The organism is Microbulbifer sp. ABF4_148 (assembly GCF_056158985.1).
This window is the reverse complement of sequence record NZ_JBSWUI010000001.1, coordinates 2,371,307-2,428,977: the sequence shown is the minus strand read 5'-3', so window position 1 is coordinate 2,428,977 and position 57,671 is coordinate 2,371,307. Positions and strand designations below refer to the sequence as shown.

52 protein-coding genes, 5 tRNA genes and 1 pseudogene (2 of these 58 running past the window's edge) are annotated in these 57,671 nt (G+C 57.6%); 12 read left to right on the top strand and 46 right to left on the bottom strand.

All coding sequences use genetic code 11. The features are described 5' to 3' along the window. Nucleotides 1–330, bottom strand: the beginning of a protein-coding gene (locus tag ACXAD0_RS10620) for a TatD family hydrolase (RefSeq protein ID WP_475088376.1). The gene continues 453 nt to the left of window position 1, outside the view; only the first 330 of its 783 coding nucleotides appear in the window; the start codon lies at nucleotides 328–330; the stop codon falls past the left edge of the window. A gap of 123 nt (nucleotides 331–453) precedes the next feature. On the opposite strand from ACXAD0_RS10620, the gene ACXAD0_RS10615 reads away from it, so the two are divergent. Further along, nucleotides 454–1,041, top strand: coding sequence for a LysE family translocator (locus tag ACXAD0_RS10615; RefSeq protein ID WP_475088375.1), 588 nt, complete (start codon nucleotides 454–456; stop codon nucleotides 1,039–1,041). Nucleotides 1,042–1,047: 6 nt separating this feature from the next. On the opposite strand, the gene ACXAD0_RS10610 is transcribed toward ACXAD0_RS10615, so the two are convergent. The 4 genes from ACXAD0_RS10610 to ACXAD0_RS10595 are packed head-to-tail and all read right to left on the bottom strand — an operon-like array spanning nucleotide 1,048 to nucleotide 5,124. Continuing rightward, complete coding sequence (locus tag ACXAD0_RS10610) at nucleotides 1,048–1,878, bottom strand: SDR family NAD(P)-dependent oxidoreductase (RefSeq protein ID WP_475088374.1); 831 nt, start codon at nucleotides 1,876–1,878, stop codon at nucleotides 1,048–1,050. Beyond that, on the bottom strand, nucleotides 1,875–2,828 hold the full coding sequence (locus ACXAD0_RS10605; protein WP_475088373.1) for an SDR family oxidoreductase: 954 nt from the start codon (nucleotides 2,826–2,828) through the stop codon (nucleotides 1,875–1,877). Before ACXAD0_RS10605 ends, ACXAD0_RS10610 begins: the two co-directional genes overlap by 4 nt. Nucleotides 2,829–2,836: 8 nt before the next feature. After that, nucleotides 2,837–3,766 carry a bile acid:sodium symporter family protein gene (locus ACXAD0_RS10600; protein WP_475088372.1) on the bottom strand — a complete coding sequence of 310 codons (930 nt, stop codon included), beginning with the start codon at nucleotides 3,764–3,766 and terminating at the stop codon, nucleotides 2,837–2,839. A 17-nt stretch (nucleotides 3,767–3,783) separates the two neighbouring features. Next, nucleotides 3,784–5,124 (bottom strand): flavin-containing monooxygenase, encoded by a 1,341-nt coding sequence (locus ACXAD0_RS10595; protein ID WP_475088371.1) that lies wholly within the window; start codon nucleotides 5,122–5,124, stop codon nucleotides 3,784–3,786. 106 nt (nucleotides 5,125–5,230) lie between these two features. On the opposite strand from ACXAD0_RS10595, the gene ACXAD0_RS10590 reads away from it, so the two are divergent. Beyond that, nucleotides 5,231–6,259 carry an AraC family transcriptional regulator gene (locus tag ACXAD0_RS10590; RefSeq protein ID WP_475088370.1) on the top strand — a complete coding sequence of 343 codons (1,029 nt, stop codon included), beginning with the start codon at nucleotides 5,231–5,233 and terminating at the stop codon, nucleotides 6,257–6,259. Here the strand turns inward: ACXAD0_RS10590 and ACXAD0_RS10585 are convergent. Both ACXAD0_RS10585 and ACXAD0_RS10580 read right to left on the bottom strand, forming a co-directional pair. Further along, the gene (locus ACXAD0_RS10585; protein WP_475088369.1) at nucleotides 6,244–7,089 is read right to left on the bottom strand and encodes a heme-dependent oxidative N-demethylase family protein; all 846 of its coding nucleotides are present in this window, start codon (nucleotides 7,087–7,089) and stop codon (nucleotides 6,244–6,246) included. The genes ACXAD0_RS10590 and ACXAD0_RS10585 overlap by 16 nt on opposite strands. A gap of 159 nt (nucleotides 7,090–7,248) precedes the next feature. Continuing rightward, nucleotides 7,249–7,746 carry a hypothetical protein gene (locus tag ACXAD0_RS10580; RefSeq protein ID WP_475088368.1) on the bottom strand — a complete coding sequence of 166 codons (498 nt, stop codon included), beginning with the start codon at nucleotides 7,744–7,746 and terminating at the stop codon, nucleotides 7,249–7,251. Nucleotides 7,747–7,938: 192 nt separating this feature from the next. Between ACXAD0_RS10580 and ACXAD0_RS10575 the strand changes: the two genes are divergently transcribed. The 3 genes from ACXAD0_RS10575 to ACXAD0_RS10565 all read left to right on the top strand — a co-directional run bounded on the left by ACXAD0_RS10575 (nucleotide 7,939) and on the right by ACXAD0_RS10565 (nucleotide 12,022). After that, nucleotides 7,939–8,499: a lipid-binding SYLF domain-containing protein gene (locus ACXAD0_RS10575; protein ID WP_475088367.1), complete on the top strand. Its 561-nt coding sequence runs from the start codon at nucleotides 7,939–7,941 to the stop codon at nucleotides 8,497–8,499. Nucleotides 8,500–9,002: 503 nt separating this feature from the next. Further along, on the top strand, nucleotides 9,003–10,124 hold the full coding sequence (locus ACXAD0_RS10570) for a M14 family metallopeptidase (RefSeq protein WP_475088366.1): 1,122 nt from the start codon (nucleotides 9,003–9,005) through the stop codon (nucleotides 10,122–10,124). 152 nt (nucleotides 10,125–10,276) lie between these two features. After that, nucleotides 10,277–12,022 (top strand): M28 family metallopeptidase, encoded by a 1,746-nt coding sequence (locus ACXAD0_RS10565; RefSeq protein ID WP_475088365.1) that lies wholly within the window; start codon nucleotides 10,277–10,279, stop codon nucleotides 12,020–12,022. 78 nt (nucleotides 12,023–12,100) lie between these two features. Here ACXAD0_RS10565 and ACXAD0_RS10560 read toward each other — a convergent pair whose 3' ends face one another. From ACXAD0_RS10560 to ACXAD0_RS10485, 16 genes and pseudogenes are all read right to left on the bottom strand, one after another. Beyond that, complete coding sequence (locus ACXAD0_RS10560) at nucleotides 12,101–12,598, bottom strand: phosphate-starvation-inducible PsiE family protein (protein WP_475088364.1); 498 nt, start codon at nucleotides 12,596–12,598, stop codon at nucleotides 12,101–12,103. Nucleotides 12,599–12,798: 200 nt separating this feature from the next. Next, the gene (locus ACXAD0_RS10555; protein WP_475088363.1) at nucleotides 12,799–14,436 is read right to left on the bottom strand and encodes an AMP-binding protein; all 1,638 of its coding nucleotides are present in this window, start codon (nucleotides 14,434–14,436) and stop codon (nucleotides 12,799–12,801) included. Nucleotides 14,437–14,548: 112 nt separating this feature from the next. Continuing rightward, nucleotides 14,549–14,998 (bottom strand): SCP2 sterol-binding domain-containing protein, encoded by a 450-nt coding sequence (locus ACXAD0_RS10550; protein WP_475088362.1) that lies wholly within the window; start codon nucleotides 14,996–14,998, stop codon nucleotides 14,549–14,551. Continuing rightward, nucleotides 14,976–16,769 carry an acyl-CoA dehydrogenase C-terminal domain-containing protein gene (locus ACXAD0_RS10545; protein WP_475088361.1) on the bottom strand — a complete coding sequence of 598 codons (1,794 nt, stop codon included), beginning with the start codon at nucleotides 16,767–16,769 and terminating at the stop codon, nucleotides 14,976–14,978. The genes ACXAD0_RS10550 and ACXAD0_RS10545 overlap by 23 nt, the downstream gene beginning before the upstream one ends. Nucleotides 16,770–16,965: 196 nt before the next feature. Continuing rightward, nucleotides 16,966–18,036 carry an AraC family transcriptional regulator gene (locus tag ACXAD0_RS10540; RefSeq protein ID WP_475088360.1) on the bottom strand — a complete coding sequence of 357 codons (1,071 nt, stop codon included), beginning with the start codon at nucleotides 18,034–18,036 and terminating at the stop codon, nucleotides 16,966–16,968. After that, nucleotides 18,037–18,240 carry a hypothetical protein gene (locus ACXAD0_RS10535; RefSeq protein WP_475088359.1) on the bottom strand — a complete coding sequence of 68 codons (204 nt, stop codon included), beginning with the start codon at nucleotides 18,238–18,240 and terminating at the stop codon, nucleotides 18,037–18,039. Nucleotides 18,241–18,270: 30 nt separating this feature from the next. Beyond that, complete coding sequence (locus ACXAD0_RS10530) at nucleotides 18,271–18,606, bottom strand: hypothetical protein (RefSeq protein ID WP_475088358.1); 336 nt, start codon at nucleotides 18,604–18,606, stop codon at nucleotides 18,271–18,273. Continuing rightward, nucleotides 18,593–18,793, bottom strand: a complete 201-nt coding sequence (locus ACXAD0_RS10525; protein ID WP_475090365.1) for a hypothetical protein — start codon at nucleotides 18,791–18,793, stop codon at nucleotides 18,593–18,595. The genes ACXAD0_RS10530 and ACXAD0_RS10525 overlap by 14 nt, the downstream gene beginning before the upstream one ends. 243 nt (nucleotides 18,794–19,036) lie before the next feature. After that, nucleotides 19,037–19,737: pseudogene (locus tag ACXAD0_RS10520) on the bottom strand (lyase family protein); the annotation flags it as partial. Nucleotides 19,738–20,178: 441 nt separating this feature from the next. After that, the gene (locus ACXAD0_RS10515; RefSeq protein WP_475088357.1) at nucleotides 20,179–20,733 is read right to left on the bottom strand and encodes a DUF4399 domain-containing protein; all 555 of its coding nucleotides are present in this window, start codon (nucleotides 20,731–20,733) and stop codon (nucleotides 20,179–20,181) included. 271 nt (nucleotides 20,734–21,004) lie between these two features. Continuing rightward, nucleotides 21,005–21,436, bottom strand: coding sequence for a hypothetical protein (locus ACXAD0_RS10510; RefSeq protein WP_475088356.1), 432 nt, complete (start codon nucleotides 21,434–21,436; stop codon nucleotides 21,005–21,007). A 218-nt stretch (nucleotides 21,437–21,654) separates the two neighbouring features. Then, a complete protein-coding gene (gene ligA, locus ACXAD0_RS10505; protein WP_475088355.1) occupies nucleotides 21,655–23,694 on the bottom strand; it encodes an NAD-dependent DNA ligase LigA in 2,040 nt (679 codons plus the stop codon). Between the two features lie 83 nt (nucleotides 23,695–23,777). After that, nucleotides 23,778–25,025 carry a cell division protein ZipA gene (gene zipA / locus ACXAD0_RS10500; RefSeq protein ID WP_475088354.1) on the bottom strand — a complete coding sequence of 416 codons (1,248 nt, stop codon included), beginning with the start codon at nucleotides 25,023–25,025 and terminating at the stop codon, nucleotides 23,778–23,780. Between the two features lie 21 nt (nucleotides 25,026–25,046). Further along, nucleotides 25,047–28,550 carry a chromosome segregation protein SMC gene (smc, locus tag ACXAD0_RS10495; RefSeq protein WP_475088353.1) on the bottom strand — a complete coding sequence of 1,168 codons (3,504 nt, stop codon included), beginning with the start codon at nucleotides 28,548–28,550 and terminating at the stop codon, nucleotides 25,047–25,049. 200 nt (nucleotides 28,551–28,750) lie between these two features. Next, on the bottom strand, nucleotides 28,751–29,992 hold the full coding sequence (gene ccmI / locus ACXAD0_RS10490) for a c-type cytochrome biogenesis protein CcmI (protein ID WP_475088352.1): 1,242 nt from the start codon (nucleotides 29,990–29,992) through the stop codon (nucleotides 28,751–28,753). Further along, complete coding sequence (locus ACXAD0_RS10485; RefSeq protein WP_475088351.1) at nucleotides 29,985–30,545, bottom strand: cytochrome c-type biogenesis protein; 561 nt, start codon at nucleotides 30,543–30,545, stop codon at nucleotides 29,985–29,987. Before ACXAD0_RS10485 ends, ccmI begins: the two co-directional genes overlap by 8 nt. 174 nt (nucleotides 30,546–30,719) lie before the next feature. Between ACXAD0_RS10485 and ACXAD0_RS10480 the strand changes: the two genes are divergently transcribed. Further along, nucleotides 30,720–30,795, top strand: a tRNA-Val gene (locus ACXAD0_RS10480). Nucleotides 30,796–30,842: 47 nt separating this feature from the next. Next, a tRNA-Asp gene (locus tag ACXAD0_RS10475) sits at nucleotides 30,843–30,919 on the top strand. A 450-nt stretch (nucleotides 30,920–31,369) separates the two neighbouring features. On the opposite strand, the gene ACXAD0_RS10470 is transcribed toward ACXAD0_RS10475, so the two are convergent. Continuing rightward, the gene (locus ACXAD0_RS10470; RefSeq protein ID WP_475088350.1) at nucleotides 31,370–31,900 is read right to left on the bottom strand and encodes an acyl-CoA thioesterase; all 531 of its coding nucleotides are present in this window, start codon (nucleotides 31,898–31,900) and stop codon (nucleotides 31,370–31,372) included. Nucleotides 31,901–32,208: 308 nt separating this feature from the next. Here ACXAD0_RS10470 and ACXAD0_RS10465 point away from each other — a divergent pair. Both ACXAD0_RS10465 and ACXAD0_RS10460 read left to right on the top strand, forming a co-directional pair. Continuing rightward, nucleotides 32,209–32,284 (top strand) — tRNA-Val (locus tag ACXAD0_RS10465). A gap of 47 nt (nucleotides 32,285–32,331) precedes the next feature. Next, a tRNA-Asp gene (locus ACXAD0_RS10460) sits at nucleotides 32,332–32,408 on the top strand. 596 nt (nucleotides 32,409–33,004) lie between these two features. Here ACXAD0_RS10460 and ACXAD0_RS10455 read toward each other — a convergent pair. The 15 genes from ACXAD0_RS10455 to ACXAD0_RS10385 form a co-directional block, all read right to left on the bottom strand. After that, on the bottom strand, nucleotides 33,005–33,460 hold the full coding sequence (locus tag ACXAD0_RS10455) for a superoxide dismutase, Ni (protein WP_475088349.1): 456 nt from the start codon (nucleotides 33,458–33,460) through the stop codon (nucleotides 33,005–33,007). Nucleotides 33,461–33,722: 262 nt separating this feature from the next. Beyond that, nucleotides 33,723–34,301 (bottom strand): class I SAM-dependent DNA methyltransferase, encoded by a 579-nt coding sequence (locus ACXAD0_RS10450; protein ID WP_475088348.1) that lies wholly within the window; start codon nucleotides 34,299–34,301, stop codon nucleotides 33,723–33,725. A gap of 225 nt (nucleotides 34,302–34,526) precedes the next feature. Next, nucleotides 34,527–35,177, bottom strand: a complete 651-nt coding sequence (locus ACXAD0_RS10445) for a glutathione S-transferase family protein (RefSeq protein ID WP_475088347.1) — start codon at nucleotides 35,175–35,177, stop codon at nucleotides 34,527–34,529. A 268-nt stretch (nucleotides 35,178–35,445) separates the two neighbouring features. Next, the gene (locus ACXAD0_RS10440) at nucleotides 35,446–35,745 is read right to left on the bottom strand and encodes a hypothetical protein (RefSeq protein WP_475088346.1); all 300 of its coding nucleotides are present in this window, start codon (nucleotides 35,743–35,745) and stop codon (nucleotides 35,446–35,448) included. A gap of 301 nt (nucleotides 35,746–36,046) precedes the next feature. Further along, nucleotides 36,047–36,640 (bottom strand): IMPACT family protein, encoded by a 594-nt coding sequence (locus tag ACXAD0_RS10435; RefSeq protein WP_475088345.1) that lies wholly within the window; start codon nucleotides 36,638–36,640, stop codon nucleotides 36,047–36,049. Further along, on the bottom strand, nucleotides 36,603–37,187 hold the full coding sequence (locus tag ACXAD0_RS10430) for a DsbE family thiol:disulfide interchange protein (protein ID WP_475088344.1): 585 nt from the start codon (nucleotides 37,185–37,187) through the stop codon (nucleotides 36,603–36,605). Before ACXAD0_RS10430 ends, ACXAD0_RS10435 begins: the two co-directional genes overlap by 38 nt. A 38-nt stretch (nucleotides 37,188–37,225) precedes the next feature. Continuing rightward, a complete protein-coding gene (locus ACXAD0_RS10425; RefSeq protein ID WP_475088343.1) occupies nucleotides 37,226–39,232 on the bottom strand; it encodes a heme lyase CcmF/NrfE family subunit in 2,007 nt (668 codons plus the stop codon). Next, nucleotides 39,229–39,678: a cytochrome c maturation protein CcmE gene (locus ACXAD0_RS10420; protein ID WP_475090363.1), complete on the bottom strand. Its 450-nt coding sequence runs from the start codon at nucleotides 39,676–39,678 to the stop codon at nucleotides 39,229–39,231. Before ACXAD0_RS10420 ends, ACXAD0_RS10425 begins: the two co-directional genes overlap by 4 nt. Nucleotides 39,679–39,732: 54 nt before the next feature. After that, nucleotides 39,733–39,978: a heme exporter protein CcmD gene (gene ccmD / locus ACXAD0_RS10415; protein ID WP_475088342.1), complete on the bottom strand. Its 246-nt coding sequence runs from the start codon at nucleotides 39,976–39,978 to the stop codon at nucleotides 39,733–39,735. Between the two features lies 1 nt (nucleotide 39,979). Next, complete coding sequence (gene ccmC, locus ACXAD0_RS10410; protein ID WP_475088341.1) at nucleotides 39,980–40,726, bottom strand: heme ABC transporter permease CcmC; 747 nt, start codon at nucleotides 40,724–40,726, stop codon at nucleotides 39,980–39,982. Between the two features lie 12 nt (nucleotides 40,727–40,738). Continuing rightward, the gene (gene ccmB / locus ACXAD0_RS10405) at nucleotides 40,739–41,386 is read right to left on the bottom strand and encodes a heme exporter protein CcmB (RefSeq protein ID WP_475090362.1); all 648 of its coding nucleotides are present in this window, start codon (nucleotides 41,384–41,386) and stop codon (nucleotides 40,739–40,741) included. A 67-nt stretch (nucleotides 41,387–41,453) separates the two neighbouring features. Beyond that, the gene (gene ccmA, locus ACXAD0_RS10400; RefSeq protein WP_475088340.1) at nucleotides 41,454–42,122 is read right to left on the bottom strand and encodes a cytochrome c biogenesis heme-transporting ATPase CcmA; all 669 of its coding nucleotides are present in this window, start codon (nucleotides 42,120–42,122) and stop codon (nucleotides 41,454–41,456) included. Between the two features lie 134 nt (nucleotides 42,123–42,256). Next, nucleotides 42,257–44,050 (bottom strand): ATP-binding SpoIIE family protein phosphatase, encoded by a 1,794-nt coding sequence (locus ACXAD0_RS10395; RefSeq protein ID WP_475088339.1) that lies wholly within the window; start codon nucleotides 44,048–44,050, stop codon nucleotides 42,257–42,259. A gap of 2 nt (nucleotides 44,051–44,052) precedes the next feature. Continuing rightward, nucleotides 44,053–44,499 (bottom strand): STAS domain-containing protein, encoded by a 447-nt coding sequence (locus tag ACXAD0_RS10390; RefSeq protein ID WP_475088338.1) that lies wholly within the window; start codon nucleotides 44,497–44,499, stop codon nucleotides 44,053–44,055. Between the two features lie 86 nt (nucleotides 44,500–44,585). Beyond that, entirely contained in the window at nucleotides 44,586–44,765 is a 180-nt protein-coding gene (locus ACXAD0_RS10385; protein WP_475088337.1) for a PA3496 family putative envelope integrity protein, read from the bottom strand. A gap of 373 nt (nucleotides 44,766–45,138) precedes the next feature. On the opposite strand from ACXAD0_RS10385, the gene ACXAD0_RS10380 reads away from it, so the two are divergent. Together ACXAD0_RS10380 and murQ are read left to right on the top strand one after the other, a co-directional pair. Next, a tRNA-Arg gene (locus ACXAD0_RS10380) sits at nucleotides 45,139–45,215 on the top strand. 232 nt (nucleotides 45,216–45,447) lie between these two features. Then, complete coding sequence (gene murQ / locus ACXAD0_RS10375; RefSeq protein WP_475088336.1) at nucleotides 45,448–46,404, top strand: N-acetylmuramic acid 6-phosphate etherase; 957 nt, start codon at nucleotides 45,448–45,450, stop codon at nucleotides 46,402–46,404. Between the two features lie 24 nt (nucleotides 46,405–46,428). On the opposite strand, the gene glcF is transcribed toward murQ, so the two are convergent. The 7 genes from glcF to ACXAD0_RS10340 all read right to left on the bottom strand — a co-directional run bounded on the left by glcF (nucleotide 46,429) and on the right by ACXAD0_RS10340 (nucleotide 56,669). Then, on the bottom strand, nucleotides 46,429–47,715 hold the full coding sequence (glcF, locus tag ACXAD0_RS10370; protein ID WP_475088335.1) for a glycolate oxidase subunit GlcF: 1,287 nt from the start codon (nucleotides 47,713–47,715) through the stop codon (nucleotides 46,429–46,431). Next, complete coding sequence (locus tag ACXAD0_RS10365) at nucleotides 47,706–48,812, bottom strand: FAD-binding protein (RefSeq protein WP_475088334.1); 1,107 nt, start codon at nucleotides 48,810–48,812, stop codon at nucleotides 47,706–47,708. The genes glcF and ACXAD0_RS10365 overlap by 10 nt, the downstream gene beginning before the upstream one ends. 37 nt (nucleotides 48,813–48,849) lie before the next feature. Beyond that, a complete protein-coding gene (locus ACXAD0_RS10360; RefSeq protein WP_475088333.1) occupies nucleotides 48,850–50,280 on the bottom strand; it encodes an FAD-linked oxidase C-terminal domain-containing protein in 1,431 nt (476 codons plus the stop codon). Between the two features lie 234 nt (nucleotides 50,281–50,514). Further along, nucleotides 50,515–52,440: an aminotransferase class I/II-fold pyridoxal phosphate-dependent enzyme gene (locus ACXAD0_RS10355; RefSeq protein ID WP_475088332.1), complete on the bottom strand. Its 1,926-nt coding sequence runs from the start codon at nucleotides 52,438–52,440 to the stop codon at nucleotides 50,515–50,517. A 17-nt stretch (nucleotides 52,441–52,457) separates the two neighbouring features. Next, nucleotides 52,458–53,867: a Na+/H+ antiporter NhaC family protein gene (locus tag ACXAD0_RS10350; RefSeq protein ID WP_475088331.1), complete on the bottom strand. Its 1,410-nt coding sequence runs from the start codon at nucleotides 53,865–53,867 to the stop codon at nucleotides 52,458–52,460. Nucleotides 53,868–53,963: 96 nt separating this feature from the next. Further along, nucleotides 53,964–55,037 carry a S66 peptidase family protein gene (locus ACXAD0_RS10345; RefSeq protein WP_475088330.1) on the bottom strand — a complete coding sequence of 358 codons (1,074 nt, stop codon included), beginning with the start codon at nucleotides 55,035–55,037 and terminating at the stop codon, nucleotides 53,964–53,966. After that, a complete protein-coding gene (locus ACXAD0_RS10340; RefSeq protein WP_475088329.1) occupies nucleotides 55,038–56,669 on the bottom strand; it encodes a serine hydrolase in 1,632 nt (543 codons plus the stop codon). A gap of 290 nt (nucleotides 56,670–56,959) precedes the next feature. Between ACXAD0_RS10340 and ACXAD0_RS10335 the strand changes: the two genes are divergently transcribed. Next, nucleotides 56,960–57,671, top strand: partial view of a transglutaminase-like domain-containing protein gene (locus ACXAD0_RS10335; protein ID WP_475088328.1) — the beginning only. It continues 752 nt past the right edge of the window; only the first 712 of its 1,464 coding nucleotides appear in the window; it begins with the start codon at nucleotides 56,960–56,962; its stop codon lies beyond the right edge, outside the window.

The following is a 57,671-nucleotide window of genomic DNA, read 5'->3' as shown; positions in this document are numbered from 1 at the left end:
GATATCGATCATCTTATCGAGGCCGCACTCCCCGACGGCAACGCAGCGCTCGGAGCGCAAATGCTCAGCGAGGGATCGTTTCAGCAGCGCGGCGCTCTCCGAACCCTCTTCACCTAACATCCCTTCCAGCCACCACGGGTGTACCCCAACGGCATACCACCAACCGGCAGTTTCCTCGGCCAGTGTTCGAAGGTTCGCCCATTGCGCCGGACTCACACCGGGAATCACAAGCCCATCAATTCCCTGCGCGCGACATCGCTGCCAGACAGCGGCGCGATCCTCATCAAAGGCTGCAAAATCGAAATGGCAATGACTGTCAATCAGGGGCACGATAAGAGGCACAGAGTGGCAATTTGGGGTATTTTAACACGCCTGCAGCCCACCCAAGGGAGACGCTCGTGATAACCACCGTTCTCCCCAACCAGTAACACCTGCGTACTCAGAGAGATTTTTGTGCTCGAGGTTTTGATACCCATTATCCTGTTCGTGTTCTCGACCAGCATTACACCAGGCCCCAATAACATCATGATCATGTCTTCCGGGCTGAATTATGGTGTCTCCCGCTCGTTACCACACTTTTTAGGCATCTGTATCGGGTTTCCCGCGATGATTGTGGCCATTGGACTGGGGTTGGGCTCCGCCTTCATCCAATGGCCGTGGCTACATGAGATGATTCGCTGGGCCGGGATTGCATACCTGCTTTATCTGGCCTGGATAATCGGTAATACCCGCTCCATTGACGCTGCGGAAGATGGCAAGCCGCTGTCATTCCTGCAGGCGGCGGCTTTCCAGTGGGTTAATCCGAAAGGCTGGATCATGGCGGTGGGTGCGCTGGCCGCATTTACCAGCCCTGGCGGACAGGTGTGGGTTGAGACCGCGCGGATCGCATTCGCGTTCATAGCGATCGGCGGCCCCTGTGTTGCGGCATGGCTGTTGTTTGGCGCTGGGCTCAAGCAGTTCCTGCAGAACCCCCAGCACCTGCGCCGCTTTAATATCGCGATGGGCGTATTGCTGGCCGCCAGTGTCGTAACGATGATCTGATCTGCACTAGCTCGCGGTCCGGCCGGCTTCCAGCTCCACCCGAAACCGGTTCACCATCAGCCGCAAAAACAGCCTGGGGAACAACCGATACAGGTAAGCCGAAAAGTGGGTCAAATCCCGCGGGAAGAGTCGTTCGCGACCGCGCTCGTAACCATCGACAATCCAGGCCGCCGCCTGCTGGGCACTGCGAACTGCACCGATCGTACTCTGCGGATGACTGGCTCGACCGCCATCACCGGAGAGCGCGTTGCGCTCGATATTAGTGGCAACAAAACTCGGATAGACCATCTGCACCCGGATGCCGTAATCGCGCACCTCCTCGCGAAATGTCTCGAAGTACTGATGTAGCGCACTCTTGGAGGCACAGTATCCCGCACGCCCCAGGACCGGCATCCAGCCAGCCATCGAACTGATATTTAACACACATCCGCGCGCCGCGCGCAGCGGCTCCAGCAGCCCCTGCGCCAACTCCACCGGCGCATGGTAGTTGACTGCCATCACCCGCCGGATCACCGCATTGTGCGTTTTCTCTGCCAGACTGCGATGCGTAATGCCGGCATTGTTGATCAACAAATCCACTTGCGAGTAACGAGAACGCAGTGTCTTGGCGAGCTCGGCGACGCTCTCTTCACATGACAGGTCCGCAACGAAGACCTGCACCGACGCGCCGGCCTGCTCGAGCAGCGCCGCACTTTCCGCCAACGCACCCTGATCGATGTCGATCAGCGCCAATTCTGCTGGGGATCGCCTGGCCAGCTCCAGCGCGATCTCCCGACCCAAACCACCGCCCGCGCCCGTGATGACACAAACCCTGCGATCCATCTCCTGCTGCATCATGCCGCTCCACCCGTCGCCGGCATGGCCAGCTCAACACCCAGCGCTTCGCTGGCAAAGTAATCGAAGGCTTCCGCCGAAGTCTTTTCCGGAATAAATCCCAATTCCTCTTTCAACCGTTTGTTGCTCAGTACGGGGCGGTATTGCAGGAACATCACCTGCTGAGGCTGCTTGTCCGTCAGGCGCAACAAGTAACCGACTCCGAGCAGCAGCTTCACCAGCCAAACCGGTGGCGTGCGAACTGGCTTGCCCAGGCGCTCCGCGATCTCAGCCGGCGTCAGCGCGCCGTCCCCGGCGAGGTTGTAGATGCCTTCAGCGCTGCGCTCTACCCCGTACTCAATCGCGCGGACCACATCCCGATCCCAGATAAACACGAAGGGGGAATTGTGCCTGCCCGGATCAAGGATCGCATGCCCAGAGAACAGCTCGCCGATTCGGCTGCCACGGGCACTGCCAATGATGGAACAGGGACGGTAGATCAGCTGCTTCAGCTGGGGATGACTTTCGCGGTACGCCGCCAGCATCTCTTCGACCAGCCGCTTGTTGTCGGAATAGCCGAACTCCGGATTACCCCGTAACGGATCCGCCTCTGACAACCACTCGGGGTTATCCGCATGGTATCCGTAAGCCGCGCCGCTGCTGGTAACGGTCAAATGCTCGACACCCGCGGCGATGCACGCCTTCAGAACGTTCTCGGTTCCCTCTACGTCGATGCGGTACTCCAACGCCCGATTTCTTCCGGCAGCCATGACAGATGCCAGGTGCACCACATGGGTCACAGACTCAGCGCGCATCAGCTCCCCCAGAGCGGGGTCGCCAATATCCATTTTCAAAATAGGAAAGGTGGCGTGTCGCGGATTAATATCCACTCCGACGACCGGCGCGCGTTTAGCCAGCTGCTCGCCAAGCAGATAGCCGACATAACCGGATGCGCCGGTGATCAAAACTTTCATTGCCTTACTCATGCTTCTGTTGTCTCTATCAGGACATTCCTGCTTGCCTGTTTAATCGGCCGACTGCGACCCCAATACAATGCCAACCCGAGCCCGGCGACCAGATGCCAAACACCCCAGAGCCCCGCGATAACCAGCATCTCCGCCGCCGACGGATAGAAGGTCAACAGAATGGCCAGCGCCAGGCCGGAGTTCTGGATCCCCACTTCCATCGTCACTGCACGTCGGTCATCTGTAGGCAGCTGCATCAATCGGCCGCTGACATGACCAACCGTAAAGGCCAGCGCGTTGTGGGCGATCACCACCAACATTGCCAATCCGGCGACCTGAACAAACGTTTGCCAGTGTTTGGAAAATGACACCGCGACAAACAGTAGAAAAACCAGCAGGGATCCCTGTCGGAAAAACGGTTCACTGCGGCGCGCAAATGTCGGCAACTTTGCACCGACCAGCATCCCCAGCAGCATTGGCAATCCCAGCACCAGCAACACCAGCAGGATCAGATTACCGGCAGGTATCTCAATGGAGTGCAACAGCTCCCGAGTTGCGGGATTCAGGCTGCCAAAGAAGGCGAAATTCACCGGGGTCAGCAATACAGCCGCGAGGCTCGAGACAGCGGTCATGCTGACCGATGTCGCCACATTCGCCCGCGCCAGCCACGTCATGATGTTGGAAAAACTGCCGCCGGGGCAGCAGGACACCAAAATCATGCCGAGCTCGATGGCCGGATCCAGCGATAGCAGACTCGTCGCCAGGCAGGTCAGGCCAGGCAACAGCGCAAATTGCGCAATGACCCCGGTGAGCGGCGCCAGTGGCCGCCTCGCCACCGCGACAAAATTTGATGGCCGCAACCCCAGCGACACACCGAACATCATCAACGCCAGTACCCCGTTGAGCAGCAACAGCATTACCGGCGAGACCTGAAAATTCAGCGCCATATCGGCAGCCGTTTCCACTATGCGGCACCGTGGACGACGTTTGGCACGTCGTCCCCGTCGATGGACAACCCTGCCTGCAGCACCTTGCGATCACTCGCCAGAGCATTGAGGTAGGTTTCCTTGTGGACATAGTAGGCCATGCGCTCAAGCTCCAGATACTGCATACCACCATCGGCACGCCACTGGCTGCGGGCGCGTTTCAGTGCGCGGTATTGATCCGCTGCCGGTGCACCATCCGCGAGCTGACGGAGATACATGGCTACCAGCTCGGCCTGCTTGTTGCGCCCTTCCCAGCCAAGACCCGCAGCTTCCACCATACCCATCAGGAAGAGATTGTCGCGCTCGGGATGGAACACATTCAGATACAGGCGCGGCGCCATGCCCTGCCAGTTCAGGTGCTGGCGATCAATAAACGGATAATCAAGCTTGTACCCCGTCGCCAGCATAATCATGTCGTAATCCGCCGTACACCCGTCGGTGAACGTAACCGTCTGACCATCAATAGCCTGGATATCAGCTTGCGGCTGGATATCTCCGTGACTGATATGGTGCAGGATCAGGGAGTTGATGACCGGGTGGGACTCAAACATTTTGTAATCAGGATCCGGCAAGCCGTACTGACTCGGTCGACCGAGAATAAACCGGCTCAGCGCGCCACTGATGCGCTGTTGGATCGATTTCGGCAGCGGAATCTTGCCGCCGAGGGTATCGGTAGGTTTGCCGCCAATCATTTTCGGCAGGAAGTAATAGCCACGACGCACACTGATATCGACACTGCGCGCACGATGCACCGCATCTACCGCAATATCGGCACCACTGTTGCCACAACCCACCAGTAACACCCGCTTGCCATCGAACATGGCGGCATCGCGGTATTCACAGGAGTGGAATACCTCGCCAGAAAACTCGCCCGGCAGCGCGGGGCGATTGGGGTGATGCAGGGTGCCGTTGGCAATCAGCACACCCGCAAACTGGCGCGTTTGCGTTTCGCCATTGCTGCGGGTAGTGACCTGCCAGCCTTCCTCAAAAGGCTCACAATGCACCACTTCTGTGCTGAATTCATACGCGTCATAGAGGCCAAATTTCTCCGCATAGGCACGGAAATAGCCCCGCAGGTCGCGATGACTGGGAAAGTCTGCCACGTCATCCCCCATTGGGAATTCGTGGAACTCGGTCATTTTCTTGGACGAGATCAGATGTGCAGATTCATACATGGTGCTGGTGGGGCTGTCGATATCCCACAAGCCACCAACATCATTGTGAATCTCAAAACCGATGCAAGGAATGCCAAATTTTTGTAAATTGCGCACGGTACACAGCCCCATGGGCCCCGCACCTATCACAGCGTATGGAAGCACAACGCTCTCCTTCCTGATTATTCTCGCTGGTCACACAATATACAGTGACAATCGGTTTCCGCTTCGTCATAATCGGGCGGTCGCTGGTAAATTTCGGACATCAAACGTGTTAGCAAACGATCATCGCAGTGTTACCCTCAGCTACACACTCGCTCTCACCAACGCCCTGGACCTTCTCGGGCTGGAACTTCCCGGACAGGCAAAACGCATTCTGTCCGAAGTAAACGATTTTGACCGGGTCCCCCTGGACGTTCAGGAAGAGATCTGGAAAGCACTGGCTGACGCCCATCAGGACCCTCTACTTGGCGTTAAATTGGGCCAGGCCATTCGCAGCGGACAACTCGGTCTCGCCGGTTATCTATTCATGACCCAGGGGACTCTGGGGGCCGCTGTCGAACAGTTGCTGGTTTACCATCCACTCGTTGGCGAAGGCGGTCAGTTTGAGCTGCGGCAGGGCGGCCAATATGTCGACGTGTGCTACCTGCCCAACTATATCGGCTGTACCCAATTACGCGTCGAAACAGTGCTGTCCACCTGCATTAGCCAGATTCGCGCCATGACCGGGCCGGACTTCCGCCCGCAAAGCGTCCAGCTGGCATTCCCGGCACCCTCCCTGGCGGTTCAGCAGGAATACCAACGCCTGCTGGAGACCCCGGTACAGTTCAATGCGCCTGTCTCTGCCATTCGACTGCGCCCCCAGGATATGCACACACCACTGGTCGCCGCAGACCGTCAGGTTATGGCCCAGCTGAAGCCCGAAGCGGACGCGCTGCTGCAGAGTCTGAATCAGAAGAGCCTGCACTTGCGGGTGACCCACTTGCTGCAGCAGGAGCCCCAGCTCAGCCGGGAGCAGGTCGCCAGTCGCCTGTGCATCAGCGCCCGCCATCTGGGGCGTAAACTGATGGAGGAAAACATCAGCTTTCGTGAGATTCAGGATCAGGTGCGCAGCCACTATGCCTGCCAGTGGCTGAGCCAGAAGACCAGGAACAATGCCGAGATTGCCGCGGCACTGGGATACTGCGACGAGAGCGCCTTTGGCAAGGCTTTCCGCCGCTGGCTGGGCATGTCACCCAAGGCCTATCGCAAACAGCAGCTGGCGCATCAACAGGCGCCCGTCTATCAAGAGTCTGCCTGAGCCTCTCGCAAAAAGTCGCTCAGGCGTGGCAACAGCGGCGCCAGCGACTTGTAGGCAGATTCATCGGGAGACATAGCGCTCACTGCTGTCGTCAGGGCGTCGATAGCACCCGGCACTGCCCGCAAATCTTTCATAGGATTCATCATCACACGGATCGTGAACACCACAGCCCCACTCTCCGGCAAGCGACGCAACGACTGCCGCTCCACCCGCAAATACAGATCACCACTGCCCTGATCACCGGCCAAGCCGCCACGCTGCAGCAACGCGGGGGAATCAACCACCGACCAGTTGCTGCGCCAGACAGGAAACTCTGGCTTGAGGTGATCAAAGAAGCGCGCCATCTGCGCACCAATTTTCTGCTCAAGCCCCGGTACGGGTGCATGGATGGCAGATAATGGCCGGCCGATCTTCTCTTCCAGCCTCCAGTAGCTCGGTGCCGCCAGAGAGGCGGCCACCAGCCGGTAGCCGTCCGGCGACGGCATAAGCAGGCACAGATCGTCTGGGACCCACAGTGAGGCCTGCCATAACGGCTCGTCTCCCATTGGCAAGGGGAGGCTCAAACTCCCGCTTTCGCCACGCCACCGGAGCGCAGTGGGTGAGGTCGAATACTGCACGCGATGGCGGGTACGTATATGCCAGGAGAGTTCGGTAAACAGTTCGCGCTGCGCAGGTTCAGACTCCGGCAGAGCCGCATAAACACGTGCACCCAAGCGCCGCCGCGCCCGCAGCTTGTTGCTCAGATAATGATGGAGATGGGTCGCCGGCAGAATCCAATCCGACGGGGAGAGCGCCGACAGCCCCATATGCACAACATCCGCTGTAGCCATAAAGGGCAACACAGATGGCACTGTGCTATCGGTCAGGTTCTGGGAACAGGGAAAACGCCGCATTTTGGCAATTTGCGCTGGATATCGACATCGTCAGGACACGGTTGCCACGCCACTGGACAGCGCCAGGAGTGGCAACAGCATCCCAACCATCCGCCCTTAGCGGCTGGCCAGCCCGCGCTCAGTAGCGGAACGCAGCGCCGCCAGATTCTCGACCCAGATAATTTCCTGCGCCGCGACCTCGGTTCCCGCCAGGTCAGAAAGTGCCGCCGTGACCTGCTCCAGGTCTTCAGCGCCAGGTGCGAGCACATCCATCGGCACAACCTGCCAAACCTGCCCGTACTCATCCACCCCGGTTTCAACCTTTTCCTGATCAACCGCGCTCAGGTGGCGATCAATTGCCGAGCTGCCACCAGGTGGCAGGTAAATGGTGCCGTTGGTGATATCAACCGCAAAGGCAACAACGCCCGGGAGTACACCAAACAGCAGGCCAGCGCCGTCAAGCAACAGGACCACCGGATCTAGACGGCCGCCAGACTGCCCCTTGCGCTCAGGGTAAAGGAGGTAACCGCAGGCTGTGAGGTTAACCATCATTGCCAGCAGGCAACTGGCAGCGGTAATGCGCTTGAGGGCGTGTCGCTTGGTATTGACTCGCATAGGAAAATCTCGCGTTATTAGAAAAACCAGGGCGCCTAGCCTACCCGATCCACCGGCACCGAGGAAGTGGCGTGAAAAGCCTTTATTGAGGCGTGGTTCTCAATCCGCACGCCACCCATTTAGCAAGAAATATCCCATTTTGCTTTAATGGCGGTAGTTTTTACCGCCTATCAATCCAACGAGTATAAAAAGATGATGCGAACCACGTTTTTCCTCAGCCTGCTGGGCATGTTACTGATCAGTGGCTGTGCGGCTCCCGGGCAGACGCGCTCCGACCAACGCCAGCATATCGACAGTACCGAGCGCGCGGTACTCAACGAACTATTTGCGCTCAAACCGGATCTGCGCACCGACATTGGCAATGCGCCGGGATACGCCGTATTCAGTAACGTCAATGTCAACCTGCTCTTCGCCAGTGCCTCTACCGGTTACGGTGTCGCCATCGACAATCGCAATCGCCAGCGCACCTATATGAAAATGGGAGAACTGGGCGTCGGGCTTGGTCTCGGTGTTAAAGACTTCCGCGCGCTGTTCGTGTTCGACTCCCCTGAAGTCATGCGCCGCTTTATTGATCAGGGCTGGTCGTTTGGCGGCCACGCCGATGCCGCTGCGAAAGCACAGGAAAAGGGGGCGGCTTACGCGGCAGAGGTGGTCGCCGACGGTATGCGGGTATACCAGCTGACCGAGAGCGGAATCGCGTTGCAGGCTACTCTCAAAGGCACCAAGTTCTGGAAAGACCGCGAGCTGAATTAAATCGGTGCCAGAATCCTGAAACAGAAGATACCTGATCAAAATTCCGCCAACTTTGCGAACTAGTACCACTTAGCGCGGTCCGCGTGCCTAAACTTTAATCAGCACGTTGATGCGGGATGTAAAGGAGCAGTACACAATTTTCGGTAGTACGAGGTCACGTACTAGTGGACTTTCTGGGTAGCGTGCGGTCGCCCAGATTCCCCGGGAATTTCAGGGAGCAGTAGTCGTATCAGGTGCAGCCATGGATGGCAGGGGCGCGGTAACAGCAGTACCGCGCCCTTTTTATTTGTGCCATCACAAAGGCCTGCGACAGGGGTCCGGAAATCCGTTGACGCACCGCTGCCCTCTTCTACACTGCCTCAAGCACTACCACACAGAACGTCCGGGCGGAGCAATCGTTCATCTGCCTACCCTCCCCCTGCTACACTAGGCTCCGCTCCATCTACCGACCCGGTAAAGGGGTGGCAAAGCACCATTCAAATATCTGTTTACGGATACTTTATATGCACATCAGCAGCGCTTTTGACAGCGGCAACATCGAAATCGTCAACGCCGACACCCGCCCGGTTGAACTCGCCATTCGCCGCGACAACAATTCTGATTTCTACCAATGGTTCCACTTCCGCCTCGAGGGGGCTATTGGTGAAACGTATCCGCTGCGCCTTACCAACGCTGGTAAAGCTGCCTACCCCGAAGGCTGGGAAAATTATCGGGTGTGTGCGTCCTACGACCGCGAGAACTGGTTCCGTATCGACGCCAACTACGACGGCAAGGTACTGGACTTTGACGTCTCACTGGAACAGCCCGCCATCTACCTGGCCTATTTCGCGCCTTACTCCTGGGAACGCCACCTGGACCTGATCGCCTGGGCGCAAGGCAACGATCTGGTTTCGGTGGAAACCCTGGGACAGACGCTGGACGGCCGCGACATGACGCTGCTCACGGTGGGTCACCCGTCCCGGGCAAAACGCAAGGTCTGGGTGATCGCGCGCCAGCATCCCGGTGAAACCATGGCGGAATGGTTTATGGAGGGGTTCCTGGAGACCTTGCTGGATGAAAGCCACCCTGGCGCCCGCGCACTCCTGGCAAATACCGTGTTCTATATCGTGCCCAACATGAACCCGGACGGCAGCGTACGAGGCCACTTGCGCACCAACGCGGTGGGCGCCAACCTGAACCGGGAGTGGCAGGAGCCCTCCATGCAACGCAGCCCGGAAGTCTACCTGGTACGGGAGCGTATGCTGGCGACCGGCGGCGACATCTTCCTCGATATTCATGGCGATGAAGCCCTGCCCTTCAACTTCGTGGCTGCCTGCGAGGGCGTACCGAACTATGACGAGCGCCACGCGGCTCTCGAGGAAACCTTCAAACAGGCATTCGTTGCCGCCAGCCCCGACTTCCAGACCGAGAAAGGCTACGATCTGGACAAGCCCGGACAGGCAAATATGACCGTCGGCACAAACTGGTGTGGCAACCAGTTCCGCACACTCGCCCTGACACTCGAAATGCCATTCAAGGACAATGACAACCTGCCGGATGCGCTGGAAGGCTGGTCACCCGCGCGATCCAAGCAGCTCGCACGGGATATCTTTGCACCGATCCGCGCCTCCCTGGCAACTCTCTGAGCCACCTCTCACCACCGGCTCCTCGCCTGTCACCCAACTTATCGCGGTGACAGGCTGCCCTCCCAAACCAATTTCTGCCCGGTAGCACTCGGCGCGCCAGTGTTTTTTTGTTAGCTTTGCCTGCGAGAAAAATAGTGTCACAGGAAATCATCATGCGACTGAACCCACTTTTCCAGCGCCTGCTGCTATCCGCAGTGGTTGCCGGCAGCCTGAGCGGCTGCGGCGAGCGCACCGTCTCGGTCGACTCCGCGGATACCAGCGCGGCCGAAACCAGTAGCTCCGAGAGCTCCACCGCCACAGCGGCAGAATCCCCTCAGGTGTCAGAGATGGCAGCAGACCTGCACAAGCACGTCGCCATTCTGGCCAGTGACGAGTTTGAGGGGCGCGCTCCGGCAACCAACGGCGAAGAGCTGACCGTCAACTATTTGGCGGACCAGTTCAAGGCGATCGGTCTCGAACCAGGCGCTGTCGATAAAAACGGCCAGCCGAGCTGGTTCCAGAATGTGCCGGTGGTCGAGATGCAAATCGAAACCACCCCACTGCGCATTCAGGGCGAGAACTTCGAAAAGTCACTAGCCCCGCTGACCGACATGGTCGCCTTTACCCAGCGCCAGACTGAAACCAGCGCGCTCGACGGCAGCGAACTGGTATTTGTTGGGTATGGCATCGTCGCACCAGAAAATGACTGGAATGATTACGAAGGCCTGGATATAGCCGGCAAGACTGCCGTCATCCTGGTCAATGATCCCGGCTATGCCACACAGGACAAAGCGCTGTTCAATGGCAACGCCATGACGTATTACGGCCGCTGGAGTTACAAGTTTGAAGAAGCCGCCCGCCAGGGCGCTTCCGGCGCAATCATCATTCACGAGACCGGCGCTGCCGGCTATCCGTGGGAAGTAGTCAGCGGCAGCTGGTCCGGCGCCCAGATCAGCCTGGCTTCTGAGAACAAGAACGCCGATCGAATTGACGTCGAGGCCTGGATGACCACAGACGCGGCCCGCGAAATCTTCAATGCGGCAGGCCTCGATCTCGACAAGGAAATGGAAACCGCCAAGACCCGCAACTTCAAGCCCAAGGCCCTGGGTCTGAGCGCGTCGGCTTCCCTGAAGAATACGGTACGCACCTCTGACTCCCGTAACGTGGTAGCGCGTCTGCCGGGCAGTACCTATCCAGACGAAGCGGTGATCTACACAGCGCACTGGGACCACCTTGGTGTTAACCACCACGCCGAAGGCGGCGACCAGGTTTTCAACGGTGCAGTAGACAATGCCACCGGTACCGCCGGCCTGCTGGCAATTGCTCGCCAGGCGGTCAAGCTGCCCCAGCCAGAGCGATCACTGGTCTTCGTAGCGGTCACCGCGGAGGAATCCGGTCTTCTGGGCTCCAAGTACTACGCGGCAAACCCGGTAGTGCCACTGGAAAAAACCGTTGCCGGCCTGAATTTTGATGCGATGGGCGTATTGGGGCCGATGCGTGATGTCGTCGTTGTGGGCTACGGCAACAGTGAGCTTGAGGATTTACTGAAGGCGAAAGCCAGCGAGCAGGACCGTTATGTGATCCCCGAGGGGCACCCTGAGCGCGGTTACTTCTATCGCTCGGATCATTTCAGCCTCGCCAAGAAAGGTGTTCCCATGCTGTACTTCGATTCCGGCACCGACAGCTTTGAACACGGTAAAGAGTGGGCAGAGAAAAAAGCCAACGAATACGTTGCGAACGCCTACCACAAGCCCGCCGATGAGTACGACAACAACTGGGACCTGCGCGGCGCCGCCATGGACCTGCAACTTGGCTTGCAGATTGCCATGGATCTGGCCAATGGCAGAGACTGGCCCAACTGGTATGAAGGCAACGAATTCCGAGCGATTCGCGACGCGTCTTCTGAAAGCAGACAGTAAGTCACGCTTTCTCAGCAACAAAAAACCCGGCGATGCCGGGTCTTTTGTTATCTGGAAAACAGATACTTACCACATCGTCTAATGACGCCCGCCGTCCTCGCTTTGGTGGCGCATGCCTTTTTTGAACAACAACCAATATGTGATACCCAACGCAAGCACCACGACACCAATCGCATAAACGTATTCAGGCTCGGTCACCGACAAGTCCAGAACAATCACTTTACGCGCGATGGCCATTAAGGCCGTCGCGACAACAAGCTGTACCGGCAAGACCTGAGACCCCAGATACAGGCGAATATTGATGAATATCTCAACGCCAATCAAAACCACCATGAAAGCACCGAACATATCGAACAGGTCGTCGTCATCCAGAAGATACAACGGTACTTCCTTAAGGTTTTCATACAGAACATAGACAACATTAATCACGCTCCAGAAGATAACCAGCACCATCAAGATCGCGAGAATACGCACTGACATGCGGATCAATTGATGCAGCACCCGGATGAGGGGGTCCTGGTGCTCTTTTGGCAGGTCGTCATAGGTGACGAGACTGGGATTGGGTTTCTCTTCCATGGTCCTCGGGTGCTTTCCTTGCGCAATTCACAACAACTGATTGCAACAGGCGCGACAGTCCGCGCCACCAATCAGCCAGGCAGTCTAAAGGTATAGACCAGTGATACGCTGTTCGTGGACTCATCGACGCCCGATGGGAATATCCGCAAGGCAAAAAAAGCCCGCTAACAAGCGGGCTTTTTCAGGCGGCGATCTCGCGATCAGGCACTCACTGGCGTCTCCAGTTTGGCCATCTCTTCGTCGCGCAATTCGCGACGCAGGATCTTACCTACGTTGGTTTTCGGCAGGTCCGTACGGAACTCTACCTGGCGCGGCACTTTGTAAGCCGTCATGTTCTCGCGACAGTATGCAATGACCTCTTCCTCGGTCAGGGAATCGTCGGATTTCACAACGAACAGTTTCACTTGCTCGCCACTCTTCTCATCGGGAATACCAATCGCAGCGGCTTCGGCGACTTTGTCATTCGCACTGACCACATCTTCGATCTCGTTCGGATAAACGTTGAAACCAGACACAATGATCATGTCCTTCTTGCGATCAACGATTTTGATATAGCCATCATCCTGAATAACCGCCATATCGCCGGTATTCAGCCAGCCTTCACTGCTGATGGTATCGGCGGTCGCTTCCGGACGCTCCCAGTAACCCTTCATAACTTGCGGGCCACGCACGCAGAGTTCGCCGGGCGTATTGTTCGGCAGGTCGTTGTCGTTCTCATCAACAACTTTCACCTCGGTGCCTGGTACAGGCAAGCCAACGGTACCCAGCTGAACAGCACTCGCGGGATTGAAAGAAACCACAGGAGAGGTCTCTGTCATGCCATAACCCTCGGTCACCACGCAGCCGGTCATTTTCTCCCAGCGCGTCGCGGTATCACGCGTCAACGCCATACCACCGGAAGCGGTCGTGTGCAGCTTGGAGAAGTCCAGCTCGGCGAAGCCAGGTGCACGCATCAGACCATTGAACAAAGTATTCAGGCCGACGAAGCCAGTAAAACGTACGCCCTTCAGGGTTTTGACGAACGCCGGAATATCGCGCGGATTCGGGATCAGCAGCGAGTGGTTTCCGGTTGAGAACAAAGCCATGCAGTGGATGGTGAAGGCGTAGATGTGGTAGAGCGGCAGAGGCGCAACGTAATACTCCTCACCCTCTTTCATCGCGTCGCCCATTGCTTCGCGCACCTGTTCCATATTGGCGACCAGGTTGCGATTGGTCAGCATTGCACCCTTGGCAACGCCCGTAGTGCCACCGGTATATTGCAGTACAGCAACCTCTTCCGGGGCACGCTTGACGTCTTCATGGGGCTGCTTGCCACCCTGCGCCATCGCTTCACGGAAAGAAACGGAATTACTGAAGAAGAACTCCGGCACCATTTTTTTAACGTATTTGGCGACACTGTTGATCAGCACGCGCTTGAGCGGGCTGTGCATATCAGCGATTTCACTGACGATCACACGCTCAACGCCTGTTTCTGGCACAACCGCAGAGGCGGTGTCAGCAATATTCGCCAGAACCACCAACGCTTTTGCACCGGAATCGTTTAGCTGATGCTTGAGCTCACGCTGCGTGTAAAGCGGGTTGGTATTCACGACGATCAGTCCGGCACGCAAAGCGCCGAATACAACGACCGGATACTGCAGAACATTCGGCAGCTGCACAGCGATACGATCGCCGGGCTGAAGGTCGGTGTGGTTTTGCAGGTAGGACGCAAAATTGGCGCTGAGCCGATCAATATCCCCTACGGTGAGTGTTTGCCCCAGACAGGTAAAAGCCGGTCTGTCACTAAATTTGGTGCAAGCGTTTGAAAAAACGTCAAGTATGCTGCGGTCGATGTCCAACTTTCTTCTCCCAGTCCTGTTGTTGCCGCTGGTCCGCGCTTCCGTTGTTATATAGACGAAAAATCGCTGTGACAGGAACTACTGCGGTCGCAGTAGGTGCACGAACCTATATTTATTGTGTTTGTGTTGTTGTTGCAGGAAATAAATCCGCCAATGCGGCGGCTAGTTCCCTATCACCGGAAAATTGAATTTCTCCAAGAAGGAATGCATGGCGTGCGCTCAAGCGCCCTTCCACGATGGCATCCAGAGTGTCACGCGACAACTCCAACACCAGGTCGGCGCCGACAAACTCTCCCGGCTCGGAAGCAGCGCGGGTTTCGCCCTCGCTTCGCGACAACGCGACGCAAAAATCGTCAGCGTCCGGAAGCCGGAACTGTACCCGAGTGACTGCGCGCAAACAAGGCATCCCGCCCAGACGGGCCACTACTTGCTGAGGAAGCTGCATAGATACCTCGATACCTTGAAGAAACGCACAAATTTGATGCGTTGAAAACGTCAACCGCCGGTCATTGACCGGCGGTTCCGTGAATTTCTGTTTATTAGAATGAGAAGTGCTCAGCACCCAGTGACATCAGATTGTCTGCGCCACTCTGCATCGCTGCCGCATGTGCTGCAGTGCGCGGCAGGATACGATCAAAGTAGAACTGTGCAGTCGCAATCTTGGCGCGGTAGAAATCCGCGTCGCCTTCGCCGGCGGCAAGTTTTTCATTAGCCACTTTCGCCGCACGCGCCCAAAGGAATGCGAGGGCGGCGTAGCCGGAATACATCAGGTAGTCGACGGATGCCGCGCCCACCTCTTCCGCATTCTCCATCGCCTTCATGCCGACGTTCATGGTGATCTCGCCCCACTCCTTGTTGATTTCCTGCAAACGGGAAACAAACGGAGCCAGTGCTTCAGTATCAATTTCAGCCTGACAGAACTTGTGGATCTGCTTGGTGAAGCGACGCAGCATTTCACCCTGGCTCATCAGGACTTTTCGGCCGAGCAGGTCAAGCGCCTGAATACCGGTGGTTCCTTCGTAGATGGTGGCGATACGTGCGTCACGCACGTTCTGCTCCATACCCCATTCAGCGATGTAACCGTGACCGCCGAAACACTGCAGACCGAGGTTTGCAGATTCCAGACCGGCTTCGGTCAGGAAGGCTTTGGCAATCGGCGTGAGGAATGCCAGCAGGTCGTCGGCTTCTTTCTTTTCCTCTTCGCTGCACTTGTAAGAACGGTCGACCAGTTGCGCGCACTGCAAAATCAGCATGCGGCCGCCTTCAGCAAACGCCTTCTGGGTCAGCAGCATGCGACGTACGTCCGGGTGAACGATGATCGGGTCGGCAGCGCCTTCCGGATTCTTGGCTCCGCTCAGGGAACGCATCTGCAGGCGATCACGGGCGTAGGCCAGAGACTTCTGGAAGCCGGCTTCCGCGTGAGAAACACCCTGCAGCGCAGTGCCGAGACGCGCGGTATTCATAAAGGTGAACATGCAGTTCAGGCCTTTGTTGGGCGGCCCGATCAGGTAGCCCTTGGCGCCGTCGAAGTTCAGCACGGCAGTCGCGTTACCGTGGATACCCATCTTGTGCTCCAGAGAGCCACAGGTTACGCCGTTGCGCTCACCGACTGAGCCATCGGCAGACGGAAGGTACTTCGGTACGATAAACAGGGAAATGCCTTTGGTGCCGGCAGGGGCATCAGGCAGGCGGGCCAGTACGATATGTACGATGTTTTCCGCCATGTCGTGCTCACCGGCAGAAATGAAAATCTTGGTACCAGTGAGGGAGTAAGAACCATCTTCATTGGGCTCTGCCTTGGTACGCAGGATACCCAGGTCAGTACCACAGTGCGGCTCGGTCAGACACATGGTGCCGGTCCAGCTGCCCTCAACCAGCTTGGTCAGGTAGGTCTCTTTCTGCGCGTCGGTACCGTGCGCGTCCAGCGTATTCATCGCGCCGTGAGACAGGCCCGGGTACATGCCCCAGGACCAGTTAACGGTTCCGATCATTTCGCTCAATACGGTACCCAGTGAGGGCGGCAGGCCCTGGCCACCGAACTCCTCATCATGCGCCAGAGATGGCCAGCCCGCTTCTACGAACTGCTGGTAAGCTTCCTTGAAGCCTTCGGGGGTCGTTACCTCACCGTCATTCCAGGTACAGCCCTGCTGGTCGCCAATCTGGTTCAGAGGGGCCAGCACGTTTTCGCAAAACTTGCTGCCTTCTTCGATAATGGCGTCAACCACGTCAGGGCTCGCCTCGTCATAGCCCAGGCTCGCGTAGTGGCCGTCAAAATCGAACAGTTCGCGCATGGCGAAACGAATGTCACGCACTGGAATTTTGATGTCGGTCATCCTGCTACCCTCATTTTCACTGTTGTATCTGTATCAGTTCTTGGTATTGCCGGCACAGAGTACCGACTGGTCACAATTGTGACCAAGAATTACGATTGGTTCATAATAGTAGTCGGGAGTCGGACGGCTCTATAGCGAAACCCGTCCAAAGCGCTGACAAAAATCGCGCGTCAGTGCTCCAAAGTATCAAGACTGATCAGTCAGGCAGGACTGCCTGGCCACGGCCGCCTTTGCGATACTCCCCGGGCGTAATCCCGGTCCATTTCTTGAAAGCGCGGAAGAAGGCACTCGATTCATCAAAACCGAGCATTTCCGCAATCTGCCCATTGGAGAGATCCGGGCAGCTGAGGTAGTGAAAAGCCGCTTCCATACGGCATTCGTCCTTGAGTTTCTGGTAGGAAGTCCCCTCTTGCTGCAACCGCCGGCGCAAGGTTGTGACGGACATATTGAGGCGTTCCGCAACGACCTCTGCAGCAGGCATCGACTCACTCACATCCCGGTTGAGAATCGTCTTCACCTTGGTTTTGATACTGTTTGCACTGCCATCACTGATCACCAGGTGATAGGGCGCGGTACGAATAAAGTCTTCCACGGTCTGCGGACTTTGCACAACCGGGTAATCCAGATAGCGACTGTCGTACTCCAGGGCATTGAAAGGCTGATCAAAGCAAAGTTCGTCCGCCTCACTCTGGGCAAGCGTGCGGAATTCCTCCGGACAGGGGAAAGAGAAATGCAGGCGCGCAAGCGGAATTTCCCGGCCAACCAGCCAACAATAAAACCGGTGCCACACTGCCAGTGTAGTGCGCACGACACCCGGATTAGTGTTCGCCAACAGGGACTCAAACTCGCCGTCTGCAAGAGAGCTGATCCCGCGAATCGACACCATTTCCCGGCCGTCTACAGGACCTCGCAGCACGGGTTTCACTTTGAACCCCCGGCAAATTTCCATGAACTCGGCACTCAAGGTGATGGCCTGGCGAATGGTCGCACAGTTCACCACCATCAGGCACAGCAAGCGAAAGGAGCCAGAACGCACCCGGCCACCACTGAGCATGCCAAACCACTCGTTCTGGACTTGCCACATCACCCGTTGGTACAAGCGTCCATATTTCAGCGCGGAGAAAGCGGCAACGCCCTGCAACTCGGACTCATCGATATCGACAGAACTCAGCAGTTCCGCACGATCACAGCCATTGCGCTCCGCCTCTTCGAGCAAACGCTCCAGATAGGCGATCGGGATCCGAATATCTTCTTCAGAAATTGCCATCTATTTGCGACGCCCGCGGAACCAGTTCAGCAATGCACCGGCACCCAGCGCAACTGCCACAATCGCCACCAGAAACACCAGCAACAGAACCAGGTAGGAAAGCACCGTTTCCACCGGCAAATCCCAACTCAAGATGGCTGCAGCAATAAACGCTATACAGGCGAGCACGCTGGTTATGAAGGAACGACGTGTTTTCTTGGCCATACGAATTCCGACGGTCAATTGAACCTTTGGTCAGCCGGTAATACCGGCACTACCATTGAATGATGGGTAGGATAACCGATGCGGCGCGGAATCGTGAGCCAAAGCCCTTCGCGTGTCAACGTCGCCGGAGGTTGCCATGGATAACAGACTACTTTTTCGACAGGAAGATCGCTCGAGCCTGCTGAGACTCTTCAGCTGGTTAAGCGGAATGACCGCGATGATCGGGTCACTCATGTTGGGTGTCTTCTTGCTCGCATGACCGGACTTCATGGGCCACATTGCTCCATCGCGCCGCCCTCGACGCGTCACCGACACGTCGGTCAGCGTCGCGATGAAGATCTCTCGTCGGGCGCTAGGACTTCTCATCCGGCATTCCTCCTGCAACCAAGCGCCGCGGGTCTAATAAACGTGACAGCGTCTCTTCGTCCAACCCACTATCCTCGCGGGCAACGTCAATAATGGGCCGATGCTCTCGATAGGCGCGCTTGGCTATCTGTGCCGCTTTTTCATAACCGATCACCGGATTGAGTGCCGTCACCAGAATCGGATTCATCGACAGGGATTCACTGAGAGAAACGCTGTTGACCTGAAACTCGCCTATTGCCTTGTCTCCTACGAGCCGCAGGGCTGCTGACAGTAACTGAATGCTCTCCAGCAACGTTGCCGCAATCAGGGGCAGCATTACATTCAACTGAAAATTTCCACTCTGTGCAGCGACCATGATCGTCGTATCGTTGCCCATGACTCGCGCCGCCACCATCGCCGCAGACTCCGGAATAACCGGATTGACTTTTCCCGGCATAATGCTGCTGCCCGGCTGCAGCGCCCGCAGTTCGATTTCATGCAAGCCCGTCAAGGGTCCGCTATTCATCCAGCGCAAATCATTTGCGATTTTCATCAGGGCAACAGCAACCCCTTTCAGCCCACCCGACAGTTCCGCTGCGGTGTCCTGACCACTGATCGCAGCAAAACTATTTTCAGCAGGGTGAAAGCCGACTCCCATATTGGCGCTCAGCGCCTGACAAAACCGCTTGGAAAAATCAGGATGGGCGTTCAGCCCCGTACCAATCGCCGTCCCCCCTGGGCGAGCGCGGACAAGCGAGGCAGTGTTTCCTGCAGACGTGTCCTGCACAATGCGACCTGCGCTTGCCACGCTCCCATTTCCTGACCCAGGGTCATGGGTACAGCATCCATCAAATGGGTTCTACCCGTCTTGAGCACCTCGCCCACTTCACCTCGCTTGTTTTCAAGCACCGTCTCGAGATGGTCCAACGCAGGTAATAGCCGCTCATGCACGGCCTGATATGCACTGACGTGAATCGCACTGGGAATCACGTCATTACTACTTTGCCCCATATTGACATCGTCATTGGCACTGAGCGATACACCCGTCAAGCGTTCGGAAAGATGTGCCAGGACTTCGTTTACATTCATATTCGTGCTGGTGCCAGATCCGGTCTGATAAATGTCCACCGGGAACTGGTCTCGCAGTGGCATCTCGCCCAGTTGATCACAAGCATCAGCGGGCTTTCCCACTGAATCTGGTGAGGATTCGGCATCAATGCGCGCAAGAAGAAAATCACAGGCGAGAACGATGGCATCGGCCTTTTGTTCTGGCAGTTGACCCAACTCCTGATTGGCACGAGCGGCTGCACGTTTGATTTCTATGATCGCGCGAATAAATGAAAGCGGCAGGCCATGCCCGCTAACAGGAAAATTTTCACAGGCTCTCTGCGTCTGCGCCCCAAAAAGTGCTTTTGCGGGCACCCTTACCTCTCCGAGACTGTCTGACTCCAGACGATAGGCGCCCCTCTCCAGGCCCGACACATCGGCAGTACCAGTCGTGCTCTTTTTGGGATCCATGGCAATTTTCTCAGTAAAAGGTAAGGCTTGCCGGGGTCGAATATGTCCATTCGACCCGAGTACGCACCAGGCTCATTACTCAACAATCACAGTAATCTTTTCAGAAAAAACCGGCGGGCTGTGGGGCACATGCAGGTAATTGCCCAGCAACAGTTGTAGCGTATGTTTACCCGGAGGCAGCGTAATTTCGGTTTCGGTTTGACCACCACCGAAGTGCAAAATGTTATCGGTTACGGGCAGCGGCATGGTCATGTCCGGCAGTTCATCGACATTGATTAACACATGAAAATGACCCGAATACTTTTTGTCAGTACCCGCGGGCACCACTTCCATGCCATCAATGCCGAACTGCACCTTAAAAGTCCGCCCGACCGTTTCACCATCTTTCGGCGAAACAAAATATATCTTCGCATTCGGGGCAGATTCACTGAGCATACCGCGATCTGTCGAACCGTCGGCAGATGGCGTCACCTCAATCGCTTCTTCGCTGACCACTTTGTCCATGGGGCGTTCGCTGGGAGCTTCCCGTTCGGCATCGCCGGTGCGCCGCTCTCCACGCGTACAGCCAGCAGTGGCCAGCAACGCTACGCAACCCAGCATCAATACACCACGAACCAATACCGGTTTCATAGGAAACCCCTCGCTGTTACTTTGGTAATGCATCACCGGGCCATTGCGTCGCTCCCCGCAGCCCGATGAATGCACACACTGTACTCTCCAGCGCCTTTGGATCCAAACGATGGGCAGAAATAGCAACCTGGCTTAAAAAACCATGCGGTCTTAAAACAGCATTCTAAAAGGCGATGGGTGAAGACATCGAGGATTCTAACGGCAGTAACCGGCACAACGGCCCCGCGACTGCAAAAGTCAGCGCAACAAGGATGCAGACCAGCGACCTGCGTCAGACAGAAACACGACCTTCCTGGGTCCACTCACAGCGCACCTGCATGTCGCCACTGCCTGGCTCATGGAACAGGCCGGCGGCCTCCCAGGTAAATGAATGGATTCCGGACAATTCTGTTTCCAAATGTACGGTGGCGGACACCCAGTACATGCTGCGCAGCAGCTCCTCAAACTTCTGGATCCAGTGATTCCATTCGTACTCCACCGCACGGTAGGACGCACCAAAGTGAATCACATCGGTTTGATACTGAGATTGCTTTACCTTGATGGTAGGCACAGAGAACATATCGCGGCAAAGAAAGGGCCACTCATCCGCACTGGGCAGCGCAAGAATTGCAGAACGGTTGATACGACGCCGTTCGGTACTTCCCGCAAGATTATTACTGTCCTTGATACATCCGTAGACAATGGATTCCTGATCGCCTAGCACCGACTGTTCCCCAACGACCGGGCCAAACGACCCGGAGAAAGATAATTCGAACAGCCTCACTTTACCGGCGCCTATCAGAGAAAGCTACCGTTGCTAGCGGAATTGCATCTCAATCAGAAAACCTTGCATATAAAGCGAGCAACCCGCGCAGACTTCGAGCAAGAGCCTGGGACTGAAAGACCGTGAGTCAGTCAGTATGACTTGCCGAAAAATACCGCTCAGATCTCGATACCGAGCTCACCGAGCTTCACCAGGAACTGATCTTCGTCGAGCGTATCAATACCCAGCTCTCGCGCCTTGTTGAGCTTGGAGCCAGCACCAGGGCCGGCCACAACGCAACTGGTCTTGGCCGACACACTCCCGGCCACTTTGGCCCCCAGCTGCTGGAGGTAATCCTTGGCCTCGCTCCGCGAGAGCGTCTCCAGTTTGCCGGTCAGCACCCAGGTTTGCCCGGCCAGGGGTTGCGCGTCGGCGTCTGTCTGCATCGCATCCCAGTGCACCCCTGCCTGACGCAGCGCCTCAATCTCTTCCTGTGCATGCGATTGCTGGAAAAACTCGGCAACGAAATGGGCAACCACAGGACCGACATCCTCGACTTCCTGCAAGGCCTCAACGCCAGCAGACATCAAGGGGTCCAGCTCACCAAAATGACGGGCCAGGTTACGGGCGGTAGCTTCGCCAACTTCGCGAACACCAAGCGCATACAAAAACTTCGGCAGCGTCGTCGTTTTGCTGTGCTCGAGCGCGTCGATCAGGTTTTGCGCGGACTTTTGCCCCATTCGTTCAAGACCGGCCACGGCGTCCACATCAAGATGGTATAAACCGGACACCGACTGTAGCAGCCCCTCATCGACCAACTGATCGACCAGCTTGTCCCCCAGCCCCTCAATATCCAGCGCCTTACGCGAGGCAAAATGCTTGATCGCCTGCTTGCGCTGGGCACTACAAAACAACCCGCCACTACAACGGGCCACCGCCTCACCGGGCACAGACTCTACCGGCGAGTCACACACCGGACAGTGGTCAGGAAATTCTATCTCGCGGGCACCATCAGGGCGTTTACTCTTCACAACAGACACGACCTGGGGAATGACATCCCCAGCGCGGCGGATCACCACCGTATCGCCAACTTTGACCCCCAGACGGTCAATTTCATCGCGATTGTGCAGTGTTGCATTCGACACGGTGACGCCGCCCACAAAGACGGGCTCCAATCGCGCCACCGGTGTAACGGCGCCTGTGCGCCCCACCTGGAATTCAACGTCTTTGAGTACCGTCATTTCTTCCTGCGCAGGAAACTTGAAGGCCATTGCCCAGCGCGGTGCCCGAGCGACAAAACCGAGGCGTCGCTGCAACGGCGTGCTGTTGACTTTAAATACGATACCATCGATGTCGTAGGGCAGCTGATCGCGTTTTTCGCCCAGTTCCTGATGGTAGGCAATACACTCTTCAATATTGCCTGCAGCGCGCATCTCCGCGTTAATCCGGAAACCCCACGCATGTAATTGATGCAGGATATCGGTGTGTTTTTGCGGCAGGTCGGCGCCCTCAACAAGGCCAACACCGTATGCACACATCTCCAGCGGACGTTGCGCGGTAATTTTGGAGTCCAGCTGTCGCAAGCTGCCCGCCGCTGCATTGCGCGGGTTCACAAAAGTTTTTTCACCGGCCTTGCGCGCCCTCTCATTCAACGCCTCGAAACCGGCCTTTGGCATATAGATTTCACCGCGCACCTCCAATACTTCCGGCACCCCATTTTCCCTGAGGCGCAACGGCACCGAGCCAATGGTACGGACATTGCGCGTGATATCTTCACCGGTGCTGCCATCCCCCCGCGTTGCCGCCCGCTCCAGTACACTATTGCGATACAGCAGGCTCACCGCGATGCCATCCAGCTTGGGCTCGCATGCATACTCAACCGGATCCTGGGTATTGAGACGCTCGCGCACACGTCGATCAAACTCACGTAACTCGTCGTCATCAAAGGCGTTATCCAATGACAACATCGGTACTTCGTGTTGCACCTCTGCAAAAGCCGTCAGTGGCTCAGCGCCAACACGCTGAGAGGGCGAGTCAGCCGTCTGTAACGCCGGGTAATCGGCCTCCAGGCCCTGCAGCTCCCGCAGGCAGCGGTCGTACTCCACATCCGGCAGCTCAGGATTATCCAGTACGTAATACTGGTAATTTGCCTGAAGCAAAATTTTTCGCAGTTCCTGTACTCGAGCGCGGGCCTGCGCCGGGACTTCTTTAGCTGTCATTGGTCGAATAGAAAGATCTTATTGTGATTCGAATGGGAAGAGAGCACCGTTGACCCGCTATCCAGCGGGCCAACCTCTATGTCTCACGCCTGAGCGCGCGCTAGTGCCTTGCGGCGTTGGAACTCAGCGACACGCTGGCGGTAGTGCTCGGCAGTCTGCGCCGTGAAGACACTACGATGCTCATCTTTTAGCTCGCCTCCGAGCTGCTCTGCCACCTGGCGCGCCACAGAAAGCATTGCCTGGAGGGCCTTGATTGCCTCACCTTCGATCGGCAAGGTCAAAAACAAACTCAGGCCGGGTGTGGTGAAATCTTCCATTTGCCCCAGGTCAAACACACCGGGCTTTACCATATTCGCCAGACTGAACTCGATCGGGCCGTCATCCAAGCCGTCACGGTGGTAATGGAATATCTTCATGGTGCCGAAGCGCAAACCCGCCGCGAGCAATACTCGCAACAGGTCGTTACCTTCAAAGCAATCGCCTTCCCGGGCAACAATATTGATAATCAGGACTTCTTCCACCGGAGGCTTCTGCTCTGGCTCAGGGGTGGGGCCAGCGATTTTGCTCGACACCTTTCTGCCCTTCACGCGCACCTCGGGAACCGCCGCAGCCTCGGATACCGCCCCCACAGAACGGGATGTGTCAGGCAAGTCCTTGAGCAGCTCCGCACTGGCAGACTCGTCGAGGGAAGGCTCGCAACGACTGCTGTCGCTCACCAGAGACTCCATCAGGGTGGGCACCTGGTCTTCCAGGTTCAAGCTGGCTTGCTGAGGCGCAGCCTGGGCAGCCTGTGGCGCTGGCGCTTTCGCGGGTTGCGCAATGGTAGGCGCCGAAGTGTTCTTTTGTTCGCGGGCAGCCTCCAGCGCCCCGGTATCGCTGGGCTCTGCGCTCGCTGCAGGGACAACAGGAGCAGGCTCCAACCGTTCCCCACGCTCCTCACGCATCTCACGCACCTCGGGCAATGATGGCTCATCGGCTTTTTGTGCCGACTGGGACGGCGACGTGGCCACTTCTGCCCGCTCACTCTTTTTGCGGCCGGGCTGTGCGCCCTCGTATAACTGACGATTCAACTGCTCTGCATCTTCGGCACGACGTTGAGAAACCCGCACCTTACCCGGAAGCTCCCGCGCGATCTGCGCACGCCGGGCTTCTTCTTCTGGATCGTAGTCCTCCGGCAGGTTATCCAGAGGATCGCCGCTACCCTGCATCGCCCGTGAAAGATTGCGGGAAACACGCACCGTATCGCGCTGGCGCTTAACGGCGCGGCGCACACCATCAGCAACTGCCACCAACACGACGAGTGCCAGAATGGTAATTAGCCAATTGTCCATTTCAGCAAATTCCCCTGCACCTTATGCGGAAGCGAGTTCCGCAGCTTCCTCAACGTTGACCGATACCAGACGTGAAACGCCAGGTTCATGCATCGTGACGCCAAGTAGCTGGTGCGCCATTTCCATGGCGATTTTGTTGTGAGTGATATAGATAAATTGCACGTGCTGGGACATCTCTTCAACCATACGCGCATAACGACCAACGTTCGCGTCATCGAGCGGTGCATCCACTTCGTCGAGCATACAGAACGGGGCCGGATTGAGGCGGAAAATCGAGAATACCAGCGCAATGGCCGTCAAAGCCTTTTCACCACCGGACAGCAAATGAATTGTGCTGTTTCGCTTGCCGGGCGGGCGCGCCATGATCGCGATGCCAGTATCGAGCAGGTCCTCACCGGTCAGCTCCAAGTAAGCGTGACCGCCGCCGAACACTTTAGGGAACAATTCCTGCAGGCCCGTGTTGACCTGATCGAAGGTTTCCTTGAAGCGGGTACGGGTCTCTCGATCAATCTTCTTGATGGCGTTTTCGAGCGTTTCCAGCGCATCGGTCAAGTCATCGTACTGACGATCAAGATAATGTTTACGCTCGGACTCTTGCTTGTACTCGTCGATAGCCGCCAGGTTTATGGCACCCAGTCGCGAGATACGCGCCGCAACCAACTCCAGCGCTTCCTGCACTTGAGATATCGTCAGGTCACCAGGCAGCGCCCCCAGAACCTGGTCTACATCGTAATCCGACTCACGCAGCTGCTCTACCAGGCCATTGCGCTGAACTTCCAACGTTTGCGCAGCCAGGCGTTCCTGTTCCAACTGGGCACGAACACCCTGCAGTGCAGACTCGACCTTATGGCGCTCCTGCTCCTGCTCGCGCAGCCCGGATTCGACTTCTTCGAGCTTCTTGCGGGCGGTACCGAGCTCGCCCTCGATATCGAGTCGTTCGGCCAGCTTTTCTTCCAGCTCGCCCTGAAAGTCCTGTGACGGATCCTGAGTCTCCGTCATCTGCTCCTGCAGCTGCTCGCGACGGACGCGTAAACGCTCCAACTGCTCGCGCATCACCTTGAGCGTGCGCTCCAAGCTGATCATCTGGGTACGCACGGACTGTTCACGCATCGCCAGCTCGTGCGCACGGTCTTTGTCCTCACGGGCACGCTGGCGCGCCGCGTCCAGTGACTCGCGCAATGATTCACGTCTCTCGAGCAATGTCTCGCGCTGGTCGGTATCATCGCTCATGGCCTCAACCGCTTCCTGGAGCAACAAGCGCGCTTCAGACAGGGATTCAGTTTCCATATCGAGCTGCTCACGCACCTCGGCAATTTCCTGCTCAACGCGGTTGCGGCGCTCATTCATCTGTTCGGCGCGCGCGCGACGGGCAGATACCTGGCTGCGCAGTTCGGCTTCGCGACGCGCAAATTGCTCTGCTTCACTGCGTGACTGCTCGATGGCGGATTCCAGCTCAGCAGATTTTTCGCGCAGGGACTCTCGCTCCGCAGACAACGTTTCGATCTGCTCTTCACAGGCAGCGATGGACTGCTCCAGTTCCTCCAGCTCCTGCTTGCGCGCCAGTACACCGGACTCCGCATCGGACGCACGACTGACACGCAGCCAGTTGGGACCAACCCACAGACCATCACGCGTCACGATCGATTCGTGCGCCTCCAGTTGGCCGCGCACGGCCAGGGCGGCAGTCAGGTCTTCCGCGGTATAGATTCCAGCCACCACGCTGCCGAGCACTTCGGGCCCCGTGACGACGGCTGAGAGTGGAGACAGCGAACTGTCGGCGACTGCCGGTACCGCACTGCGATCAATAAACGTGGCCTGTCCGCTTTCCAGCGCTCCGAGGGCTTCGGTGAGGCTTTCCAGTTGATCGACACAGAGTGCCTGCAGCTGGTTACCCAGTACCGTTTCAACGGCTTTTTCCCAGCCGGCGCTGGCACTGACCTGGTCGGCGAGTCGCGGCGTATCAGCCAATTGCTGCTGCTGAAGCCAGTTTTCAACCGACTTGCCCTGCCCCATGGCCGCCTGCTGCAGCGCTTCCAGCGAGGCCTGGCGCCCGCGACTGGTCTGCAGCTCGAGACGCAGCTTATCCAGCGCACTGCCGAGTTCGCTGTCGCGGACTTTTTGCTCCGCCAGTGCTTCATTTTTTTCAGCAACTGACTCGCGGCGTTCAGTGGCCTGCATCTCCAGCTCAGCCATCTCTTCGTTGAGCTGCTCCAGGTCACCGTCTTCTTCCTGACCGACCAAGCCTGCCTGTTCACTCTGGAGCTTGTTAATACGTTCCTGCAAACGCTGCCCGGAAGTTTCCAGATGCTGAATACGGGACTGCTGAACCTCGGCTTTCTGGCGCGAGCCGGACGCACCGGCATTAAACTGGTCCCACTCATTCTGCCAGTCGCGCATCTGGTCTTCCGCGCTCAGCAGGGTCTGGGAAGACTCCTCCTCCGCGGCCTGGACCATCTCCATATCCGGATTGATGACTTCGAGTTCCGCCTCAAATTCAGCGGCTTTCTCCTGATCGACCTGCAGGGCGGTCTCCGCCTCGCGGAATTCCTGCTCGGTCTGCTGCAGGTCGGATTGCAATCGGGTGTTGCGTTCGCGGGCGTGCGCAATGCTCTGTTCAAGGCGCGCAATGTCAGCACCAACCGCATAGAAGCGACCCTGAACTTCATTGAAGCTATCAGAAAGCTCGTGATAGCCCACTCGCTTCTGTTCGATATCGGTATCGCAACTCACCTGGCGAGTGACCAGTTCTTCGACCGTGAGCTCCAGCTCCCCGATCTGACGCTGCTTGTCGCCGGCCTGATCGTCGAGATCCCGGTACTTCAGGGCCTGCAAATTGGCCTTGTGCGCGCGCTCCTCTTCTTTGAAGCGACTGTATTTTTCGGCGGCCGCAGCCTGTCGTTCCAGGCGAGACAGCTGACGATCCAGCTCGTCGCGAATATCGGTGAGTCGCTCCAGGTTCTCGTGGGTACGGCGCATGCGATTTTCGGTATCGCGCCGGCGCTCCTTGTACTTGGAGATACCCGCAGCCTCTTCGATGTAAACCCGCAGCTCCTCGGGTTTGGCCTCGATGAGCTTGGAGATCATGCCCTGCTCAATAATCGCATAGCTGCGCGGGCCAAGACCGGTACCCAGGAACAGGTCGGTCACATCGCGACGACGGCACTTTTCGCCATTCAGGTAGTAATTGTTCTGACCATCACGGGTAACACGGCGCTTGACCGAAATCTCCGCGAAACCGGCATAGGCACCAGTCAGCTTGCCCTCAGAGTTATCAAACACCAGCTCGATGGATGCCTGCCCCACAGGCTTCCGGCCGCTGGAACCATTGAAGATGACGTCCGTCATGGAGTCACCGCGCAAGTTTTTCGCAGACGACTCCCCCATAACCCAGCGCACGGCGTCAATGGTATTGGACTTACCACAGCCATTGGGGCCGACAACGGCACTCAGGTTGGACGGAAAGTGGACAGTGGTCGGGTCAACGAAAGATTTGAAACCCGCAAGCTTGATGCACTTCAGACGCATGTAATTTGTAACTCGATTTGTATTGTCTGCCGGCAGGCGCCAGGGAGGCAGGCCCAGGCCGCACCAAATAGGCGATTGTACATGTCTGAGCGAGTGGTTTCAGCGCTTATTTACACACAAATGACACGGGCACTTGCCGTGCCGGCACCCCCGCCATAGAGGCAGGCGTGACCAGCACGTCAGGGAGGAAATGAGAGGACTTAGAGCTCTTCGTCGATGGTAATCGACACGGGCTGAACCCATTGCGCGGACGGCAGTTCTGCCACAACGCCCTGCCAGTCACCCGGCGCAGGACGGGCATCCCCCTTGAGGGCGAGCCGGGCAACCACCTGAACCGCATCAACGGTGGCCAGGGTCGCACTGGGCATCATCGCGCTGGACTTATCCAGCACCACCTCAGCGGGCAACTGACTGGCCGTCAGACGAACAATCGCCAGCGGCATCCGACTCTGGGTACCACGGGCATAGATAAACACCGGTGTGTCCGCAGGGGCGTCAATCCCCTCGGCCAGTGAAACACTGACCCGGATTGAGGGTTCCGCAGGCTGCGCACCATCCACCGCGACAGCTGCGGCTGCGGCACCTTCCATGCTGGCATCGGCCAGGGCTTTCTCTGCCCGCGCCACACCGGCCGCAAGCGCCTGTGCAGAGGGAGAATCTCCCGGCAACTGACGCAGGGCGCGCAACCAGTAGTCCCGCGCAGCGGTGTAATCCTGCGACTCGAATGCCGCAATTCCCGCGAGTCCCAGAGCAGTGCCGTTATTAGGCTGTTCCGCCAGCACCTGCTGTACCAGACCACTGATCTCCGGAGAGATCCGGGATCCGTTCGCAAAGAACAGCGCTTGCGCGAGCTCAGCCTTGAGCCCAGTCGCCTGCGGCTCTCGCTCGATCACGTACTGATAAGACGCCACCGCAGCACGCAGATCACCATCGACCATCTGACGCTGGGCCAGCGCGTAGCGACTCGTGAGATCGTCCGGGTTGCGCTCTGTCCACGCCTCCAGACCGGCGGAGATACGGGCTTCCAGCACCTTGGAACTCTCGCCCTGCTGACTCGCCACGATATCCTGATAGAGCACCAAACCCGCAGCATTACCGCTGTACTGATACAGCCCCAGGGCCAACATCGGCACCAGCACCGCCAGGACCAGCAGCAGCCCGCGACCGCCACGCGCCGTCGCATGCGCACCGACGTCAGCCTCAGCCGCGAGCAGGTTGCGGGCGATTTCGGTCTCCATTTGCGCAAACTGGCCATCATCGACCTGCCCACCCTTGCGGGCCCGCTGCAAGTCGGCTAACTGCTCGCGATAGACCGTTGCCAGCGCCGCACGATGCCCTTCTTTGCTCGACGCGTTACGACCCGCTCCGCGCGCGGCTGGCCAGAGCAGAAAGGACACACACAGCAGGGCCAGCAAGGCCATCCCTATCCACATTTCAATCATTCTGACGCCCCTCTTGCGGCTCACGCTCCTGCGCAGTCAGGGCATCATCCCCAACCAGACGGCGAAGACGCTCGCGCTCCTCACCGGTGAGTTCGCCACTATCGTCACTTTGCAGCGCCCCGGTGCCCGAGCGCGAGCGCATGACAATGACCAGCAACACAATCAAACCAATTGCCCCAAAAACACCCGGAGCGAGCCACAGCGCCATGGTATTGCTCTGCAACGGCGGACGGTAGAGGACAAAATCCCCATAACGGGCAACCATGTAGTCCCGGATTTCTATATCGGTGAAACCCTCTTCCAGCAGGCGACGTATTTCCCTGCGCAAATCCTGAGCCACCGGCGAATCCGAGCCAGCCAAATTCTGGTTCTGGCACTTGGGGCAGCGCATTTCTTCAATCAACACATCGTAACGGGCCGCCAACTCCGGTGTGGACAGTGGCTCCACTTCTACGGCGGCGACCACCATTGCAGAGATGGTCATTCCCACCAGCAGCGCTATCAGCCGCAAAGGACGAAATATCCGGCCTGCCAAGTTCACGATCTGCCTCACGGGCCCCTCCGAGCGGTAAGTGGCAAAAATTGAGCAGAGTATACCAGCCCGGAGGCCCTACCACACGGGCCGAGATCAGTGCCAAATACTACTTAAGCTATTGAAAGACAAAAAATTTTACAGAAACCGTTGACCCTGCAATAAATATCATTACTATACCCAGCTCCTGACGCGGGGTGGTTAGCTCAGTTGGGAGAGCGACGGCCTTACAAGCCGTAGGTCACAGGTTCGACCCCTGTACCACCCACCACTTCCCCTCACCTGCCCGGCAGGTTGATACAGGGAAGCAAGGAATGCGGACCGGTAGTTCAGTTGGTTAGAATGCCGGCCTGTCACGCCGGAGGTCGCGGGTTCGAGTCCCGTCCGGTCCGCCATATACAGAAAAGGCTCACACGCAAGTGTGGGCCTTTTTTGTATCTGTTGGATCGGCGTGCGAGAGCCCCCGTTCGACAACAGCGCGCAAGCGCTGGTGGACGCCGCAGGCGCCCGAAGGGTGAGCGGCCACGCCGCGAATCAATCCCGTCCGGTCCGCCATATACAAAAAAGGCTCACACGAAAGTGTGGGCCTTTTTTGTATCTGTTGGATCGGCGTGCGAGAGCCCCCGTACGACAACAGCGCGCAAGCGCTGGTGGACGCCGCAGGCGCCCGAAGGGTGAGCGGCCATGCCGCGAATCAATCCCGTCCGTCCACGACGGGCAAAACAGCCCCACTCAAAAGCACAGGGTCTTTTTCTAAAGCAGCACTGTTGCGGACAACAAAACGAGCAGCATTCAAAAAGCCGGGGCGGGAAGTTTGCGTCAGGACCGCACACCCAGCCCAGGCATCACGGCACCGGCGGCCAATCCCGCACTTTTTCACCCGCTTCCCACGCGTGTGCCCAGGCCGGCATCTCCGGCTGCCAGCCGTCTGCCCCCATTGCCCGACTCACCTCTTCTGCCGGTACCGTCCCCTTTTTACTGGTTACCGCTGTGCGTAACAGTACCGAAGAACACGGCTCGCCCTTTACCCACATGGATTGCAATACATAAATCCATCGACCATCAAATCCGGCAACTTGCGTGCGGATCGTGACCCGATCAAACGCCCGGATCCGTTTACGGTAGCGCACTGTACTGCCGGCAACGACCAGCCCCCAACGATGCTTCCGCAGGGCCGCGGCCAAACCGGTACGCACTGAGAGACTAAACCGACCAAGATCATAAAGCGTCAATACACGCCCGTTGTTCATCTCGATGAACATATCCAGATCCCAGGGCCGACACACAAAGGTGGCCTCATCGATACCACCTGGATCCAAAGGAGTCGCACGACGGGCACGCCATAAGGTGGCGAGAAAGCGGACGAAGGGATACATAAGTACAGCCTGCACAAATTGCTGAGTAACGGGAGCGCACAGGCACCCGGTAATGTGGCCGGATACTATGCGTCGGCAACCAGCAGTTCCAGAGCGCAAACCGTATTCGGTCGGTCTGGCCGATCATGTTGGAAGAATTCGCAAGCAGGTATTGGCGAACTGCCATTTCGACGCATTCACAGGCGTTGCCCCGGGAGCAAAAAACCGAGCGAGACACCCGTTGAACAAAAATCAGCCCAAGTCAGAAAAGTGCAAACAAATCGTTGACCGCCCGAAAAATTTCATTACTATACGCACCTCCTGACGCGGGGTGGTTAGCTCAGTTGGGAGAGCGACGGCCTTACAAGCCGTAGGTCACAGGTTCGACCCCTGTACCACCCACCACTTCCCCTCACCTGCCCGGCAGGTTGATACAGGGAAGCAAGGAATGCGGACCGGTAGTTCAGTTGGTTAGAATGCCGGCCTGTCACGCCGGAGGTCGCGGGTTCGAGTCCCGTCCGGTCCGCCATATACAGAAAAGGCTCACACGAAAGTGTGGGCCTTTTTTGTATCTGTTGGATCGGCGTACGAGAGCCCCCGTTCGACAACAGCGCGCAAGCGCTGGTGGACGCCGAAGGCGCCCGAAGGGTGAGCGGCTATGCCGCGAATCAATCCCGTCCGGTCCGCCAACTACAGCAAAGGCTCACACGAAAGTGTGGGCCTTTTTTGTATCTGCTGGATCGGCGTGCGAGAGCCCCGTTCGACAACAGCGCGCAAGCGCTGGTGGACGCCGCAGGCGCCCGAAGGGTGAGCGGCCACGCCGCGAATCAATCCCGTCTGCGCCGCCAACTACAGAAAAGGCTCACACGAAAGTGTGGGCCTTTTTTATATCTGTTGGATCGGCATGCGAGAAGCCCCGTTCGACAATAGCGCGCAAGCGCTGGTGGACGCCGCAGGCGCCCGAAGGGTGAGCGGCTATGCAACGACCCAACCCTGTCCGCCCCGCCCTATCCGCTCCGCCCTGTACGAAAAAGCCCCGCTCGCTGGAGCAGGGCTTTTTGTGTGCAAAATCGAGGGCAACGTTGGGGGAAGAACATTCCAGCACAACGTCAACCGAGCTGACGCTTACTCGTGCTTATGCTCTGGATAATAAGGCGCGAGCGCTTTGATCTTGGTTTCGAGATCCGTCACATGTTTCATATCCGTATTTTGTTTAACCTTCATCGCAGCAACGATCACTGCATGATGCTTCATCAGGCGTTCTGCATAATCCTTCTGGTCCGCCTTAACACGCTGGGTCAGAAAATAATCACTGATCGTCTCAATGATGTTTTGGGCATGAGTCTCCTTATTCATCACCCAACGTATTAGCTGGTTATTCGACTGGGGGTCGTCTTTACCGGACAATTGAGCGATTAAGTCGATCGACTTTCTCACGGTCGCCGCATCTTCCAGCATCAATTTGACCCTCGCGTGATCGTCATAGATTCCACAGGGAATCTGACAATGGCTATACGCGAGCTGCGAAAACCCGGCCGTTACGGCCAGGAGCAAAAACAGCGTACTGATAAGTTTCTTCATGGGTTGTCCGTCCCTTTTCTATCCGCGGTTTCCAACAGGAACCGGTACTTGCTTCGAAAAAATGGCACAAAAGCCTACCATTCCAACAACGCTACCGCCCAACAGTCTATCTAGGCTTTTTCAGCTTACCAATATCATTTATTCATTAAAGAGATTAGGAGAAATGAAAAACACGAACTGAAGAGGCTTGCGACGCCTCGGTTGCATTCACCGACACCCGGCGATCCGCAACGCCCGATGCCGACCCCGCTCGCGCTGTAAACTAGCGCTTGGCGACTGCCATCAGAACGGTCATTTCTCCTTCCTCTGCTTCCATCGAAAAAGGCCAGGAAATATCCGGCTGCTGAAAACCCGCACTCCCGATTGCACGCTCCACTTCCTCAGTGGTGAATCCAGGTCCGGCGCCGTTATCGCACTTCCACCAATCCCACTGCACAATGTGTCCGCCGGGCTTCAATAGCTGCCGCAAGCGGGCCAGTGTCTCTGCGTAGTTTTCGACAAATGCCAGTGCGGAAGATGCCACTACCAAGTCAAACCTATCGGCCAGGTGATAGGCACCCACCACCTCATCCGTGAGCGCTTGGGCAATCGTTGCAACACTTTCAATGTGCTTGGCCTCCAACACTGCAATCATTTTCGCAGAGGTGTCGAGCGCGACCACTTCCCTGGCGGACTGAGCAATGCGCTCGGCAAGCAATCCGGTTCCACAACCAAAATCAAAAATATGAGCCTCTTGCACACCTACCCTGGCGATCAGGCTCTCATACGCCTGTTGTGCATACGCAATCGCCTGCGCGTTATCGTCCCAACTCTCTGCGTAGTCATCCCAGCTGCTACCCATCGCAACCGTGCCTCCATCTTGTCATCGCACGAGATTTATTTCATTGATCGCGCAGACACGGTGCAACTAAGCTCATTCGTCCTCGGCACCAGACCAACACAGTGCCCGAGCTCAGACCAGTTTTTACGCCAGGATTCACTCATGCTCGACTATCATCAGGTGCGCAGAAATATTGCCAAACTGGTATAGGCGTACCGAGGCGCAAGCGAACCAAAAGAGATAAATTCACGATTTATCCGGAGTGTTACTCTCCATCGCCTGCGCATCACCTGGTCTCTGGGCAATCTGATCGCGATACTTCGTCAGTGCGTCTGACAGCGCCATATCGTAAGAAAGCACCCAGTCCAGGCAGGAAGTGAGCAGGATGTCGGCAACTCCAAACGCCTTACCTCCGACAAAAGCACGTCCGTCCTCGAGCCAGCGAGCGGCTTCGTCCAGCCCACGTCCGACGTATTTTTTCGCTGCGTCCACTGCGACCGGCGCTGCGCCATAGGTTTCTGAGAGTCCCAACGGGGGCTTATCATGCATTCGGACCGTGTATAGCCGCGCGTCCATCTCTGTCATGATGTAAAAGATTCTATCGAACAGCACGGCCCGCTCTGCGCTGCCGATCGCCGGCATTGGCATCCCGCGTTCTCCATAGCGATCCGCCAGATAGCAAATGATGGCCGCACTCTCACCGATCCCCACCCGGTCGTCCTGGTAAAACGGGACCTTGTGCCGCGGGTTCAGCTTAAGCAGCCCGGACTTTTCGATACCTCCACCACGGGGCAATACCTTCTTGTGCTCAAACTCCAGTCCGAGCTCAATCAACGCCCACTGTGGTCGTAAAGTGCGTGATGTCCCTGTACCCCAGACAACTCTCGATTCACTCATCGCGTCACCCCATCTCAACTTGGCATGCACGATAGAAATCCGCCATGCTGTTTACAGTCAGTGGCACAAGTATAAGGAGTCGACAGGAGGGGCCAGTACTATTGGATCAAGTTAAAGCGACAGGCTAGTGACTGAGAAGTCTCAACTGTCGTGAAGCGCGTAAAGTCTGCGAGCAGTGATCTCGGGGGCCACGCTCCAATGCACCTTGAATCGCCAGTCAACCCGAGCCCTGCGCCAGGGTTCAGATCCTAGTGAGTCATTGGTACCACTAACCGCGAGATTCCAACGCTTTTATTTTTTGGCGTTCTTCGAGGGCTTTACGCTGCAAGTACAGCGCGAGGACACTACCAGGCGCGTCTTGCCCCGCACGTCTGAACACGAAAATCAGGTTCACAATGGACAGCAGCAACAAGCCGATGACCAGCAATGCAGTGGAGTTGACCGACATAGTCTCAGAGTGAAATATCGCCGGGCCCATCAGCAACACGCAGTAAAGACAAAATAGCAACACTGCTGAATTACCGAGTATCACAATGGTTTTCATCGGTGTCTCCAGGAATTTTTTCATGGGTGTCATTCGCGCACGCCAGGTACATCCACCCTCTCTTCCAGCCTTTACGGTAGAGTCCCTTGGCGAACCAACTATAGCCGGGTAAAACCAGATCGCCAGAACGGGCCGAGCCTGGGCGCGGCAAGAAAACGTGGAGAATCCGGAGGCCGTCCGTGCAGGCTCACAGGGCCAATGATCGTTCGGAAGGCGAACAGTGCTGAATTTCAGCAGAAAAGATCATGAAACGGTGCATTTAATATGCGCGGGATTCAACTACGACTATCACCGTAGCGGCAGACATCAGAAAGACTACAGGCGCTCAATCGGGCAAACTGAACGACTCACCCAATAGCTGTTGTTTCAGGCCATCCCAATGGTCTTCCGGCACTTGAATCGCGACTTTTACGGCCTGTCCGTAGGATACATTGACGCAATAGCCACCGGCCTGCCCAACGAGAAACCGCAAACGCGACTCCTGGGCAAAACCGCACACTACCTGTGCATCCTTCAAGGGCACGTGAGTTTTGAGCTGGGCGCTCTGCAGGGCGGCGCTCACCGCGCCACGGTAGGCTCGCATTAGGCCGCCAACGCCGAGCTTTGTACCACCAAAGTAACGGGTGACGATCGCCCCCACATTACCGACATCCTGTTTAAGGAGAAACTCCAGCATTGGACGCCCGGCACTCCCACCTGGTTCGCCGTCGTCGTCAGCCTGCATCGTATCGGGGTTGGAAGGATTGCCAAGAATCAGTGCCGTACAGTGATGGCTGGCGTCTGGGTAACGTGTCTGGATTAACTCGACCTGTGCACGAAAAGCCGCTCTATCTTCAACCGGGCCGAGCCAGCAGATAAATCGGCTTTTCTTTTCCTCGGTTTCACTGACAACGGGTGATAAGGGACTCTGGTAACTCACCGGCGAACTCATCCCAGGATTGCGTTTGCAAGCGCTGGTAAAGCGGCTGCAGCTTGGTCTGCCAAATACGGTCGTCAACCACACCGACGTGTTTACAGCGGATCGTGCCGCCGGCATCCACCAGGAAGGTTTCCGGGGCACCGAATACACCCAGATCGAGTGCGAGCCGCCCTTCCTTGTCGAAGACACTGAACAGGTAGGGGTTATGGAACTTATCCAGCCACTTTCGCGCTTCAGCCGCATCGTCTTTCAAGTTGACGCCAACGATCGGCACGCCCTCTTCCGCCAGCTTGTTGAGATACGGGTGCTCAACACGACAGGCGATGCACCAGGTTGCCCAGACATTCATCAACAGCGGTTTTGCCGGAAGATCCGATTTCTTCACCAGCTGCTGCGTGTCAGATACCCGCGGCAAATCAAACTCCGGCACAGGCTTGTTCAGTAGTGCAGAGGGCATCTCTTGCGGATCAAGCGACAGACCGCGCCAGAACAGCACGGCCAGTGCCGCGAATATAATCAGGGGCAGAAAAAGTTTCAGCCTAGCCATGGTTGCGAAAGGACTCCTTTGACTCCGCAATACTCGATTCAGATTGCCTGCGGCGCGGGCTTACCAGACGTATCTTTTGATGACGCCTTCTCGGTATGTTGCACACGTGCTTTACGGTAACGCTTGTCGGCTACCGCAATAGCACCACCCAGCGCCATAAACAGTGAGCCAAGCCAGATCCAGACAACAAACGCCTTATACTGCAGGCGCACCGCCCAATCCCCTTCCGGGCGCATCCTGTCCATTGGCTCACCGAGAGCCACGTACAAATCTCGGAACAGGGTGGTGTTGATAGAAGCCTCGGTCATGGTATTGCCACCGGAGAAATAATTGCGTTTCTGCGGTTTCAACTCAGCAATCACTTCGCCATCGCGACTGACCAGCAATTGACCTTCCATCGCGCGGTAGTTCGGCCCCTGTACAATCTCGATGCCATCAAACCGGAAGGTATAGCCGGCCACTTCGTGGCTGCTACCGGGCGACATACGTACATCGTCCTCGACGCTGTAAACAGTCGTCAGCGCAGCACCCAGCACAGAGATGGCCAGACCGATATGAGCGAGATGCATACCGTAGTAGCTCGCGCGCTGGCGCTTCAGGCCAATCCAGAAGGATTCGGCGTTGCGAGTGCGCGAAAGGATATTGGCAATGCAGGATGCGGTTATCCAGACACCGGTGAAAATACCGACTGCCGCTCCCCAGTGGAAACCACCCAGCGCAAACGGCAGCGCCGCACCAGCGATCAGCGCGATCACGAAGGGCAAGCCCCACGCACCGAGCAGACGATCCCAGCGGCTGTCTTTCCAGTTGGCATGAATCCCCATACCCAGCAGTACGCCGAGCAACAGCGTGAGGGGTACAAAGAACAGGTTAAAGAATGGCGGGCCCACACTGATTTTGCCCCAGCCAAGCGCATCTGCCAGCAGCGGATACAGCGTTCCGGTCAGGACAACTCCGGTGATCAGCATCAGGAGGATATTGTTGCCGAGCAGGAAGGTTTCCAGCGAGCGGAAAGAGAATACACTTCCGGCGCTTACCGCCGGGGCGCGCAAGGCGAACAGAATCAGAGACAGGCCGACCACGATCACCAGGAAGCCCAGTATAAAACCGCCGCGAAGCGGATCGGTGGCAAAAGCATGCACGGAAGTCAGCACCCCGGAACGAACCAGGAAAGTACCCAGCAGGCTTAGACTGAAGGCAAAAATCGCGAGCAGGATGGTCCAGCTCTTGAACAGCCCCCGTTTTTCACTGACCGCAAGGGAGTGCAACAGCGCAGTACCCACCAGCCACGGCATAAAAGAGGCATTTTCGACCGGGTCCCAGAACCACCAGCCGCCCCAGCCAAGCTCGTAGTAGGCCCACCAGCTTCCCAGCGCGATGCCCAGCGTCAGGAAAGCCCAGGCCACTGCCGTCCAGGGCCGCGCCCAACGCGCCCACGCCGCATCCAGTTGCCCGCCGAGCAGGGCCGCAATGGCAAAGGCGAAGGCCACTGAAAATCCTACATACCCCATATACAACAGGGGTGGATGGATGATCATCCCCGGATCCTGCAACAGCGGATTCAGGTCATTACCTTCCACCGGCGGGAACGGCAGACCGCGATCGAACGGATTGGAGGTCATCAGGATAAACAGGAAAAAGCCGATCAGCACGATACCGAGCACAGACAGTACCCGGGCCACCAGCTCTTCAGGCAACTGCTTGCTGAACAGGGCCACAGCGGCAGTCCAGCCTGCGAGCATCAGCAACCACAAGAGGATAGAACCCTCATGTCCACCCCAAACCGCGGTGATCTTATAGTGCGTCGGCAGAATACTGTTGGAGTTCTGCGCCACATAATTGACGGTGAAGTCACTCTGCACGAATGCAAGTACAAGGCATACGAAGGCAATGGCGGTGAAAACCAGAATACCAAACGACAGTGGTCGCGCGGATTGCATCCAAATAGTGCGACAGGTATAGCTGCCGGCCATGGGAACAATAGCGAGCGCTACGGATAGCAGTACGCCCACCAGCAGGGAAAAATGGCCAAATTCAGGTGTCATATTTTTGCGTTGCCCTCACAGGTCGCCTTGCCAGCCATGCTCTCTGCAACTTCCGGCGGAGTGTAAGTTTCATCGTGCTTGGCCAACACCTGGTCCGCACGGACCTCTCCATTTCGCAGCAACTTACCGGTAACCACCGCGGCCTCCCCCTCTGCGAAAAGGTCGGGAAGAATTTTGTCGAACACCACGGTCAACTCTTCAGCGCCATCGGTAAGCATAAAGCGCACATCCAGAGAATCATCCGCGCGCACAATACTGCCCGGCACCACGCAGCCGCCGGCGCGAATACGTTTCTCAAACGGCACTTCACCGGCAGCGAATGCGCTGGGGGCATAGAAGAAGTCCATATTGTTGCGCATAGCGTAGGTGACAAAACCCACCGCGGCACTGGAGAGCGCGACCAGGACCACGACCAGTATCAGGCGTTGTTTACGTGCGGGATGCATGGGCATTAGGCGTCCTTAAACTTCTAGATTCAGTATTTGTTTCGCGACCAACCGTCAGGCGGTTTCACCAGCTTCTTCGCCGGACTTGGCTTGGCCGGACACGCGCTCGCCGCGCTCATTACGTCGCGCCTGGATGCGTTGCTGACGCTGCCACTCGCGCGCCAGCTGACGGCGGCGCAGAACCGGCTGCACCAACAGACTCGCCAGCGCAAACAGGGTTACCGCATAGGCAGCCCAGACATACGGGCCATGGCCATTCATTGCGAGAAACGCGGCGAAGCTCTCAAACTGGAATGTCATGTTACTTCCCTCCCGCCAGCAACTGCTGAACCCACTGGGTCTTTGACTCCCGCTGGATAACCAGTACCCGCGTATGACTGATCAGAGCCCAGGCATAGAACAGGTAAAAACCGGCAATCATGATCATCAGCGGATAAAACATGCTCGGATCAATGGTGCTTGATTCCGTAATTTTGATAGTGGCGGGCTGATGGAGCGTGAACCACCAGTCGACAGACTTGTAGATAATGGGAATATTGGCGGTGCCAACCAGGGCGAGAATGGCACTGGCCTTGTCCGCCATGACTTCACGGGTATAGGCACGCGACAGGGCGATGACACCGATGTAGAGGAACAGCAGCATAACCATCGACGTGATTCGCGCATCCCACACCCAGTAGGTACCCCACGTGGGCTTGCCCCAAACAGCGCCGGTAAACAGTGCAATAAAAGTCAGTACTGCGCCAATGGGGGCGGCCGCGCGCATGACCACGAACGACAGCTTCATCTTCCAGATCAGACCGATGGCACCGCTAATGGCCATGATGTAGTAACCGGCCAGGGCAAGAAACGCAGCGGGCACATGGATGTAGATAATGCGGTAACTATTGCCCTGCTTGGCGTCTTCTGGCGCAAAACCCAGCCCCCAGACCGTCCCGGTTACCAGCAATGCCAGACTAACTACCGCAATCCACGGCAGCCAGACACTGGTTTTTTCGTAAAACCAGCGGGGTGATCCCAAGCGGTGAAACCATTGCCAAGAAGCCACAGGCAACCTCCGTCAATTATCTGTACTGATGCGGATTGCACCCGCTGCCGCCAGCGGTGCCAGGGCAGCAGCGCCCGCCAGTAAAGCCGCCAACACTGCCAGCGGCGCAGCATAGTCGTAGCCATCAAGAGCGGCCTGCACCGCGCCCGTGCCGAAGATTAACACGGGCACATACAGCGGCATAACAATCAGCGCGAGAAGCAATCCCGGACGACGCAGCGCCACGGTCAGTGCCGCCCCGACCGAGCCGATCAAGCTCAAACTGGCAGTGCCCAGCAAAAGCGAGACCAACAGGCACCAGTAGCCGTCCGCCGACATATTCAGCATGCCTGCCAGCATCGGCGACAGCAGAGCCAACGGCAATCCAGTGACCAACCAGTGCACAGTCGCCTTGGCCAAAACGGCGAAATACAGGGGCTGTGGGGCGAGCGTCAGTTGCTCCAGCGAGCCATCTTCAAAATCACTGCGAAACAGACTCTCCTGGGAGAGCATGGTCGCCAACAGGGCCATGATCCAGATCATACCGGGGGCCATGCGCGCCAACAGCTCTGGCTCTGGCCCGACCCCGAGCGGAAGCAGCGCCAGCACCGTCACAAAAAACAGGATTGGATTGGCGATATCCGCGCGACGCCGCAGCGCCAACAACAACTCAACCCGCATCAGCGCGAGGAAACCCGTACTTGCCCGGCGCCCCTGCGCCGCTGGGACTGCAGCGACTTCGCCAAGATCAGCTGACGACATCAAGCGCCTCCCGTTTGGCGTAATCGCCAAGCCGTACGACCTGCAGGGATTCCAGAGAAACGGGCTGATGCGAGGTAAACAGCACCGCCCCACCCCGCGAAAGGTGCGCAGCCATTTGCTTTTCAAGGCTCGCAACACCGGCAACATCCAGCGCCGCTAGCGGCTCATCCAAAATCCACAATACCGGCGCATCGGGCAGAAAAAGGCGAGCGAGGGCGACCCGTCGGTTCTGACCCGCAGAGAGTTGTAGGCAGAGACTATCCTCGAAACCAAACAGATCGACACAGTCGAGCGCGTGCAGCGCCTCGTCGTGGCGCGCGCCATACCAGGCAAGATTCTCCAGCGGTGTCAGGCCGCGGCGCACCCCAGCATTGTGACCAATATACAGGAGGGATTCACGCAAATACGGAAGTGCCTCTGGATAGGCTTGCCCCCGCCACAAAATCTGGCCCTCGAAGTCGCTGGCACTGCCAATCAGGGTACGTAACAAGGTACTTTTACCGGCACCATTTGCGCCCTCCAGCTGAATTGCGCTACCCGCCTCGAGGGAAAAGGACAGCCCGGTAAACAGGCAGCGATCATCCCGCTCGCAGGTCAGATTCTGCACCTGCAATAACGGCCCTGTGTGTGGGACTGCCTGGGAGGATGACAACATAGACCTGAATCTATCCCTTGCAATGACGCTTCCCGCCGGCGGGAACAAGCGAATCAACTGGTGAAAAACTGAGCGCCATTATACCGGGAACGTCGGTAATTGCATGATTTTCGAGAGTCTCGACCCACCGGGGACTATTGGGTCATCACGGGTCGCGGTGATCCGGAGTGCGGTTTGGGTCCACTGGGCTGATCCAGATCCAGCGTGACCGACACCTGGCTACTCCCGGGGGCGAAGCGCACGCGCCGGCAAAGCCCTTCCAGCAGACTCAGGCCCCGCCCGCCGTAGGCGCCTGCCGGATCAAAAAACGCGGGAAAACCCTGTCCGCTGTCTTCGATGACAATGTCGAGCTCAGCGCGCTCTGCACTGGCAAAAAAGTCCAGGCGAATCCAACCGCTCTGCAAGCCTGCCCTGCCGCTCTCGAGTAAACGATAGTACTCGGCAAAGCCATCTTCACTGGCGCGCAGGGCGGTATCGAGCCGCAGTAGCCCGTGCTCAAGCGCATTGCGCAACAACTCACCAAGCACTGTCGACACGACTTCGCGTATGCCATCGAGTCCTCGCAAACGTTCGAGTAATACCAGCAACTCTGGCAGCACCTCACGCTGGCGTAATTCCTCTGCCGTTAACGTCTGGCTATATGTCCAATCGCGCAAGGGCATAGGCGCCACTGGCGCCAGATAGTCGGCCACCACCTCATCCACGCCCCGCCGACTCGACGACTCGATATTTTGCCGACCAACGGGGGAAGGCCGGATCGGGATACTATCGAGATCAACCTCAACCAGAGAAAGATCATCGTGCTGCTCCAGGCTGTAACCGCTCACCTCGAGGAGCAGCTGGTCAAAGCGGCGCTGCGGGTCCGGGCAAGATTCCAGCGACGCCAGTAATCGCTCTTCACCGAACAACTCCCCTTCCGGATTGCGCGCCTCAAGCAATCCGTCACTCCAGAAATACAGCCGGTCTCCGGCATCGAGCTTCACATGCTGTACGCAGCGTTCAAAGTCCACATCCGCCAAGACACCGAGCGGCAGGTGGCGGGAATCAAGCATCAACGCGCCCTGCTCACGCAACACACAACCACTGGGCATGGCGGCATTGAATACCCGCAGCTGCAACCGGTGCATATCCAGTTCAACAAGAAAGGCGCAAGCGAACATATTGGCGGGTAGCACCGAATACAGCTTGTTATTCAGTTCACGGGCGAGATGCCCCAATGAAAAGCCCTTGGGCGCCATGGAGTAGAAAATCGACGTCAGTGGGACTGCTCCCACCGCAGCGGAGAGTCCGTGCCCGGTGATATCGCCAAGCATTAAAAACAGCCGACCACCGGGAGCCCACGCAGCTGCCAACACATCCCCATTGAGCAACGCCTGCGGAGACAGGTGGTAGCGAATGGCCCGCAGCTGTCCCAGGCACCCCTCTTTACTCATGTTGGAAAAAATCTGTCGTGCACCAGCCAGCTCGTGCAGTAGATCAGCGTGGTTACGTCGAACCTGATTACGCTGGGCCAGTAGCGCACGGCCCAAGCCACAAAATCGACGCAGCGATGCTAACTTTGCTGCGACCAACTTGCGCTGGTAAGGCAACAGAAGAACGTCATCGCAACCAGCAGGCAATTTCCCGGGAGACTGGATATCAGAATTCGCCAGCACAAGAAGAATGGGGACCGGATCCAGTCCGACCCGGGTGCGCAGCGTTTTCAGCGCCCCTTCCTCCAGGTCGCGTGAGGATTTGGGACCAAAAATAATCAGGTCCGGGGATTCTATCGCATACTGTTCTTCGGCCGAATCCGTATCGGCAAACACCAGCGGCGAAATCGAAACACCCCGACCCAACGCTTCACCACAGGAAAACAGCAACGCACAGAGCTCCACCGCTGCATCCACCGCCTGCTCAATAACAAAAACACGGAATGCAACTTCCACGGTCAGCGGATTCTGAAGAGTTTATCGAAGTTTGAGATCGCCAGAACGCGCGCAACGTGGTCATTGGCATTGACCAGCTCGACGGTCAGGGGTTCACCCTCCTCCTGCTTCGCAAGAGTGTGATCCCGCAACAGAAGTAACATGCCCAGCGCGGCACTATCGAGATAGCTGGTTTCGGCGAGGTCGATGCAGAACACCCGAGGGTTACCCGCACATGACTGGTAGGCTTTCTGGAATTCACTATGCAAGTTGAAATCAAAGCTACCGTCGACCCGAATGGTCAGCGCCGCACCATCAGCGGACAACTCCGACGAAACCCGTGCGGGCGCATGGTCGAAGCCAATCATTTGAACCTCCTGTTCACGACGAAAACGCTGGCAAACCTGACGCGAAGCCGCTGCACCCGGTGAACCGAAGTGATCGGCCACCGTCGCACAAAAGCGTCCCATCAGATTGACCAGGGCAACGCCCGGCAATCCGACCGATTGGTGATCGCACGAAAGCAAAAAGGCGCCTAAAGAGGCGCCCTATGCGATTATTCGTAGTCGTAGTCAGTCAGCTCTCGACAGAGGCGAATTTCCTCGAGCTTGTCTTCCACCATGCGGCGGGCATCTCGCGGAGCCTCCGAAGCGGCCTCTCGCAACACGTCGGATGCGAGTTGTGGGATGTCGTTGTTATTGATATCGAAGTGACGTTCGCTGGTATTGCTACTCATAGTAAACTCCACGCATTCGATTCTGCCCCGCCTTGCGGTCACAGAAACACCCTTGTTGTTTTTGTTTTGCCCTCGCAGATTAGCCATCTCGCCGCTTGGAGGTCAAGAAGAAATTTGCGCTGGGAAACAACTTTTTTCGCGCCGATTCCGAGAAAGGAATCCGTTGCAAATTCATCCTTCTCGATCGCGGAACCTGGCGCAAAGATATCCGCGAATGTTGACCAGAATGCGACAGTTTTACGACAAATCTGCGATCCTCGAAATGACCGAAAGTGGCGCGTAGAGAAACACTCGTGTTACCCTCGGTGACACACTTCGGCACAATCGCTAGAATGCGCCGCAGTTCCGAACCTGACACCCAGGAACACGCATAGCGCCCGTAGCTCAACCGGATAGAGCAGCCGCCTCCTAAGCGGCAGGTTGGGGGTTCGATTCCCTCCGGGCGCGCCACTTTTGCCGAGCTCCCCTCCCCTAACAGGGTATCCCCGCGACATCATTGTCCAGCGTTCGATGACACCACCCTGAGTCCTGCAAGCACTTCATGACTCATCGTCCACCCATTTAATGAGCCACCGCCCTGTCGCACTATAATTCCGAGAACCTGATCCGGGTGCCCCGGCACCCTCTCGGATCCGTATAGAAGCACCGTCAGCGCCATTTGTGTCCCACCGGGAACCTAGTCATGAAGCGAGACTTGATTCAGGAACTGAGCCAACTCACCAGCGAGGCACGGAACCCCGATTCCGAAGATATCGATCTTCTGCCCACCATGGGGGTTCTCCAGCTCATCAATGCCGCCGATGCCGATGTCCCGCCGGCAGTGGCAAAAGAGCTACCGGCAATTGCGGCCGCCGTTGACGCGATCGTCTCAGCCTTTCGCAAGGGTGGGCGTCTGATTTATATGGGTGCCGGGACCAGTGGCCGTCTCGGCATCCTGGACGCCGTTGAATGTCCACCCACCTACGGCGTCCCAGAAGGCATGGTGGTGGCCTTGATCGCGGGCGGCGAGGACGCCGTCTACCGCGCCAAGGAGGGCGCTGAAGACAGCGAGCCTCTCGGCCGGCAGGACCTTGTCGACATTGAGCTGTCGGCAAACGACGTGGTGGTCGGGATTGCCGCCAGCGGGCGAACACCCTATGTCATTGGGGGGTTGCTGTACGCAAGAACGCTCGGCTGCACGACCGTCGCACTGTCCTGCAACAAGTCGGCTGCTGTGGGAAAAGAGGCAGACATTGCGATCCTGCCAGAGGTCGGACCGGAAATTCTCACTGGATCCACCCGGATGAAAGCAGGCACCGCACAAAAACTGGTGCTGAACATGCTGACCACTGCCAGCATGATCCGGCTCGGAAAAAGTTTTCACAATTTGATGGTGGATGTGAAAGCCACCAACGAGAAGCTTATCGGTCGGACCCGACGTATCGTAATGGAAGCGACCGGCGTCTCCCTCGAAGAAGCAGACCGCGTCCTGGCCAGTTGCGACCACAATGCCAAGCTCGCCATCATGATGATTCTCAGTGGCCTTCCCGCCGATCAAGCGGAAGCCGCACTCGCCGAGTCAGACGGGTTCCTGCGCCTCGCACTGCAAAAACTGGGAAGAGACTCCGGAGACAAGCCGGCCAAGGCGGTCGGACACTAACCCCAGCCCAGCCCGATCGCTCCATCACGGTCTCCGTCTGTCGCTATCGCGCACCGCATCGGCAACCCGCTCCAGCCAGTGGCGCACAGGTTTTTCTGTTCCCCCCTGCAAATGCAGCTGGCAACCGATGTTGGCGGTCAGGATTTCATCGGGTTCACTGTCCAGTAACGCATTCAGCTTGCGCTTGCGTAATTCCTTCGCGCGCTCGGGCTGGAGGATCGAGTAGGTTCCTGCAGACCCGCAACACAGATGGCCATCAGCGACCGCAGGCAAGGCCAGTCCCATCCGGCCCAGCAGCCTCTCCACCCGTCCATGCAACTGCTGCCCATGCTGCAATGTACACGGACAGTGAAAAACACTCTCCGGCTCAGACGCAAGCATCGGCGGGACGAAGCGCTCCTCCTCGATAAGCGCTTCGAGAATTTCGACCGGATCACGAACCAGGTTCGCCAGCACCATGGCCCGCTCCGCGTAGTCCGGATCATCAGCAAGCAACGCCGGGTAGTCTTTCAGCTGAGCACCACATCCGGAAGCCGACATCACGATAGCGCGCACGCTGTGCTGCTCTCGCAGGGGCCACCAGGTATCAACATTGGCTCGCGCCAGCGCCCTTCCCTGCTCCTCCGCCCCGGTATGCGTACTGACTGCACCGCAGCATCCCGCCGCGGCGGGAGCGAGCACCTTCACACCGCAATGCGAGAGCACGTCCTCGAGAGCGCGATCCGTTTGGGGACGCAGGGTTGGCTGGACGCAACCCCGCAATAGTAAAACAACGTCCTTAGACGCACTTCCAGCTGGCACCGGTTGCGCTGGTATGGCCGCGCTGTGCGGTGACGGGAAGCTGTGCAGTGCCGGGAAATAAACGCGACGAAGGTAGGCTGGGAGTAGCGGCGCAAAAACGCGGCCGATCCTTATCAGACCGCCAAATAATCTGGGAGACAGCATCAGTTGACGAATGGCCGCGCGCATAAAGCGCTGCGCAAAACTCCGCGGAACCAGCTGATCAACCGTCTCTCGACCAATAGCCAGCAACGTATGATACTCAACCCCTGATGGGCAGGTGGTCTCACAACTTCGACAGGTCAGGCAACGATCCAGGTGCGTCCGCGTAATCTCGCCAGCCTCACCACGCTCGAGCATTTCCTTCATCAGGTATATGCGCCCCCGGGGGCTATCGAGTTCATTGGACTCGAGCAGGTATGTTGGGCACGTTGCAGTACAGAACCCACAATGCACACACGCATTCAGTACTTTTTCCGCACGTGCGGACGCCTGTGCCGAAAGCAGGTTATCAACGAGATCTACTTGCATGGCCGCGATCCTCCGTGTTGGCTATCCGGCGCGACGGACGAAGACGTCTCTGGACCACCAAAGTGCACCTGGTACAACTCGCGATTAAAGATTCCGTGTGGATCAAACGCATCCCGTATCCGCTGACCCCAACTCCCCCTGGGTTGTGGCAGCGCCGGCTCGCCACGAAACACCCGCAAGAAGCCACCGGCGGCCGCCGCATCTCGGGCCAACTGATGATGATCACCGCCACGCACCCACACCCTGGCACCCTCCCATTCGCCGAGATATTCGTCCGTGACAGGTACGAAATGGCGATATCGTGGTAAGTACGCGCAGGCAAGATCCGCCTGATGGAAAAAACCGGACCGAAGATTTTTCAGCGCCTGCCAATCGAGAGTACTCTCGTCACCTCCCAGCTTGTCCAGCGCGGCAGAGATAGCACTCTCGCGGCCACTCAGACGCAAATGCAGTTGTCCCTCATGGAAACACGTCCCATTCAGGAGCGGGCGTAACTCACGCGTGGTCTTCCACCACTCCTGGAGGGCCTCCGGCTGTTTTGGGTTCACTGCAAAACTACGGCTCACACTGAATTCGGCGCGAGGCAGCAGGCGCAAGCTCACATCCAGGATTAAACCAAGAGTCCCCAGGGCACCCACTTGCAGGCGCGCAAAATCGTAGCCCGCCACATTTTTCATGACCTGGCCACCAAAGTTCACCACCTGGCCACGACCGTTGATAAGCCGGCATCCAACCACCGAATCTCTCAAGGACATGCCGAATGCTCTCGCCGGCCCATCCCAACCACTGGCGATGGCGCCACCGATGGTGCTGTGTTCATCCGGACAGGGAATATCGGCCGCAAGTTGTTGCCCATGGGCCGCGAGCAAACTTTCCAGTTCGATCAGTGGAGTGCCCGCCCGCACTTTCAACATGAGCTCATCGGGCTGGTACTCAATCACACCACAATGATCACCAACAGAGAGCGATGCGTCGGCAGCGGGAAAAAAATTCCCCCGACTGCCTGCCCCTTTCAACGTGAGCGCGTGCGGTTCACTAGCCTCCAACGCAAGCTGAACCTGCTGCTGCAACCAATCCGTTCTGTCGTGTTCACTCAATGGCCAATCCTTCTCATCACGAGCCCTGTCACAGGCACTATTCTGCGCGCTCTGTACGCCTCAACGCCCGGTACTCCTGGCAGTGCGCCAATGTAGGTATGAGCTTTCCGGGGTTGAGTAACGTATCTGGATCTATGGCCGACTTGATCGCCAGGAATTGTTCGATTTCTGCATCGGTAAACTGTACGGCCATTGAATGGATCTTCTCGATACCGACACCATGCTCTCCCGTGATGGTGCCACCCACCTCAATACAAAATTCGAGAATATCGGCAGCCAGTTTTTCCACGCGCTCAAGCTCTCCCTGCACGCCCGCATCAAACATGATAATCGGGTGCAGGTTCCCGTCGCCCGCATGGAACACATTGGCGACGCGCAGATCGTAGCGCTGGGAGAATGCCTGTATTGCCTCGAGCACATCACCAATACGATGCCGGGGTACCGTCCCATCAATGCAGTAATAATCCGGACTCAAGCGCCCCACCGCAGGGAAAGCACTTTTCCGGCCCAGCCACCAAAGCTGACGCTGGGATTCGTTTTCCGCAAGCTGTACCCGGGACGCCCCCGCTTGTCCCAGCACTTCGCGCACCAGTATCAGCTCCGCTTCAACTTCCAGCGGATCCCCATCCAGATCAATGATCAGGATAGCGGCGGCATCCCTGGCATAGCCCGCATGGCAGAAGTCTTCGGTGGCCGAAATCGCCAGGGCATCCATCATTTCCAGCGCCGCCGGAACGACCCCGGCGCGCACGATTGCTGACACGGCATCCGCAGCGCCGCGCACCGTGTCAAAATCCACCAGCAGGGTTTTGGTTTGAGTAGGGCGAGGGGTCAGCTTCACCGTTACCTCGGTAACGATCCCAAGGCATCCCTCCGATCCATGTGTCAGTGCCAGCAGATCGTAGCCCGGCTGCGACAGGCAATCGCTGCCTACTTCGAGAATTTCACCTTCAACAGTCACCACCCGCAGCGCCAGAACGTTTTGAACGGTGACCCCATATTTCAGGCAATGTACACCGCCCGCATTTTCTGCGACGTTGCCACCAATTGAACACGCGATTTGTGAAGAGGGATCTGGTGCATAGTAAAGACCATGCTGACTGGCAGCGCGACTGATTTGCTCGTTGATCACGCCGGGCTGTACCCGCGCTGTCATAGTGATCGGGTCGAGGGAAAGTATGCGGTTCATGGGGGCTGTCACGAGCAATACGCCATCGCGATTGGGCTTCGCGCCGGCGGAGAGCCCCGTACCCGCACCGCGTGTTACCAACGGGACCTTCAATCTCTGGCAGAGCCTGGCGACATCCTGCACCTCCCGCTCAGAAGCCGCCAACACCACCGCCTTCGGTCGCTCGCAATAAACCGGCAGGGCATCGCATTCAAACGGCGCTACCTGCTCGGATGCACTCAGCACACGCTCTTTGGAGACCAGTGACTGCAGCTGCAGGATCAAGTTCGGGGCAGACAATGGCAGTAACTCCTTTTATGACGTGAACGAATACATCGCGACACGGCTTCTCGCCAGCCTAAAAAGCGCAAACCCTACGCGCGGCAGCAAACAACGACCCTACTAAAGTAGACAAGGCTTGGATGCCTGCTTTTCCCGCCCCTCGGCAAGGGACGGGACAAGCCAATATCGTGCTGCATCCTGTTGTCCTGTCGTCGTGCGCCCTGTCAGGTCAACCAGGGTGACGACGTGACATCAGATGGCTTCCAGCTCCCTGATCCCCTGCTCCGCTTCTTTCGAAGTCATGACCCGGATGCCGACGCCATTGGGCATTGCGCGCACGCCGTGCATTTCCAGGTCATCGCGCTCATGCACATAGGAACTAATGGCGCTGAGAATTTCTTGTGTAATTTCCTGCCCGGGCACCAATAACGGAATACCCGGTGGATAGGGCACCACTTCATCGCAGGAGATTCGACCGACCAGCGCCGCAATGCCGGCCTCGTCCAAGGCCAACAATTCCCCGCGAGCGTAGTAGGCAGTCCGTGGCAACACGCAAATGTCACTCAGTGCTGGCAAGGACTGTCCATCGGGCGCGATTTGCCCGCCCGCTTCAGCACGCTCGGATAATACGCGCAACGCCTGTTTCAGACGCAGCAACTTGCTCTCGGTAGTACCGATAGTTACCAGGAATGACAGCGTATTGTGGGTATTCTTCTCCACCTGGATATCAAATTCGTTGAACAAAACCTGCTGGGCAACAGGCGCCGACAAGCCCGCTCGACCCACATCAATCGTGACTTTGGTCGGATCCAAACGCACACCATCCTGTGCAACTTCTTCACTACACAGGTCTTCTGCAGTCAGGCACCGGAAGCCGGTATTGGCATGGACGAAATCCCGGATTTCGCTGGCAAACGCCAGTGTTCTGCTCATCACCGAGTAGCCTTCGATGCTCATTTGCTTCCGGGCAACATCCAGGCTGGCGATCATGCCGTACTGCGGGCTCGTGGAAGTGTGCATGTTGATGTCTTCGCGGAACCCGGCCGCGTCGAAATCCCCTACGGACTCTCCGACATGAATCATGCTGGCCTGGGAAAATGCTGAAAGCATCTTGTGCGTCGAATGCGTCACGAAATCCGCTCCGGACTCCAGCGCAGTCGGTCGCAGTTCCGGATGGAAGCGACCGTGGGCGTACCAGGCCTCATCAATCAGAATATACAGGCCATGTTCATGTGCGTAATCGATGATTGGCTTGAGATCATAGCGCAGGCCGTCATAGGTACAGGAGGTCAACACCAGCATGCGTGCGCCGGGATTCTCATCAATTGCCCGGAAAATACTCGCCTTCGGCACCGGGCCATAGATGCCATATTCCTGATTGACCGAAGACTCCAGATAGACCGGCAGCGCGCCACTCATGATCATCGCATGGTGCACGGACTTGTGGCAGTTTCGATCCACCACCACCCGATCCCCCTGGCGCAGCAGGTGCTGCAATACGATCTTGTTGGAGGTTGACGTACCGTTGGTGACGAAATAGCTGTGTGCCGAACCAAAGGTTTTCGCGGTCAACTGTTGCGCCTGGCGGATGACACTGACCGGATCCATAAGGGAATCGAGCATTTTCACACTGACAGACAAGTCCGTATTGAAAATGTGTTCGCCCATAAATCGATAGAAATCCACTACCCAGGGGCTGGAACTCAGGCTGTCACCGCTGGAATGTCCCGGAGTGTGCCAGGAATCCCGTGCAGCATAGACATACTCTTTCAGGGCATCCGCAAAGGGGGTCGCAATGCGCTCCAGCAGGATCCGGCGCAACGTGCGGTAAACGACCCCATAGTTCGATTCAGCGCGGGAAATCACACACTCGTAGACGCGATCTTCTGCCGGCGCACTCGCTGCAGTCAGCAACACGCAATCAATCTCGGCACGATAGCTGCGAAGCTGGCCATAGGTCGCCCTTAACACCTCCTCACCGAGACTGCCATCGTCCACCGCAACCACCTGGGTCGCACCATCTTGCAGGTAGACCTGCAGCGCCTCTCCCGGCTCACAATACGCAAATTTGAGAGAAATCGGGGAGCCGGAATCACTTTCCGCTACCAGTTCCAGTTCTCCCGCCCAACGGCGCCCGAAGGCCTCGTCAGCGGTGACCAATACAACATTGCAATTCATGCGTTACTTATCTCGTTTTACAGCAACAGATAACCGAGGGCGACGAAGCCCACGGCACTGATCGCGCCGGCGCGCAGCGCGTAGGGTAATTGGGTTCTGACATGGTCAATATGTTCCGTGCCCGATGCCAGTGACGACACAATCGTGGTGTCTGAAATCGGCGATGCATGATCGCCAAAAATACCACCGGACAGTACCGCCGCCACAAACAGTGCCGGCTCCGCACCAAGAGCGGTAGCCACCGGGATAGCGATGGGCAGCATAATGGAGAATGTGCCCCAACTGGAGCCCACGGAGAAGGCTATGACGCCAGAAACCACGAAGATTGCCACAGGCAACCATGCCAGGGGGATGGTGTCCCCAACCATACCCGCCACATAGGTGCCGGTACCCAGGGCCTTGGAAACCGTACCCAGCGCCAGTGCCAGTACGAGAATCACCGCTAGCGGCAACATGCGCCCGGCCCCCTCCATCCAGGTATGACTTAATTCATCCAGAGACATGATGCGCTGCGCCAATACCAGTACCGACGCGACGAATAGACCCGCGAGGGAAGCCCACAGCACCGAGGTCGAACCCGAACCGGCAAACAACTCTCCCTCCCCTGTGATCCACAGCCCAACCGGCATGGCGATAACCAGGGTGAAGACCGGTAGCAGCATATTGATCGCCCGCGGTTTGACCCCGGTTTTCTCTCCAGTCGAGACACCGACGTCAATGCCGTCGATCTCTCCGGCTGCCGTGCGGGCTTCCGCGCGCGCCATCGGGCCCGGATTGTAGTTAGTGGCGATGGTGTATGCGGTGAGGCCCACTGCGGTGATGGCATAAAGATTGAGCGGAATACTGGCCAACAGGACCGACAAGGGGTCGCTCACGCCCAACCCATCCAGCAGCCCCAGGTTGAAAGCTCCCCAGGCGTTGAGGGGGATAAGCATACAGATAGGCGCCGACGTCGAGTCGACGATGTACGCGAGCTTTTCTCGCGCCACCTTGAATCGATCAAACAAGGGGCGCGAGACGGTTCCGGATACCAGTACCGTGATGTTCGACTCGATAAAGATAAATACGCCGATCAGCCATGACATCCACTGGGCGCGCTTGCGGTTGGTCACCCAGCGGCTGCGCTCCAGAAAATGCACAAAGCCACTGACGCCGCCACTGCGCTCCAGCGTAATTATGAAGGCGCCAATGACCAGGGTAAACATCACCACACGGGCATCACCGGGGCTGGCCAGGACCGCCAGCAGGCCGTCGATCCCTTCCGCCAGCGACGGGAAAACACCCGACTGATTGAGCAGGTAATAACCCAGCCAGATACCCGCAAACAGGGCGAGATAGACTTGCCGGGTCAGCAGGGCCAGGCCAATGGCCAGAAACGGGGGAAGCAATGTGACCCAGGTGAGGTCTGCGGCGGCGCTTTCAGTCATGACTTCGATATCGCTCTAATCGTTATTCTCGAAATAGCAGCGGCGGCGGGCACTGTAGGTACCCGCCGCCGCAGGGGCATCATAGTGGTTTTGGCGTCAGCTCACTACTGATTCCAGCAAACGCAGTGTACCGGCATCGCCATCCAGCTCCGCCATGGCTCCTACCGGCATCACCGTCTGGTCGTCAACGTGCCCACACATCAGGCCGCGCACGACCGGGACCTCAAGCCCTGCACAGCGCTCGCGCAACACATGCTCAACGCTAAATGTATTGCCAGACGTATCCGCTTCAGTGAATTTGCCGAAGGCGATACCGGCAACCTGATCCAGTTTGCCGGCCAACCAGAGCTGGGTCAGCATCCGGTCGATACGATACGGGGCCTCGCCGACATCCTCCAGGAACAGGATACGATCACGGAAATCCGGCTCGAACGGAGTCCCCAGCAAGCTGCACATCAAAGTCAGGTTACCGCCGATCAAGCGCCCTCTTGTCCGCCCCCCACGGAAGCGCGTAATCCGATTTTCCCGCTCCGCACGCCCGGGACGGGCCTCAAAGGGTGGTGGCGCGCCGAGCTGAACCGGTGACTCCCCGCGAACCAGTACCTTGCGGTACTCCTCGAGTGTGTAATCGGAAAAGTTCTGCGCTGCAATCGGGCCATGGAAAGTCACCATGCCGCAGCGCTGATAAATTGCATTCAGCAACGCGGTAATATCGCTGTATCCCAGCAGCACTTTGGGATTAGCGCCGATAATGTCAAAGTCGAGCATCGGCAGAATACGCGGCGTGCCATAGCCGCCCCGCAGACAAAACACGGCATCCACAGAATCATCGGCAAACATGCTGTTAATGTCCTGCGCGCGCGCAAGGTCCGGACCGGCCAGATACTGTGTACGCTGGTACAGGTTCTTGCCTTCGCGAACGCGGAAACCCAGTGATTCCACGATGTCGATCGCGAAACCAATATCCTCATCCTCCCAGGCATTGCTGGCCGGCGTCACCAGCCCTACAGTCATACCGGTTTGCAATCTTTTTGGGCGCTTGGGCGCTTCGCCGGGGGCCAACACATCAATGGCGTCGCTATCGCGCCCCTGCTGCCCCACTGCCAACCCCGCCATACCGCCAACCAGTGGCGCGGCAATCAGGCTTTTGATCAGGCTACGTCTTTGCATTCATTCCCCCTGCGGTCGCCCAGGCGCGCGGGTAAAGCGCAAATCCTGGAAGTCGTAACTAAAATCCACCCCCATCAACAGGGGTTGCATGGTCAATACCGTCTCGCCACTTTCCCCTTCTGTGGCCACCAGCCAGGCGTCGGCCTCGAGACTGCGATCGTCCCAGGTCACGCGCCAAACCCCCGGCGCGGCCAATTGCATGGTTCCGGTGAGCCGGGGCGCCTTCAGCGAGCGCCAGCGCAACGTGTCATTCTCGCGGGCAATCACAACAGACCCAAACCAGGGGTCCACGTAACGGCCTGCAATACGGGATTCCGCCAGCGGCCTGGCGTTTTCCGGTGGCGGCAGTAACTCCGGTTCCGGAGGCGCTTCCGCGCTGCCGTATTTTTCCTGGTAGTAAGCGAGCCAATCCCGCGGCGGCGCCCCCAGGTAGGGTTTCAACAAACCATGGATCAACGCCTGACGCGCGGCACCCGCACTGCGGTTCATCAGTACGACCATCGCCAGGTTTTCTTCCGGTACCAGTGCCATCCAGGCGTACATACCGGAAAGCGAGCCAGTATGGTGCAGCACTTTCTTGCCATACATATCCTGCACCCGCCAGCCCAGGGCATAAGCATAGAAATGCCCACCATCGCGCTCAGATCGCGAGGGAGACATCGGCATCAGGGTGACCGGCCGCCACAGTCGATCGCGGGTTTCTTCTGTAAAAATAACCTCGCCTTCTGGCGTTTTTCCGCCGGCCATCAGGGTTTGTGCCCACCTCAGCATGTCAGCAACACTGCAATGCATGCCGCCGGCCGCCGCAAGCACGATGGGCTCATCGCCAGCCAGATTGGGGGTATCGACAACCAATCCACTGTCTTCCAATCGGTGGGGATCGGCCAGATTTTTGCGGCCTGCCACCGGCACCGGCCCGGCATAACAGTTTTGCAGCCCCATAGGCCGCAGCAAACGCGCTTCGACAAAGGTTTCATACGGTTGGCCAGCAACCTTTGCGATCACCTCCCCGGCGATAATGTACAGGAGGTTGTCATACGCGTAGTCCGCCCGAAAGCTGCGCGTCAGAGGGAGATGGCGCATACCACTGACAATGTCATCGCGGGTGAAATGGTTTGGCTGGGGCCACAACATCAGATCCCCTGCGCCGGGCCCGAGGCCCGAGCGGTGAGTCAGCAAGTCGACCACGCGGAACTCATTCGTTATCCAGGGATCCTGCAGGGCGAACTCCGGCAGGATGTCCACCACTCGGCTGTCCCATTGCAGCTTGCCCTCTTCCACCAGCAAACCAAGTGCAGCGGCAGTAAAGGCTTTGGTGGTCGAGGCGAGCTTGAACAGGGTTTCGGGCGTGACCGGTTGCGGGGCGTCCACATTCGTTACCCCCATGCCCTCCAGAAGCACCACCTGCCCATCTTTCCAGACACCGACCGCGATACCCGGCAAGCGCTCTTCTTCGGCAACCCGCTGAACGAGGGATCGCATTCCCTCGGCCGTGGGCTTGTCGGCACCGCTACAGGCGACCTGAACGACGGAACAAGCAGTGATACCCATCGCCAGCAACACACGCAGCGCTGTCACACTGAGCAACCCGCTATTGCCCTGGTGCATCTTGCAGCACTCTAATCGCCCCATGTGGTTCACCTCTTCATTTACTGCGCTTGCCGTTCAATCCGCTGCGCTGACTTTACCCGATGACGAAATCCGCATGCTTGGCGAACGCCAGCACTACTGTCACTGTAAACGGGCCCCGTCGGGCTGAAATCGATCAACAAACCAACGGCTGCTCGCCAGAGCAAAACCCCACTTGACTGCTACAGCGGTCGTCAGTAGATTCGGAATAATTTATCAATACACTAAAACACTGTAAATAATAAATTATTCATTTACTCAATATGCGCCAGAATCACCAGAGGGAGTTTTGCGTGTCCGACCAACAATGCACCACCGGCCTGTTCCGCCTCGCCGCAGCCACCTGCACCGCGGGACTGAGCCTGCTTTTCTCCGCTTGTCATGGCGACCCGAAAACGCTGGATGACGTCCAACGCCTTGTCGACGCCGGCCAATACAAGGTCGCCAAACAGGAGATCCAAAGCATGCAAGAGGATAGTAACGGCATCCAGCACGAGGTGGCGTTCGAAGCCGAGCGCATGCGCCGAATCGAGATGGAATTCACACTCGACGAGCATGGCCTCGCAGACTCCATCCGCCGATACATTCCGGATGCATCAGATGCCGAGATTGCCCAGTGGAATGCCGACGGACTGCTGGAGTACAAACTCATCAACGGTGAGAAACGCTACTTCGCGCGTGCTGCGTACAACCTCCTGCACAAGTCACCGGAAGCGCTGGCCCGCAAAGGCGACTATCAACTGTTCACTGCCCGCGCACCGCTGTATCAACTGCACGCACACCATCATGCGGTGCTGGAGTCGGAACAACCACTGCGCAACCGCTTTGAAATTACCTATCGCTTAAGTGTTGATGCCGATGCCGTCCCACATGGTGAGACCGTCCGCGCCTGGATCCCCTTTCCCAAGACCGTGACGGGGCGCCAGGAAAACATTACCCTGATCGGCAGCACGCCCGCCAGCCACCAGCTTGCGCCAACCGACCGGCCCCAGCGCACCATCTATC

Bases quoted from the DNA above. Each gene is read 5' to 3' on its own strand.
- ACXAD0_RS10610 (WP_475088374.1), bottom strand. From the start codon at position 1,878: ATGATGCAGCAGGAGATGGATCGCAGGGTTTGTGTCATCACGGGCGCG.
- ACXAD0_RS10605 (WP_475088373.1), bottom strand. From the start codon at position 2,828: ATGAAAGTTTTGATCACCGGCGCATCCGGTTATGTCGGCTATCTGCTT.
- ACXAD0_RS10600 (WP_475088372.1), bottom strand. From the start codon at position 3,766: ATGGCGCTGAATTTTCAGGTCTCGCCGGTAATGCTGTTGCTGCTCAAC.
- ACXAD0_RS10585 (WP_475088369.1), bottom strand. From the start codon at position 7,089: ATGGCTACAGCGGATGTTGTGCATATGGGGCTGTCGGCGCTCTCCCCG.
- ACXAD0_RS10580 (WP_475088368.1), bottom strand. From the start codon at position 7,746: ATGCGAGTCAATACCAAGCGACACGCCCTCAAGCGCATTACCGCTGCC.
- ACXAD0_RS10575 (WP_475088367.1), top strand. From the start codon at position 7,939: ATGATGCGAACCACGTTTTTCCTCAGCCTGCTGGGCATGTTACTGATC.
- ACXAD0_RS10570 (WP_475088366.1), top strand. From the start codon at position 9,003: ATGCACATCAGCAGCGCTTTTGACAGCGGCAACATCGAAATCGTCAAC.
- ACXAD0_RS10565 (WP_475088365.1), top strand. From the start codon at position 10,277: ATGCGACTGAACCCACTTTTCCAGCGCCTGCTGCTATCCGCAGTGGTT.
- ACXAD0_RS10560 (WP_475088364.1), bottom strand. From the start codon at position 12,598: ATGGAAGAGAAACCCAATCCCAGTCTCGTCACCTATGACGACCTGCCA.
- ACXAD0_RS10545 (WP_475088361.1), bottom strand. From the start codon at position 16,769: ATGACCGACATCAAAATTCCAGTGCGTGACATTCGTTTCGCCATGCGC.
- ACXAD0_RS10540 (WP_475088360.1), bottom strand. From the start codon at position 18,036: ATGGCAATTTCTGAAGAAGATATTCGGATCCCGATCGCCTATCTGGAG.
- ACXAD0_RS10535 (WP_475088359.1), bottom strand. From the start codon at position 18,240: ATGGCCAAGAAAACACGTCGTTCCTTCATAACCAGCGTGCTCGCCTGT.
- ACXAD0_RS10530 (WP_475088358.1), bottom strand. From the start codon at position 18,606: ATGAGAAGTCCTAGCGCCCGACGAGAGATCTTCATCGCGACGCTGACC.
- ACXAD0_RS10525 (WP_475090365.1), bottom strand. From the start codon at position 18,793: ATGAATCCGATTCTGGTGACGGCACTCAATCCGGTGATCGGTTATGAA.
- ACXAD0_RS10515 (WP_475088357.1), bottom strand. From the start codon at position 20,733: ATGAAACCGGTATTGGTTCGTGGTGTATTGATGCTGGGTTGCGTAGCG.
- ligA (WP_475088355.1), bottom strand. From the start codon at position 23,694: ATGACAGCTAAAGAAGTCCCGGCGCAGGCCCGCGCTCGAGTACAGGAA.
- zipA (WP_475088354.1), bottom strand. From the start codon at position 25,025: ATGGACAATTGGCTAATTACCATTCTGGCACTCGTCGTGTTGGTGGCA.
- smc (WP_475088353.1), bottom strand. From the start codon at position 28,550: ATGCGTCTGAAGTGCATCAAGCTTGCGGGTTTCAAATCTTTCGTTGAC.
- ccmI (WP_475088352.1), bottom strand. From the start codon at position 29,992: ATGATTGAAATGTGGATAGGGATGGCCTTGCTGGCCCTGCTGTGTGTG.
- ACXAD0_RS10470 (WP_475088350.1), bottom strand. From the start codon at position 31,900: ATGTATCCCTTCGTCCGCTTTCTCGCCACCTTATGGCGTGCCCGTCGT.
- ACXAD0_RS10455 (WP_475088349.1), bottom strand. From the start codon at position 33,460: ATGAAGAAACTTATCAGTACGCTGTTTTTGCTCCTGGCCGTAACGGCC.
- ACXAD0_RS10450 (WP_475088348.1), bottom strand. From the start codon at position 34,301: ATGGGTAGCAGCTGGGATGACTACGCAGAGAGTTGGGACGATAACGCG.
- ACXAD0_RS10445 (WP_475088347.1), bottom strand. From the start codon at position 35,177: ATGAGTGAATCGAGAGTTGTCTGGGGTACAGGGACATCACGCACTTTA.
- ACXAD0_RS10440 (WP_475088346.1), bottom strand. From the start codon at position 35,745: ATGAAAAAATTCCTGGAGACACCGATGAAAACCATTGTGATACTCGGT.
- ACXAD0_RS10430 (WP_475088344.1), bottom strand. From the start codon at position 37,187: ATGGCTAGGCTGAAACTTTTTCTGCCCCTGATTATATTCGCGGCACTG.
- ACXAD0_RS10425 (WP_475088343.1), bottom strand. From the start codon at position 39,232: ATGACACCTGAATTTGGCCATTTTTCCCTGCTGGTGGGCGTACTGCTA.
- ACXAD0_RS10420 (WP_475090363.1), bottom strand. From the start codon at position 39,678: ATGCATCCCGCACGTAAACAACGCCTGATACTGGTCGTGGTCCTGGTC.
- ccmD (WP_475088342.1), bottom strand. From the start codon at position 39,978: ATGACATTCCAGTTTGAGAGCTTCGCCGCGTTTCTCGCAATGAATGGC.
- ccmB (WP_475090362.1), bottom strand. From the start codon at position 41,386: ATGCGGGTTGAGTTGTTGTTGGCGCTGCGGCGTCGCGCGGATATCGCC.
- ccmA (WP_475088340.1), bottom strand. From the start codon at position 42,122: ATGTTGTCATCCTCCCAGGCAGTCCCACACACAGGGCCGTTATTGCAG.
- ACXAD0_RS10390 (WP_475088338.1), bottom strand. From the start codon at position 44,499: ATGGGACGCTTTTGTGCGACGGTGGCCGATCACTTCGGTTCACCGGGT.
- ACXAD0_RS10385 (WP_475088337.1), bottom strand. From the start codon at position 44,765: ATGAGTAGCAATACCAGCGAACGTCACTTCGATATCAATAACAACGAC.
- murQ (WP_475088336.1), top strand. From the start codon at position 45,448: ATGAAGCGAGACTTGATTCAGGAACTGAGCCAACTCACCAGCGAGGCA.
- glcF (WP_475088335.1), bottom strand. From the start codon at position 47,715: ATGCAAGTAGATCTCGTTGATAACCTGCTTTCGGCACAGGCGTCCGCA.
- ACXAD0_RS10355 (WP_475088332.1), bottom strand. From the start codon at position 52,440: ATGAATTGCAATGTTGTATTGGTCACCGCTGACGAGGCCTTCGGGCGC.
- ACXAD0_RS10350 (WP_475088331.1), bottom strand. From the start codon at position 53,867: ATGACTGAAAGCGCCGCCGCAGACCTCACCTGGGTCACATTGCTTCCC.
- ACXAD0_RS10345 (WP_475088330.1), bottom strand. From the start codon at position 55,037: ATGCAAAGACGTAGCCTGATCAAAAGCCTGATTGCCGCGCCACTGGTT.
- ACXAD0_RS10340 (WP_475088329.1), bottom strand. From the start codon at position 56,669: ATGGGGCGATTAGAGTGCTGCAAGATGCACCAGGGCAATAGCGGGTTG.